Source organism: Sharpea porci (assembly GCF_009695655.1).
Lineage (GTDB): Bacteria > Bacillota_I > Bacilli_A > Erysipelotrichales > Coprobacillaceae > Sharpea > Sharpea porci.
Genome location: NZ_VUNM01000023.1, coordinates 1 through 43509 on the forward strand (window position 1 = coordinate 1; position 43509 = coordinate 43509).

The 43509-nt window shown below is 37.2% G+C and carries 43 protein-coding genes, 1 riboswitch and 2 other annotated features; of the genes, 7 read left to right on the top strand and 36 right to left on the bottom strand.

Annotation, left to right across the window (positions count from 1 at the left end; all coding sequences use genetic code 11):
* Nucleotides 1–135 precede the first annotated feature (135 nt).
* On the top strand, nt 136–1281 hold the full coding sequence (locus FYJ79_RS09130; protein ID WP_154517220.1) for a nucleotidyltransferase: 1146 nt from the start codon (nt 136–138) through the stop codon (nt 1279–1281).
* Here the strand turns inward: FYJ79_RS09130 and FYJ79_RS09135 are convergent.
* From FYJ79_RS09135 to FYJ79_RS09240, 22 genes are all read right to left on the bottom strand, one after another.
* The gene (locus FYJ79_RS09135; protein WP_154517223.1) at nt 1272–2159 is read right to left on the bottom strand and encodes a DMT family transporter; all 888 of its coding nucleotides are present in this window, start codon (nt 2157–2159) and stop codon (nt 1272–1274) included. The genes FYJ79_RS09130 and FYJ79_RS09135 overlap by 10 nt on opposite strands.
* Before the next feature lie 113 nt (nt 2160–2272).
* Nucleotides 2273–4663, bottom strand: a complete 2391-nt coding sequence (gene pheT, locus FYJ79_RS09140) for a phenylalanine--tRNA ligase subunit beta (RefSeq protein WP_154517226.1) — start codon at nt 4661–4663, stop codon at nt 2273–2275.
* A gap of 1 nt (nt 4664) precedes the next feature.
* On the bottom strand, nt 4665–5708 hold the full coding sequence (gene pheS / locus FYJ79_RS09145; protein ID WP_154517229.1) for a phenylalanine--tRNA ligase subunit alpha: 1044 nt from the start codon (nt 5706–5708) through the stop codon (nt 4665–4667).
* A gap of 36 nt (nt 5709–5744) precedes the next feature.
* Nucleotides 5745–5942 (bottom strand) — a binding site (T-box leader).
* Between the two features lie 113 nt (nt 5943–6055).
* A complete protein-coding gene (locus tag FYJ79_RS09150; protein ID WP_154517232.1) occupies nt 6056–9826 on the bottom strand; it encodes a coiled-coil domain-containing protein in 3771 nt (1256 codons plus the stop codon).
* Nucleotides 9827–10017: 191 nt separating this feature from the next.
* Nucleotides 10018–10728: a hypothetical protein gene (locus FYJ79_RS12625; RefSeq protein WP_229771443.1), complete on the bottom strand. Its 711-nt coding sequence runs from the start codon at nt 10726–10728 to the stop codon at nt 10018–10020.
* Between the two features lie 13 nt (nt 10729–10741).
* Entirely contained in the window at nt 10742–11101 is a 360-nt protein-coding gene (locus FYJ79_RS09160; RefSeq protein WP_154517235.1) for a diacylglycerol kinase family protein, read from the bottom strand.
* Nucleotides 11098–11826 carry a class B sortase gene (locus FYJ79_RS09165; protein WP_154517238.1) on the bottom strand — a complete coding sequence of 243 codons (729 nt, stop codon included), beginning with the start codon at nt 11824–11826 and terminating at the stop codon, nt 11098–11100. The genes FYJ79_RS09160 and FYJ79_RS09165 overlap by 4 nt, the downstream gene beginning before the upstream one ends.
* Nucleotides 11827–11845: 19 nt before the next feature.
* On the bottom strand, nt 11846–12115 hold the full coding sequence (locus tag FYJ79_RS09170; RefSeq protein ID WP_154517241.1) for an acylphosphatase: 270 nt from the start codon (nt 12113–12115) through the stop codon (nt 11846–11848).
* Nucleotides 12116–12117: 2 nt separating this feature from the next.
* Entirely contained in the window at nt 12118–12840 is a 723-nt protein-coding gene (locus FYJ79_RS09175; RefSeq protein WP_154517245.1) for a TrmH family RNA methyltransferase, read from the bottom strand.
* Between the two features lie 2 nt (nt 12841–12842).
* Nucleotides 12843–13499 (bottom strand): M48 family metallopeptidase, encoded by a 657-nt coding sequence (locus FYJ79_RS09180; RefSeq protein ID WP_154517248.1) that lies wholly within the window; start codon nt 13497–13499, stop codon nt 12843–12845.
* Nucleotides 13500–13544: 45 nt separating this feature from the next.
* On the bottom strand, nt 13545–14324 hold the full coding sequence (locus tag FYJ79_RS09185; RefSeq protein ID WP_154517251.1) for an ABC transporter ATP-binding protein: 780 nt from the start codon (nt 14322–14324) through the stop codon (nt 13545–13547).
* A complete protein-coding gene (locus FYJ79_RS09190) occupies nt 14317–15600 on the bottom strand; it encodes a hypothetical protein (RefSeq protein WP_154517254.1) in 1284 nt (427 codons plus the stop codon). The genes FYJ79_RS09185 and FYJ79_RS09190 overlap by 8 nt, the downstream gene beginning before the upstream one ends.
* 156 nt (nt 15601–15756) lie before the next feature.
* A complete protein-coding gene (locus tag FYJ79_RS09195) occupies nt 15757–16356 on the bottom strand; it encodes a hypothetical protein (protein WP_154517257.1) in 600 nt (199 codons plus the stop codon).
* A 70-nt stretch (nt 16357–16426) separates the two neighbouring features.
* A complete protein-coding gene (locus tag FYJ79_RS09200; protein WP_154517260.1) occupies nt 16427–17536 on the bottom strand; it encodes a hypothetical protein in 1110 nt (369 codons plus the stop codon).
* Nucleotides 17537–17760: 224 nt separating this feature from the next.
* Nucleotides 17761–18120, bottom strand: coding sequence for a 50S ribosomal protein L20 (rplT, locus tag FYJ79_RS09205; RefSeq protein WP_033162497.1), 360 nt, complete (start codon nt 18118–18120; stop codon nt 17761–17763).
* 13 nt (nt 18121–18133) lie between these two features.
* Nucleotides 18134–18328 carry a 50S ribosomal protein L35 gene (rpmI, locus tag FYJ79_RS09210; protein ID WP_033162498.1) on the bottom strand — a complete coding sequence of 65 codons (195 nt, stop codon included), beginning with the start codon at nt 18326–18328 and terminating at the stop codon, nt 18134–18136.
* Nucleotides 18329–18345: 17 nt separating this feature from the next.
* Nucleotides 18346–18900: a translation initiation factor IF-3 gene (gene infC / locus FYJ79_RS09215; protein WP_154517264.1), complete on the bottom strand. Its 555-nt coding sequence runs from the start codon at nt 18898–18900 to the stop codon at nt 18346–18348.
* Nucleotides 18901–18903: 3 nt separating this feature from the next.
* Nucleotides 18904–19035, bottom strand: a sequence feature (ribosomal protein L20 leader region).
* 41 nt (nt 19036–19076) lie between these two features.
* Nucleotides 19077–19901, bottom strand: a complete 825-nt coding sequence (locus FYJ79_RS09220; RefSeq protein WP_154517267.1) for an RluA family pseudouridine synthase — start codon at nt 19899–19901, stop codon at nt 19077–19079.
* The gene (locus tag FYJ79_RS09225) at nt 19888–20988 is read right to left on the bottom strand and encodes a glycerate kinase (RefSeq protein WP_154517270.1); all 1101 of its coding nucleotides are present in this window, start codon (nt 20986–20988) and stop codon (nt 19888–19890) included. Before FYJ79_RS09225 ends, FYJ79_RS09220 begins: the two co-directional genes overlap by 14 nt.
* A 48-nt stretch (nt 20989–21036) precedes the next feature.
* Entirely contained in the window at nt 21037–21672 is a 636-nt protein-coding gene (locus tag FYJ79_RS09230) for a phosphatase PAP2 family protein (protein WP_154517273.1), read from the bottom strand.
* On the bottom strand, nt 21673–23265 hold the full coding sequence (locus tag FYJ79_RS09235; protein ID WP_154517276.1) for a peptide chain release factor 3: 1593 nt from the start codon (nt 23263–23265) through the stop codon (nt 21673–21675). It lies immediately after the preceding gene.
* A gap of 86 nt (nt 23266–23351) precedes the next feature.
* Nucleotides 23352–24569 (bottom strand): aminopeptidase, encoded by a 1218-nt coding sequence (locus FYJ79_RS09240; RefSeq protein WP_154517279.1) that lies wholly within the window; start codon nt 24567–24569, stop codon nt 23352–23354.
* A 171-nt stretch (nt 24570–24740) separates the two neighbouring features.
* On the opposite strand from FYJ79_RS09240, the gene FYJ79_RS09245 reads away from it, so the two are divergent.
* Nucleotides 24741–24947: a cold-shock protein gene (locus FYJ79_RS09245; protein ID WP_154517282.1), complete on the top strand. Its 207-nt coding sequence runs from the start codon at nt 24741–24743 to the stop codon at nt 24945–24947.
* A gap of 112 nt (nt 24948–25059) precedes the next feature.
* Nucleotides 25060–25467, top strand: a complete 408-nt coding sequence (brxF, locus tag FYJ79_RS09250) for a BREX-3 system P-loop-containing protein BrxF (RefSeq protein WP_195837062.1) — start codon at nt 25060–25062, stop codon at nt 25465–25467.
* A 21-nt stretch (nt 25468–25488) separates the two neighbouring features.
* Here the strand turns inward: brxF and FYJ79_RS09255 are convergent, their stop codons facing one another.
* Both FYJ79_RS09255 and FYJ79_RS09260 read right to left on the bottom strand, forming a co-directional pair.
* Nucleotides 25489–26010 carry a tRNA (mnm(5)s(2)U34)-methyltransferase gene (locus FYJ79_RS09255; RefSeq protein ID WP_154517288.1) on the bottom strand — a complete coding sequence of 174 codons (522 nt, stop codon included), beginning with the start codon at nt 26008–26010 and terminating at the stop codon, nt 25489–25491.
* A gap of 38 nt (nt 26011–26048) precedes the next feature.
* A complete protein-coding gene (locus FYJ79_RS09260; protein ID WP_154517291.1) occupies nt 26049–27314 on the bottom strand; it encodes a M15 family metallopeptidase in 1266 nt (421 codons plus the stop codon).
* Between the two features lie 209 nt (nt 27315–27523).
* Here FYJ79_RS09260 and FYJ79_RS09265 point away from each other — a divergent pair, with 209 nt between their 5' ends.
* Nucleotides 27524–27805, top strand: a complete 282-nt coding sequence (locus FYJ79_RS09265) for a hypothetical protein (protein ID WP_154517294.1) — start codon at nt 27524–27526, stop codon at nt 27803–27805.
* Nucleotides 27806–27863: 58 nt separating this feature from the next.
* Here FYJ79_RS09265 and argF read toward each other — a convergent pair whose 3' ends face one another.
* The 8 genes from argF to FYJ79_RS09305 form a co-directional block, all read right to left on the bottom strand.
* Complete coding sequence (gene argF / locus FYJ79_RS09270) at nt 27864–28850, bottom strand: ornithine carbamoyltransferase (protein ID WP_154517297.1); 987 nt, start codon at nt 28848–28850, stop codon at nt 27864–27866.
* 75 nt (nt 28851–28925) lie between these two features.
* Nucleotides 28926–29483, bottom strand: coding sequence for a hemerythrin domain-containing protein (locus tag FYJ79_RS09275; protein ID WP_154517300.1), 558 nt, complete (start codon nt 29481–29483; stop codon nt 28926–28928).
* Between the two features lies 1 nt (nt 29484).
* The gene (locus FYJ79_RS09280; protein ID WP_154517303.1) at nt 29485–30333 is read right to left on the bottom strand and encodes a DegV family protein; all 849 of its coding nucleotides are present in this window, start codon (nt 30331–30333) and stop codon (nt 29485–29487) included.
* A 54-nt stretch (nt 30334–30387) separates the two neighbouring features.
* Nucleotides 30388–31812, bottom strand: coding sequence for an alpha-amylase (locus FYJ79_RS09285; RefSeq protein ID WP_154517306.1), 1425 nt, complete (start codon nt 31810–31812; stop codon nt 30388–30390).
* Between the two features lie 130 nt (nt 31813–31942).
* Nucleotides 31943–32206 carry a metal-sensing transcriptional repressor gene (locus FYJ79_RS09290; protein ID WP_154517309.1) on the bottom strand — a complete coding sequence of 88 codons (264 nt, stop codon included), beginning with the start codon at nt 32204–32206 and terminating at the stop codon, nt 31943–31945.
* The gene (locus FYJ79_RS09295; protein WP_154517312.1) at nt 32206–35214 is read right to left on the bottom strand and encodes a heavy metal translocating P-type ATPase; all 3009 of its coding nucleotides are present in this window, start codon (nt 35212–35214) and stop codon (nt 32206–32208) included. Before FYJ79_RS09295 ends, FYJ79_RS09290 begins: the two co-directional genes overlap by 1 nt.
* A 104-nt stretch (nt 35215–35318) precedes the next feature.
* Nucleotides 35319–36647: an aspartate kinase gene (locus tag FYJ79_RS09300; RefSeq protein WP_154517315.1), complete on the bottom strand. Its 1329-nt coding sequence runs from the start codon at nt 36645–36647 to the stop codon at nt 35319–35321.
* Between the two features lie 118 nt (nt 36648–36765).
* On the bottom strand, nt 36766–37374 hold the full coding sequence (locus FYJ79_RS09305; RefSeq protein WP_154517318.1) for an ECF transporter S component: 609 nt from the start codon (nt 37372–37374) through the stop codon (nt 36766–36768).
* Nucleotides 37375–37452: 78 nt separating this feature from the next.
* Nucleotides 37453–37564, bottom strand: a riboswitch (FMN riboswitch).
* Nucleotides 37565–37690: 126 nt separating this feature from the next.
* Between FYJ79_RS09305 and FYJ79_RS09310 the strand changes: the two genes are divergently transcribed.
* Together FYJ79_RS09310 and FYJ79_RS09315 are read left to right on the top strand one after the other, a co-directional pair.
* Nucleotides 37691–38164 (top strand): Ig-like domain-containing protein, encoded by a 474-nt coding sequence (locus FYJ79_RS09310; protein ID WP_154517322.1) that lies wholly within the window; start codon nt 37691–37693, stop codon nt 38162–38164.
* A gap of 77 nt (nt 38165–38241) precedes the next feature.
* The gene (locus FYJ79_RS09315; RefSeq protein ID WP_154517325.1) at nt 38242–39480 is read left to right on the top strand and encodes a CpXC domain-containing protein; all 1239 of its coding nucleotides are present in this window, start codon (nt 38242–38244) and stop codon (nt 39478–39480) included.
* An 18-nt stretch (nt 39481–39498) separates the two neighbouring features.
* Here the strand turns inward: FYJ79_RS09315 and FYJ79_RS09320 are convergent, their stop codons facing one another.
* The 3 genes from FYJ79_RS09320 to FYJ79_RS09330 form a co-directional block, all read right to left on the bottom strand.
* On the bottom strand, nt 39499–39984 hold the full coding sequence (locus FYJ79_RS09320) for a pyridoxamine 5'-phosphate oxidase family protein (RefSeq protein ID WP_195837063.1): 486 nt from the start codon (nt 39982–39984) through the stop codon (nt 39499–39501).
* 58 nt (nt 39985–40042) lie between these two features.
* On the bottom strand, nt 40043–40345 hold the full coding sequence (locus FYJ79_RS09325) for a NifB/NifX family molybdenum-iron cluster-binding protein (protein ID WP_154517331.1): 303 nt from the start codon (nt 40343–40345) through the stop codon (nt 40043–40045).
* A 75-nt stretch (nt 40346–40420) separates the two neighbouring features.
* Nucleotides 40421–41014 carry a class I SAM-dependent methyltransferase gene (locus FYJ79_RS09330; protein ID WP_154517334.1) on the bottom strand — a complete coding sequence of 198 codons (594 nt, stop codon included), beginning with the start codon at nt 41012–41014 and terminating at the stop codon, nt 40421–40423.
* A 149-nt stretch (nt 41015–41163) separates the two neighbouring features.
* Here FYJ79_RS09330 and FYJ79_RS09335 point away from each other — a divergent pair, with 149 nt between their 5' ends.
* Nucleotides 41164–41805, top strand: a complete 642-nt coding sequence (locus FYJ79_RS09335) for a collagen-like protein (protein WP_154517337.1) — start codon at nt 41164–41166, stop codon at nt 41803–41805.
* 34 nt (nt 41806–41839) lie between these two features.
* Here the strand turns inward: FYJ79_RS09335 and FYJ79_RS09340 are convergent, their stop codons facing one another.
* The gene (locus FYJ79_RS09340; RefSeq protein ID WP_154517339.1) at nt 41840–43303 is read right to left on the bottom strand and encodes a methyltransferase domain-containing protein; all 1464 of its coding nucleotides are present in this window, start codon (nt 43301–43303) and stop codon (nt 41840–41842) included.
* Nucleotides 43304–43509: the final 206 nt, after the last annotated feature.

The window sequence follows — 43509 nt, forward strand, 5'->3', positions numbered from 1 at the left end:
GTCCGTAAAAATATAGATACAAATCCACAGTGCTTATAAATGATATCATCAATGGCCGTAGATGATATCATTCTTAATTCGGCTAGAAAGGAAAAATACTCAATTCTAACCTTAAATTGAGTATACGTGAAAAGCATGAGAATTCTAGGAATTGTTGCTGAATATAATCCATTTCATAAGGGTCATCTCTATCATTTAAAACAAGCCCAAGCCCTTATCAAACCCGATGTGACTATTGTAGTCATGAGTGGAAGCTTTGTGCAAAGAGGAGAGGTTGCTATTGTTGATAAATGGATCAGAAGTCAGATTGCTGTAGAATGTGGGGTGGATCTTGTTGTGGAATTGCCTACGGTCTATGCTCTTGAATCAGCCGACTATTTTGCCAAAAGCAGTATTGAGCTTCTTCATTTATTAGGTGTAACTGATATTGTCTTTGGCAGCGAGACTGCCAATATGGATCAATTCATCGAGATTGCAAAGACGATTCAGACAAATAGTGACACCTACAACAAGCTTGTCAAAGAGGCTATGCAAAAAGGGCTGCGTTATCCCGATGCATGTAATCAGGCCTTAAGCACACTCATGAATCAAGAAGTCAAAACACCTAACGACTTACTTGGACTTGCCTATACGAAAGAAGTGATCACCAACAATTATCCTATTCATCTCCATGCCATTAAACGCACAAGTCATTATCACAGCGAGACAATCGAAACCTTCGCAAGTGCGACAGCTTTAAGAAAAGCTCTCAAAGAAAACAAAGATGTCTCAAATCAGCTTCCTGGCTATATATATTATAAGGATAAGGCCTTACTTGATTCCAACGCCTTCTTTCCCTATCTTAAATACAATATTCTCATGAATGATCAGCTTGCCAACATTCATTTAGTTGATGAAGGTATTGAGAACTTGCTTAAAGAAACAATAAATAAAACTCAGAACATAAACGAACTCATCAGCCTTCTTTCTAGCAAGCGTTATACAAGATCGCGTATAGCAAGGATGTTAGCCCATATTCTTCTCAACAACTCGAAAGAAGAAGTGATTCAAGCAATGCATTTCTCACAGATTCGTCCCCTTGCCTTCTCACAAGATGGCGCTAATTATCTAAGACAGATTAAAAAGAGCTGCCCACTTCCTATTACAACAAAGATCCTTAACAAAAAAGATCCAATGTATCACATTGAAGCTAAGGCCACCAACCTGATTGGTTTAGTTGACCAGGAATTATTGGTAAAAGAAAAGAAAAGCATTCCCTATATAAAAAGGACTCAAGAGTGAGTCCTTTTTGGTGCGGATAAGAGAAATACAGTAATCATGATCATCATAAAGCCAACACCATCAATACAGGTTAATGGTGTATGCAGCCAGACAAGACCAAGAATAGCAGCTGTTAAGGGTTCTAGCGAGCCAATAATACTGCCATAGACGGGACCAATCTCCTTCACACCCGTTAAGAAGAATGTAAAAGCAAAGGCCGTCCCAACAACAACCATCAAGGCCACACCAAGCCAGCCAGCAAAATCAAGAGGCACATAGAGCTTCCATGACTGGACAAGTAGAGTCATGATGATTCCACCTACAAGCATGCCAATACCAATCACGGGCATTGAGCCAAATTTCTTCATAAGCTGAACTGGTAAAATCGTATAGACACAACAAGCAAAAGCTGTCAATAAGCCAAAGAAAAGTGCATTTGGTGAAATAGAAAGTGATGTCAAAGAACCATGTGTTGCAACAATAAAAGTACCAGCAACAGCGAGAATAATACAAACAAATTCCATCCCTGTTGGAAGTTGACGATGCATAAGACAGACAAAGATCATAATCATCACTGGATTAAGATTCTGAAGAACTGTTGCTGTGGCAGCATTGGAAAGACGGATGGTTGTCAGATAGGCAAGCTGTACAAAGGCTAAGCCAGCCAAGGCAAAGACAATTTCCACAGCCATATCTTTCTTGCTTTTAAGCAAGCTTCTTGTCGCATGAGGCATGGTGATTAATGAAACAATACATAAAATAATCCCTGCAAAGATCATACGAACACTTACTAGCCATGGTGCATTGACATGATAAGCCTCAAAGAGATGCTGGCCCATGGAACCAGAAAAGCCCCAGCTTACAGCCCCGATGATTGTATAAAGAAATCCCTTTTTCATTTCAACAAATCCCCCATTGACATTAAATTATACATAAGCTTCTTTAAAATACTAGATGAAAATATGAGAAATCACAAAAAAGACTAGCATGTTTGTGCTAGTCCTTCATTCTATTATTGTCTAATAACTGCATTGAATTCTTTCTTGACTCTTTCAAGAATCGCATGCATAGCTTTAGTGATGGATTCTTCATCAAGGGTCTTCGTAGGATCCTGGAAACGTAATGAAATCGCAATAGATTTCTTGCCTTCTTCAACATGTTCCCCTTCATAGACATCAAAGATCTTCGCATCAACAAGAATCTTTGCAGACTTGAGGATGGTTGTTAAGATATCCTGAGCTGGTGTTGTAGCATCAACGACAAGGGCTAAATCACGACTTACTTCAGGATATGTAGGAATAGCTGTGAATTTAAGTGCACTTGTACGTAAGTTCAAGACTTCAGTTAAGTTCAATTCAGCGACGTAAACTTCATCAACGCCATAGGCTTTAGCCTTAGCTGGATGTACTTCACCAATCACACCAACAATTTTCTTGCCAAAACGAATATATCCACTTCTGCCTGGATGGAAATCTTTATTGTCTCTTTCAACCTTTGTAAATGTATAACGCTTGTTAGAAATACCAAGCTTATCAAACAACGTTTCTACAAAGCCTTTGACAAGATAGAAATCAACCTGTTTGCTTTCATTAAGCCATGGAATATCGACATAGCGTCCTGTACATGCAATCGCTAAGTTAGAGATTTCCTTATCCTGACGTGAATATGTATTGGCTAATTCGAAGATATTAACATCTTTGTTTGAATGATCAAGATTGTATTTGATTGTTGTTAAAAGGGCAGGTAATAATGACTTTCTAACAACAGCACGTTCTTCATTCAATGGTGACATAAGAGTAACAGTTTCATCATTATCATGGAATAGATTGAAATCATTAACTGTTTCAGCACTTGTAAGTGTATAGGTTAATACTTCATGCAAGCCTAAATCAGCTAATGTTTTTCTGATCATCTTTTCCTTGGCCTGTTTATCTGACAAGATACCTTCTGTCATACTCATGAATGGTAATGTATTAGGTAAGTTATCATAGCCATAAAGTCTAGCTACTTCTTCTGTTAAATCAGCATCCATCGAGATATCATTACGGTATGTTGGAATAGTGACCTTGAAGTTTTCACCATCACTTTCATATGAGAAATGTAAACGTTCAAAGACATCAGCAATTTCCTGAGCTGTGAACGATGTGCCAAGAAGACCATTTGTTCTAGCAACAGAAGTTTCAACAACCTTTGGTTCAATATGGAGTGGTGTATGGACAGTCTTATAGACTTCCTTAGCATCAGCAAGCTGAACAAGCAAGTCAGCACAACGATCTAAGACATGTAAACTATTAGCTGTATCAATAGCACCCTTGATATAATGCTGGGAAGCATCTGTCAAGAGATTAAGACGTCTTGCTGTAGCACGAAGTGTAGCACCATCAAAGGTTGCTGCTTCAATGATGATATTTGTTGTTGTATCATCAATCTTTGTACTTTCTGCACCCATGACACCTGCTATACAGCCAATACCATCATCTGTTGAAACAATGATATCGCTTGGTTCAATCTTATATTTTTCTCCATCAAGCATTGTTTCTTCTGTGTCAAAGCCAGTCTTGATTGTGAAAGCTTTCTTAGTAAGCTTGTCATAATCATACATATGAATAGGCTGACCTGTTTCCACCATCACGAAGTTAGAAATATCAACAATATTGTTGATCGGCTTAATGCCTGAAGCAAGCAGGAAGTTTCTAAGCCAGGCAGGTGATTCATGTGTACTTACACCCTTAACAAGCTTGGCCCCAAAGAAAGGGCAAAGATCAGTTTCCACATTAACCTGAATTTCACTTTCTTTCTCATCATACTTCTTGACTTCTGGATAAGTCACATCTCTCTTCAATAAAGCAGCTACTTCATGCGCTAAGCTTGTCATCGCCATACAGTCACTACGGTTAGGTGTTAAGCCAATATCCATAATAAAGTCATCAAGGCCTAAATAGCTTAATGCTTCAACACCTACTGGAGCATCCTGATCTAATACATGAATGCCAGCCTTATCTTCTTCTCTTAAGAGTCTTTGATCTTCTATTAATTCAGCAATTGAACAGATCATTCCATTTGATTCAGCGCCACGGATCTTGCCTGCAGAAATCTTACCGGCATGAAGTTCACAGCCAGGCAATGCCACAATGACCTTTTCCCCAGCAGCAACATTAGGTGCACCACAGACAATTTGTGTCACTTCACCAGGGGCAACTTCAACCTGACAGATATGTAAATGGTCACTATCAGGATGATCAATACATTCCTTGACATAACCAACAACTAGCTTTGTACCTAGTGCTAAAGGATGATGTCCTTCTACTTCATGACCAATTCGAGTAATCTTTTCAGCTAATTCTTCAGGATTCTGATCATCAACCTTAACATATTGATTCAATAATTTATAACTTGCTAACATGTTATTCCTCCCCACTAAACTGATTCAAGAATCTCAGATCATCATTATAGAAGTCTCTAATATTATCAATGTCATATTTCAACATAGCAACTCTTTCAAGACCAATACCAAAGGCAAAGCCCTGCCAAACTTGAGGATCATACCCACACATTTCAAGCACATGTGGGTTAACCATACCAGCACCTAAAATTTCAATCCAACCAGTACCCTTGCACATTGAACAGCCCTTGCCACCACAGTTACCACAGCTAATATCAACTTCAACTGATGGTTCAGTAAATGGGAAATAAGAAGGTCTTAAACGAATTTCACGCTTTTCTCCAAACATCTTCTTTACAAACAATTCCAAAGTACCTTTTAAATCCGCCATTGTAATATTCTTATCAACAACTAAACCTTCACATTGCGCAAACTGATGAGAATGTGTTGCATCATCATCATCACGACGATAAGTCTTACCAGGACAGATGACCTTAATTGGCTGTGCTCCACCATTTGCAATCTTATCCAACATAACATGAGCCTGTACAGGTGATGTATGTGTACGCATAAGCGTGTTTTCATCAATATAGAATGTATCCTGCATGTCTCTAGCTGGATGACCCTTAGGGAGATTCATTAACTCAAAGTTATAATGATCAGTTTCTACTTCAGGTCCTTCAGCTACTTCATAACCCATTCCTAGGAATAAGTTTTCAAGATCATTCTTAACAATAGTAATAGGATGCAATGAGCCAGCAGGTAATCTTCTTGCTGGTAATGAAATATCAATATCTTCACTTTCAATCTTTGCTTCAAGAGCTAAAGCTTCAAGTTCAGCTTTCTTTGCTTCAACCTTCTTTGCAATAGATTGCTTGACTTCATTAGAAATCTTACCAAAGTTTGCTCTTTCTTCCTTGCTCATGTCACGCATTTGTTTCATTGCTGCCTGAATTGGTGATTTCTTACCAAGATAGGAAACACGTGCATCATTCAGTTCTTTCAGATCAGTTGCTTCCTGAATCTTCTTCAGGGCTTCTTCACCGATACGTTTCAACTCGTCCATATTCTTCCTCCTAGACAAAATAAAAAAGTCGCTCCAGCTAGGAACGACTCATATCGCGGTACCATCCTAATTCATGTCAATAGACATGCTCTTGATTCACTTTAACGCAGTTTCACGGCGAGGATTGGTCGCTCTCCAAGATGAATTCAGTAATCTATCTCATAGAAGATTTCCACCAGCCTCTTCCTCTCTATATGCCTTCAATCACTTACTACTTCTCTTCATCGATTTATGTGACTATTATAATCAAAAGTTTAGGCATTATCAAGCCATTATTTCATGCTTTAAACACACATACAAAAGGGAATGGCATCTAAGACACCATTCACCTCTCAATAATCTTACGATTAAGAATTTTCTTTTTTCTTTCTAAGCATGACTACTGCACCAGCAGAAGCAATAAGTGTCAGCATCCAGCCTTCCATGACAACTGGATCACCAGTCTGAACAGCTTTCTTCTTTGTAGCATTCGCCTTTGATGTAGGCTTCACGCTCTTAGCTTGACTATTCTTAGCAGCAGCCGTGTTGTTAGTAGAAGTGCTAGTCTTTGTATCAATATGCTTTTCAGCAACACTGTAGCCTAACAAGAAGGCAGAATACTTGTCGCTTGTAAAGCTAATCTCATCGCCATGTACTTCAACAGGAAGATCCTCAATCACATCATCATGCAAGCGAACAACATGATACGTTCTACCCTCAACAGCCTTCACATGCATTGTATACGTAATAGGTTGAGAAAGCTGTGAAAGAGTACCACTGCTTGTTTCAACACCTAATGCAAAATAGTCAATAGGTACAATCTTATGTGCCTTTGCATAAGCACCAAGAACATCAACATCTTCCTTAGAAGCATCATCCTGATGAATCAGACGTCCCTCAACACTTTCACCATGACTTAATTTTGCAAGCACATCATCACGATCAAAGCTCTTTCTAATTGCATCTTCATATAACTTAGCTTCAATCTCAACATCTGCATCATCAACAGTCGCATTATGCTCATCCTGACGCACAATAGATATACCAGCAACAATCTTATCCATAGCTTCATTATAAGCCTTCTTAGCTGCTTCCAGCTCAGAAGAAGCATTTGCTAGGGCTGCAGCACTACGTTCCTGCTCTTTCTTAGCCTCAGCAAGCTTAGCATTTGTAGCATTAACATCAACAATAGCCTGACTCAAGCTAGCATAGGCACTTTCTTCGCCATCAAGAGCTTTCTTATATTCTGCATCAGCCTTATTAGCCTCATCTTTAAGATAATCAACCTTATTATTCTTTACAGCATCCTGAAGCTTGCTCAAAGAAGCAGTAAGATCATTAACTTTCTTTGTACTATCTTGAAGTTCCTTTTCAATTTGTTCTTTCTTATTGAGAGCTTTATCTAAGATATCATACTGTTTCTTTGCATCATCGAGATTATTTCTTGCAATTGTATATGCTGTACTAGCATCATTCAATTTTTCATTAGCCTGAATAAAATTATAATTCTTAGAAAGATGGAATTGAGCAGCCTTATCTGCCTTTTCAGCAGCATCCTGAGCAGCTTTCTGAGCTTTGTCATAAGCAGTTTTAGCATTATTGAGTTTCTCTATTGCAGCTGCAAGCGCATCATCAGCTGCTTTCTGTCCTTTTGTGACATTTGCAAGCTTCTCTTTTGCAGCATTTAACTTCTCCGCAGCCTTCTTAGCATCACTTGCAGCCTGTGCACTTAATGCATCCTGTTCCTCTTTTGCCTTTTTAGCATCATCGAGATTCTTTTTAGCCTGACTGATAGATTCTTCTATCTTTGTACGTTCAGATTTCTTTTGCGCAAGTACATTTTCAGCATCAGTTACTTCCTGATGAGCAGATTTTGCCTCTGCCTTCTTCGCTTCGGCTTCAGTCCTTGCGGAATCCTCAGCCTTCTGAGCGTCATTCAGTGCTGTTTTTGCCTTGTCAAGGGCATTCTTTGCCTCTTCCGCCGCCGTTCCTGCAAGAAGGGCATCTGCCTGCTGCTCGCGCGACTGCTTTTCGGCCTTCAGTGCATCAATCTGCTGTGAGAGCTTCTTCGTGTCAAGGGTATCAAGATACTGGTTAAGAAGCTTTTCATAGTCTTCAAGAGACATAACACCTCTTGTTGCAAAATCAGAGACCTTTAACTCGGCCGGATCGGCATCAGATATAATATAGGTTTCTGATTCGTCCCCCCACGTAATTTCCATGCCACTTGTATTTGACGATGGGGCCCCTGAATAATCGTTATAAGCCGCTGCACCAATTACATCGTTTTCACCTTTCGGAGCGCCATTTGTGGTAAAGAGTATGTTATAATAATGTCCTGTTGAAAATTCGTAATTGCCGTAATCGTCTTTTGCTTTTGCAAGCTCTTTAGCTTTGTTGTCAACATCTTTCTTTGTTTTGATGTCTGGCCCCCAATTAGCTATAATATATTTGTAGTCGTCTTCAGTCAGTTTAATGCCATCTCTAACCGATGCAACCATTTTTTCTTCGTAGTACCAACCGAATACCGTGTATTTTGCACCATAGCCCCAGGCCAGATTTTCTGCAGCACTAGGTCCATTGTATCCGTGACGCCCAATGTGTGCCTGATGATATGCTGACCAGTTCGTATGAATAATCGCCGTTGCTACCGCAGGAAGACTGACCTTCATGTCATCAAGTCCTTCTGATCTTCTGACACGGTTGATTTCCTTCATGATTGCGATGCCGTTCTTCAGGTTCTCGATACTTGAAGCGTCGCCTTCCTGCCCATCGCGGGTGTACTTATGAACCGGTTCGCGCACGCCTGTCCCAGCACTTTTTCCGTCCACTGTCGTCTCATATACCGTTGCCGGTGTGTTATATGAGTGAATGGCCGCCTCGTCTCCTGCCCATTCAGCAAACCCGATGAAGCCCTTGTTGTACTGGTTCTGTGCGTTGTCCATCTGCTTCTGGATCTTGTTGATTTCTTCTTGTTTTGCTTGTACCTGTTTTCGCAACTCTTCAGCTTTTTGTTTTTTCTCTGCAACTTTATCTAATGCATCATCATAAGCCTTCTGTTTTGCATTGACATCTGCCTGCGCTTCTGCAGTCTTTTTTTGTGCATCAGCATACTTGTTGTCAGCTTTAGCTTTTTCTGCATCTTGGGATGAAGCCGTATTTATCTTATTAGAGAGGTTGTCTTCAGCTTGCTTGATTTCATTGTTTTTGTTTGTTTCATCATTTTGTAGTTGATCAAGAGCTTTGTTAGCAGTATTGGCATCATTAGCTTTTTGAGAAGCTTTCTGTGCTTCTTCACTTGCTTTTGCATCAGCACTTTCTTGAGCCTTCTTTGCATCTTCTACTGCTTTTTGAGCTTCATCAGCTACTTGTTTTTGAGTTCCATTCTTATATGAGTCACTTAGTTTTTGTGCATCATCTTTTTGTTGTGTTGCTTCATTAAGTTTCTTTTTAGCATCACTGCTTGCATTATATGCATCAACATACTGTTGTTGTGCTTTGCTTGATTCAATCGCAGCACTATTCTTTTCCTCTTCAGCTTGTTTCTTGTTGTTATTCGCATTATTTAATGCTGTTTTAGCTTGAGATTCTTCTTGAGACTTAGCATCAACATCAGCTTTAGCTTTTTCAACATCTTCTTTTTTTACTGTTTCTGCAGCTTTTAAAGCTGCTTCTGCTTGTTCTTTCTCTTTTTGTGCTGCAAAAAGATCTTTTTGATTTTGATCAATTTGATTATTGATATCCGCAAGTTCTTTTTGTGCTTTGCTTAGTGCATCTTTCTTTGCATTAAGATCATCAAGAGCCTTACTTAATTCCTGTTCCTTGTGTGTTAATGCCACATTTACACTTTCCTGTGCTTGTGCTTTATTCTGAGTAGATTGGTCATATTCTTTTTGTTTTTGAGAAACATTAGTTGTTTGTTGATCTACTGTTTCTTTTAATTGTGCTGCATCCTGAATAACAGATTCTTGTGTAGCTTGGGGCTTTGCTTTTGAATTGTCTTCTTTCTGCTTTTCTTCAACCTTGACTTCTTTAGGCTTAACGGTTACATTTTCAGCATGAACTGCAGCTACTTGTGCTGTGTTCGCAATAGAACTCATTGCCACAATTCCTGCTAACATCTTTTTGTTTGTCTTCATTTTAACTTCCCTCCTGTCAACTCTATTGCATAAATAGAAGATCGACCATATAAGAAAAGTATATATATATATATATATTGTCAATTTATATCAGGATAAAATCCTCATCCTTTTTGCTATAATATGATGTACTAATGATGACAAAAAAAGAAGAAGTCCATGACTTCTTCAATTATAATTGTATTATGTTATTAACGCTTGATAGCTTCATCCTTCTTAAAATAGTGTCCTCTAAATTCAGCATTGATCTGAGAGAGTTCTTTAAGCCCCTCAACATAATCATCATACATATCTGCCAAACCACCATCAAAGCCTTCACAATCAACATCAACACCTAGTGATTCTTTGACAATTCTAAGACGTTCTTCACGTGTTGTATTCTTGATAAGATAGCGATCAGCACTTGTTGGTGTGACGAAGGTTGTTTCTTCGTGAATAGCGACATCTTCAACATGTGGTTCTTCTCTTGGGGCTACTGGCTGATTAACAGCTACACTCTCCCCTTCTGTATCATAGATCATATGACCTGTATGAACAATGGAGAGCACAAATTCTCTTTCCTTATCACCTTTATGATAGATACCTTTATAAAGAGAAAGATAGTCATTATATGTTTCTTCAATAATCTCTAAGTCAAATGATTCATGTTTCTTGATAAACTTCACTAAATCATGACGTTTACCTTTAATTTTATCACCATCAATCTTATAGATTGTAAGCTCGCTTGCGTCTAAGTCAACATCTTCAAAAAAGACTTTACCTTCAAGCTTCTCTTCTCCTTTATAATATCCATTTTCAAATAAGATTCTTAAACGATTTCCCACAAGATCCATATGTACCATATGGGCTTTTTCTAATGTATAAGGTAATTGATAATGAATTTTATTTCTTATTGTCTGCATTGTTTTTCCTCCATTATAGTCTTGACATTAAATGTGGTATGAATATCGATAAACCGATGATTGCAGCAACTATGGCACTGACTAAGACTGCTCCAGCTGCAGCGTCTTTTGCTAGTTTCGCAAGTTCATGATAGTCAGGTGAAGCTAAGTCAACAACTGCTTCTATTGCTGTATTGACAAGCTCTAATGAAATCACTAAGCCAAATAATACCATACAGATAAGCCATTCTGTCTTTGTCAGCTGGAAATAGAAGCCACATAGAATAACTGCCATCATGAATCCTAGATGAATCTTAATATTACGTTCCTTTTTGATTGTTGCCACAATACCCATAAAAGCATGATAGAAGCTCTTTCTTAATGGCTGTCTCATGAAATCACCACATTTCTCTCTAATCTTGCTCCTAAGACATAACGTCTTGGGTCATCATGAGTGAGGCATGTAGAAAGCATGAGCAATGGTGCTTCTTCTTGACTGACTTCACTGACCTGGGCAGCCTTCTTCTGCATGGCTGAAATGACTTCCTGATAGCTTGCATTGTTGTAGTACAGTGAACTATTGGCATTCAAGACACGTGCAACATAAGTTGTATAGACATTGACACTGCCATCTGGTAAATATAGATAGACTTTGTTATATTTTTTATATGTATCACTTTCGACAAAGTATCTTAAGTCATGAAAACGTGAGCCATTTTTCATATTATGTCCATAGATGACTGTCTGTACATCTTTGAAGTTGGCATTATTGACATTTTCCACAAATAACTCTCCGGCAAATGAATATTGCTTATCAATATTATGATGTAGGTAAGTATCATTATTTGCGCCTTTAAGAACAACTTCATCAATCTTTGTTCCTGGGATATAAAGCCAGCCTACGACATCTGCATTCTTTTGTTTTAAGGCTGTAAAATCAATTTTACGCTTTAAGGGATCATTGGAATCATCAATTTGTTTCACATAGGTCTCTTTAACAGCCTTTGTATCTTTGTCCACCTTATAGTATTTATAGCCAATTGTACCAAGATTATAAGCGGCATAGAGAAAAATCCCTAAAAATACAACAAGCAAGACTTTTCTTATAACTTCTTTCATATATTCAACCTTTCATGCTCTAATAAGTAATATTAAAGCTCTTTTCTCTTTGATCCACAGGTATTTCATGTCTTTCAATACTCGTGATATCAATCCAGCGTTCATTACGAATACGGACAATAAAACGGTTGATGACGGACTGCTCACCCTGGAGTTCACACTCAACACGGCCATCATAGAGATTGCGGCACCAACCAGTTAGTCCTAGCTCATTGGCAATCATGCTGGCACGAAAACGAAAGCCAACACCCTGTACTTCGCCACTAAAATAAATATGTTCTCTTACCATTATTATTCCTCCCGAAATGTATACATGACGATTGCTGCGGCAATGCCGACATTCAGTGATTCCATATTGCTGATAGGGATATAGAGACGTTCATCACATAGATCTGCAATATCCTCATGCATACCATTACCTTCATTTCCCATCACAAAAGCCATATAATCTCTTTTCTTGATATCATGAATATCTTTCGCATTTCTGAGTGCTGTACCAACAACCTGAATACCATCTTGTTTGAGCTGAGGGATGATTGTCTTCAAGTCTTCAACGATGATTGGAAGACGGAAGATAGCTCCCTGGGTTGCTCTTAGGACTTTTTCATTATAAAGGTCAACAGTATCAGGAGAAAGAATAACCTGATCATAACCCAAGGCAAGTGCTGTTCTTAATATCGTGCCTAGATTGCCTGGATCTTGAATACAGTCTAAAAGAAGTGAGCGTTGTTGTTTTTGATAACTGTAAGCGAGTTTCTTGCAGACAGCCATATAAGGCTGTGGTGTCTTCGTCGTAGCAATTTTATGCATAACTGCATCACTCACATAAAGCAGCTCACAGTCAGCATGATAGTCTTGATCAGTCGTGATGATGGTTAGAGCGAGATCATGCTTGATTGCCTCCTCAACCATATGTTTACCTTCAACAAGAAAAAGCCCTTTTTCATCACGTTGTTTTTTCTTATGCAAGGCATTAATTTCCTTAATGCGTGGATTATTAACTGAAGTAATCATATTTATAAAGCTCCCCTTAATTGTTCATGCCAGTAATCATAATCAGGCATCCGTTTATAGACTTCATGATAGAAGGCCTTGGAATGATTAGAAACAAGAAAATGACATAATTCATGTATAATCACACTATCAATCACTCTTGTATCAAAATGTATCAGCATGCTATTAAAAGTCACTTCCTGCCGTTCATAATAACAGCTCCCCCACCGTGATCGATAAGGTTTGACAATAATATGTGGCATGCTTAAATCAAAGCTATGCTGGAGATAATAACCCATTCTTGCTTGAAGATAAGTATATAGCTTTTTGCCTAGATAACGACTTATGATCTTTTCAAAATCATAAGAATGCACCTCAAGACAGTTACCATGTTCTTCAACAGCATCGGATTGATCAATAATATGTTTTAGTCCATAGCGCTTACCAAAGACATAGACAAAGCCCCCATCACGAAAATCATAGAGTGGCTTGAATTCTTCAATTGCTTTTACAAACTTCTCTTCATGTTTCTTTAAAAATGCTTCCACCATAGAAGTCTCAACATGGTAAGGCGCATGAACTTCGATGACACCACCACGTACTGTGGCACTCATTGATCGCATTTTACGCCTGCTTAAATAATATGGATATTGTTTCCCTTTTAATTCTATATAGCTCATACCCCCATTATAAAGAAAAATAAGATAAAAAGAAAGAGACACACATCATTGCATCTCTTTCATAAAATAGCTTTGTGCTTCATTAGAATTGATATCAACAATCCGATAGAAATAATCTCTCTGTTCAAGTGCTTCTTTATGAATGGTATGTTCAATCATTCCATCCTTGATATAAAGCAACTTGCTTGAATAAGATGCAATAAGAGGATCATGTGTCACCATTAAGATTGTAACACCTTCCTCAGTATTCAGTTTACTAAAGAAGTCTAATACTTCATGACTATTGGCACTATCAAGATTACCGGTTGGTTCATCAGCAACAATAATCTTTGGATGATTGATAAGAGCTCGTGCTATCGCAATACGCTGTCTTTGTCCCCCGCTACACTCATAGGGATATTTCTCTAAAAGCTTTTCAATATTAAGCTTGCTTGTAATACTAATAATACGCTCATCAATCTCTTGCCTATTAACTGAGGCAAGTGATAATGGTACAGCAATATTTTCTTTAACCGTCAAAGCATCAAGCAAGTTGAAATTTTGAAAAATAAAACCTAATAGTTCATAACATAATTGGCCAACTTGATGACTAGAGAGCGTTCTGGTTTCTTCTCCATCAATAAAGACCTTACCCTTTGTGGGAAAGTCAATGGTCGTCAGCACATTCAGCAACGTGCTCTTGCCTGCCCCACTTGGCCCCATAATACAGACAAACTCCCCCTCATTTATTGTCAATGTAATATCATTTAAAGCCTGATAGGGATGCTTCGAGCCAAGCCCATAGATTTTTGAAACATGTTCTGCTTTAATCATTTCCTTACTCATCTTTGACACCTTCTTCAAGTTCAGCAATAATAGACTGACGATAATATCTCCATGTCATCAACGCCATAATAACAGGAGGTAGGATATTTGTAACCATCACAATCATTACAAATGACAAAGAAATAGTATGATTCATTAACAGCAATAACAGCATAATAATGATATAAAGACCCGGTAAAGCAATCAGCAGCCCAAAAAAGCCCACAACTTCCTGCTTAATGATTTTCTTGAACTGATCAAGCATATAGCCAACCTTATATAAATTGATAATAGCCATCTTTCTCTTTAAAATCAAACTGCGATAAAGATACATCAATGAGACAGACAACAATAAAGAAGCAACAACATAGGCATGAGCTGCAACAAGGCTTTCACGAAGCGCATCCTTCATAGAAATCATCATATGAATCATCATCAAGGTCGTTATACAATAAATTGTAATGATATGTTTGGCCTTTGTTAAGGCATCACTTAAAAAGCTCATACTCACTAAGGCAATCTTATGATTGATCATGCGTTGAGACGTCAGTTTCTTTAAAAGATGGGGAATTGTTTTGACAAGCAAGCCAGCACAACCAAGCGCTCCAATCAAGCATGGCATAGCATAGTTCTCGATGGATATAGGCATTGTTAGAAACATGATGATGGCAAGCAGGGCAACAATGATATAAGCCGTACTTGGTAAATGCAGCATGACAACAGTAGTATCTTTCTTAATATGGTCCTGATGCAATAAATCGGCAATATTATGGCGATATACAAAGCCCGCATCCAACAAGAGAATAACAGGAATAAGAATAAGAAAGAATAAACCAGTATAAAGAAAACAATGCAAAGGTTGAAAGAACGGTGAGGCAGGAATATGCAAGAAAAGATACATGATCTTATTCACTCCAACAGCAAGAAAATAGCCTACACATAATCCCAACGGTAAAAAAATCATCAATAGCATCATGATTTGTAACCAAAGATAGGATGTAATAGCTAGAAAGCCTTGTCCACTCATTCCCATGATGAGCAGTTCTTCTGATTTAAATTGCAAAAAGGCATCATTCGCAAAATAAAGCATGAATGATGAAAAACATAGGACAATAAACACAATAAGGGTGATAAGAAAATGACTTGAAAAAGCTTCTTTGTATCCAATATAGGGGTTATCGACAACATCACTTAATACAACAGTCGTCATGGTAAGAAAAAGCAACATAAAGCCATATGCCCATGATTCTTGCTTCTTCCTTATAAGCATTATATAAGCAAAATGTACTAAACCCATAATATGCGCCCTCCTTGTAAACTCTTACATTATACCACTTCCCGTTTTTTTACAAAAGAGCCAATCGAATTGCTTCTTTCTCTAAACTACGATTGGAAGGCTTGAGAGGATTATTATATTGAAGATAAGACGTTATTATATATCAAAAAAGATGCCCTAGGCATCTTGAGGTTGCATCAAATAGCAAGTGAGAGTAGTTAAGATAGAAAAAACAAAACTGCCAAGAGGAATACTCAGCGCTAAGAAATAACTTAACGGCATAAGCACGTTGTATACATTAATGGCATTGGTAAGCGTGAGAAGTGTTAAGGCAAGCTCGCCAAGAAACATATAGAAATAATACTGTTCAAACTGATGGTTATGATAACCATAAAAGATAATAATATATAATATCAATCTTGATAATGCGAGTGTAATCATCATGCCATGACTCATAAAGGAAGAGGCCTGAATATGATAAATAGCATTGATCACTGTATAAAGAAATTCAAGTAAACTTGCTGTTCCACTAGCCAAGATGGCAGTACGAAATTTCGCATTTTGTTTCTCTTTCAGGTAGTCATTTAAGCCATAAAAGAGAATAATGAATGACATGATTTCTAAAAGTGCAATAAATACAGTCAGTTCTGTTGTCATATACTTACCAACCAAAATGCCACTATAAGTCACTTTGATGACATAAAAGCATCCTGCTAATGCAAAGACGAGTAGAAGATACTTGAAAATATCCACAACTTTCATGAGATTCTTATGCATAACATTTCCACCTCGATATGCTCATTCTATCACATTTAAGGATGAATATGAAGTTTACAAAAAAGAAAGCCTATTCGGCTTTCCTTCTTGTTCTTATTTTCTTATTTGTAAGACTTGCGAGATTACGATATTCATAGGTTAAATTAGGATCATAGACCTTTAAACGTTTCATGATTTTCTTGATATTTTTCTCTTTAATATTCAATAAGAGAAAATATTCTTTATCATTGAAACGAGATATACAATCTCCTGAACGTAAATTATAAATAAAATCATCCAACAATAAATCAGATGACTGTGAACTACTTATCCTAACCACAAAGCCTTTCCACTTTCCACGACGCATTTGACGAACACGAAGCTGGCACAAATGGGCAAATTCTTTTGGCGTACAGACAAAGGCATAAACACCAAAATCATTATCAATAGCTTGCATATAGTTATCGAATAATTGATGTTGTGTCTGTATCATTTCATCAATCTTGAGTTGTGCAACTTTAGAAAGATGAGATTCAAAACTGCTATGAACAACATCGAAGTAATGTTTTGCTAAATCATTTTCATGATGCTCACACATTTGTTGGATGATTTCTACCTGTAATGGATCATTGTTCGCATCATCTAAGAAAAGACTCTTGGCTAATTTCGAAAATGCATCATTATTCCCATAAGCATGATTTAATGCATAAATAGCCATTAATGCATGAGCTTGTGTAATTTCATGATGGAGCTTAGTCAGTTCAGTATCACCTTCGATCATTGGCAGAAGTGGTCCTTTATATGTCGCAATGGACAAATAGGCCTGTTCTAAAGGCTCTATGCCTGCCTTAAATTTCTCATAGGCGCTTAAAATAACTTGGTAGTCGAACTGATAATCTATGGCATCACTTAAATAGTAATACCCACCTTTTGCATAAATAATCTGCTCAATTCCAAAATATTCTTTAAATAACATTCTCGTTCGATAAACGAGCGTCTTGATGCCATTATGACGATTTGCTTCAGAGTTCTTAAAAATATATGTGGCGAGTGTATTTTTGTCGGCGTTAGTGGGGTTGATAGAAAGAAAACAAAATAGTCGCGTTATTTGTAAAGAACGAAAATCGGCAAAGGATAGTTCCTTGCCCTGATATGCAATCGTGAAGTTCCCAAGCATCCTTATCTTCATGATTGGTTTCATTTTATATCCCTTTTATCCCTTTGACCATATTATAACCGCCTTTATGAACAATTGCTATATAAATGCTATAAAGAAATTGTTTTTAGTCTTGCATTTTTTAGCGAAATGCATGATATATATATATATATATATATATATATATATATATATATCATGTTATTAGTATATATTATACTTATCAAACAATAAAAAAAATCCAGTTTCTTAGGAAACTGGATCAATCATTACTTATTTAATGCTTCTTTAGCAGTATTGCAGATTGCAGTGAATCCTTCTGGATCAGCAATTGCAATTTCAGATAACATCTTTCTATTGATGTCAACGTTAGCTAATTTTAAACCATGCATTAATACAGAGTATGATAAGTCATTCATTCTTGCAGCCGCATTAATACGAGCAATCCATAACTTTCTCATTTCTCTCTTTAAGTTTCTTCTATCTCTATATGCATATTTTAATGAATGCATTACCTGCTCATGAGCAGTTTTATATAAAGCATGCTTACTTCCAAAATAACCCTTAGCAAGCTTTAATGTTTTCTTTCTTCTACGTCTAGTTGTGTAACCGCCTTTTACTCTTGCCATTTACATGTCCTCCTTACTTACCTAATCTAGATTTAATTCTCTTCATATCTGATGGATGCACTAAAGTTGCTTTTGCTAAATGCTTCTTCTGTTTGTGAGTCTTGTTGTGTGATAAGTGTGAAACATAAGCATGAGATCTTTTAAACTTACCTGAACCTGTTTTCTTTAAACGTTTCTTTAGGCCACTGTGTGTTTTCATTTTTGGCATAACTAAATTCCTCCTATTTATTTCTTCTTAGGGGCAAGAATCGCAATAAGCGTTCTGCCTTCCATTTTAGCTGGCTTTTCGATAACACAATATTCACTACATTCTTCAACGAAATCATCAAGAATCTTCTGTCCAATTTCAATATGTGCCATCTGTCTTCCTCTAAATCTCACTGCAACCTTGACTTTATCGCCATCTTGCAGCCATTTTAAAGTTCTCTTCAGTTTTACATTTTTATCATGGACATCAATAGTTGGAGAAAGCTGAGTTTCCTTTAGAGAGACAACCTTAGAATTTCTTCTCTGTTCTCTTTCTTTCTTCTGTTTCTCAAAACGATATTTACCATAGTCCATGATTCGACATACAGGTGGTTTTGCTTTTGGCGCAACACACACTAAGTCTAAATTTGCATCATTTGCCTTGTTCTGGGCATCTCTGCTACTCATAGTTCCAAGCTGATCTCCGTTCTGGTCAATCACAAGAACTTCTCTAAAGCGAATTTTTCCATTAACTAAATCATCATTTGGTTTTGGTTTAGTTCTATCGTATTTTCTAATAAAAGCCACCTCCATTGCTTATCAATAAAAAAGCAGGTGCATAAGCACCCGCATAAATATCCTAAAGAATTAATACATTAATATCTTCAGTGACATTTGCCTACCAACATCCATCAGTCAGGCGAGAAGCGAGCACTTCTTCTTTCCACTACTTTATTACTTGCTCATTTTATAAAATTTCCTAATTGATGTCAATGCTTTTTTACAACTTTCTCAAACGATTCTGGAATATCTGTCGTAAAAGTCATTTCTTTATGGGTAAAAGGATGAATGAAGCTAAATGTATCAGCATGCAGCGCAAGTCTTTTGAGTGCATTGCTTCTCGCCCCATATTTCTTATCCCCCATAATAGGATGATGTAATGAAGCCATATGAACTCGAATCTGATTCTTACGACCTGTATCAAGCAAGACATGAACAAGCGAACATTTTTGACTAGAGACTATAGTTTGATAATGTGTAATTGCTCGCTGCCCGCCTTTCTTCGTAATATAGACTTCCTGGCCTCGACTTTCGGCCAAATAATTATCTATTGTTCCACTCCCATTCATCTTCCCTTCAACAACCGCATAATAACTACGTGTTGTTACACATGCATTCCAGTGATGCGTAAGATATTCATAGAGTTTCTTATCTTTTACAAACATCAGGACACCTGACGTATCCTGATCTAAACGATGGACAAGATAGAGTTGTTCATGTTTCTTGTTCACATAATTCTTGACCATCATATACGCTGTCCTTTTAGATTCCTTAGCCGTACGTTCCGATAATAATCCACTAGGTTTATTTATAACAATGCATTCATGATCTTCATAGATGATATCAAAAGGCAATGAAGAAGGTACTGACTTGCTGATAGTAATATGATCACCTATCTTAAGGTCATAGTCATATTGAGTAATAATCTTGCCATTGACTTGAACCTCTTTGTATTTCAAGAGATTCTTTGCTTTCGTACGATTATAATTCTGGAGTAAATAATCCATTAACATTTGTTCTTTAACGATTTTCATGAAAATACCTTCTCACAGCTTTTCCAAGACTTTTTGGGCCTTCTTTCAACATTGTTGCAAGATCCTTAATTTCTTCATTGATGCAAATGACATCTTGAAAACCCGCCTCTTTAAGCATATGTACATCTTTTACCTTACCCGCAAAGACAACAACCGGCTTATGATATCTATTCGCATGCATTAAAACACCATAAGGTGTTTTGCCAGAAAGTGTTTGTCTGTCTATGCTGCCTTCTCCAGTCACAATAATATCTGCCTGCTTGATGGCATCATCAAGACACACCATCTCGCTGACAATTTCAAAGCCCTTTTCTAAACGTCCACCTAGAAAGCTCACAATCGCATAGCCCAGACCACCTGCTGCTCCTGTTCCAGGAATATCATGAAAAGATTGTCCCAGTGTTTCTTCACTTAAAGAAGCATAATGTGCCATTGCATGATCAACTGTTTCTAAGTTAACCTTCGAAAGACCTTTTTGTGGTCCGAAGACATATGTCGCGCCATTATTGCCCAATAACGGATTTTCCACATCACAGACAGCTATAAAGCTGACTTCTTCATTTTGAAAAAGATAGTTGTTCCTATCAATAGTCGCAATCTTACCAAGCCCTTGTGCATTTGGTATGACATCCTGTTCATGTTCGTCAAGAAAACGTATGCCTAAAGCAGAAAGCATGCCAATTCCACCATCATTTGTTGCTGAGCCTCCAAGTGTAATCATAAAGCGTCTTGCCCCATGATGATAAGCATCAACAATCATCTCACCAACACCTAAGCTTGTTGTCAATAAAGCATTCTTTTCATTTTCAAGAAGAAGGTCTAAGCCACATGCCTGAGCACATTCAATAACAGCTAGATCCCCTGCAATCATATATCTTGCGCATACATGTTTGAAGTTAGGTGAGGTTACTTCAACTTGATAATAAGTCCCCTTTAAGCCATCACTCAAAGCCTCAAGCGTCCCTTCGCCCCCATCAGCTAACGGGATAATCTCGACCTCATCATCTAAAGCGCTTTTTACCGCCTCACCAGCATCCTTTGCACTCATTGATTCTTTAAACGAATCAAAACAAGCCAACACTTTCATTCATCTCACTCCATTCTTATTCATCATAACATAATTGAAAAGGGAGGACTATACGTTCTCTCCCTTTAAGAAATAACAATCTTTTTTATAAACAATAACATACATCACACCCACAAGAATGAAGGCTGCTATCGCATCAACAATACCATGCTGTTTCACAAAGAATGTGGCAATGGTAATAAGACAAGCTAGAATGACTGAACCATATTTAATATAAGGTTTGACATAATCACTTTTACATAAACCTATTGTCATACCAATTGAATTATAGATATGGATACTTGGGATGACATTGGTTGGTGTATCCGTACGATAGATAAGCGAGACAACCCAGGTAGAGAAGCTGTTGACTTCTAAATGCTGGGGTCGGATATCTAGGCCGTTTGGATAGATGACAGATGCGACAATAAAGATTGTCATGCCCACATAAAGCACCGTCATCATTTTAAAATATTCTCTCTTGTCATGTAAGAATAAGATCCAGAAAGTCAGGAATATAAATGGAAACCACAAGATATAGAAAATAATAAATTGGGGAATAAAGGGAATGGCAAAGTCAAAGCTTGTCGAAATAATATGTGCCTTACTTAAAGGTACAAGTCTTTCCACAATCGCAAAACCAGCTAAATAAATAGGCCAGTAAAGCAATGTCCACCAGTATTGCCAATTTCTTTTTGTTTTCATTTAGGCATTCTTACTGAACTCAGATAATTCTAAGCCCTTATTCCTTTCTGTAGCCCAGTTGATTCCCCACTGATTTGAGAAAAGCAAGAGGTTATTGCCACGTAAGTCCTGGACCTTTCTTGTATCACTTGAAAGATTAAGACTATTTAAGTCAATATCTTTGTTGTCAATCCAGCGAATGAACTGATAAGGGAGTGGTGTATTATCAATCTCTACATTGTATTCATTCTTAAGACGATAAGCAAGTACTTCAAACTGCAGCACCCCAACAACACCAACAACAATATCTTCAAATGAGCCACCAATAGCTGTAAAGATCTGAATCGCACCTTCCTGGGCAATCTGGCTGATGCCTTTCACAAACTGTTTACGCTTCATTGTATCTTTATTTCGAATAGAGGCAAAGTGTTCTGGGGCAAAGGTTGGAATGCCTTCAAAGGCAAACTTTTCTTTAGATGTTGTCAATGTGTCCCCGATAGAGAAGATACCTGGATCAAAGACACCAATAACATCCCCTGAATAAGCTTCTGTAATTTCTTCACGATCATCAGCCATGAGCTGTTTACTCTGGTTCAGCTTAATCTTCTTACCACCTTGCACATGATAGACTTCCATGCCCTTTTCAAACTTTCCTGAAGTAATACGCATAAAGGCCATGCGGTCACGATGACGGCTATTCATATTAGCTTGAATCTTGAAGACAAAGGCTGAGAAATCTTCACTAAAGGGATCAATCATACCATGATCGGACATTCTTGGCTGTGGTGGCATGGAGAAATCAAGGAAGTGCTGTAAGAAAGGTTCTACACCAAAGTTTGTCAAGGCCGAACCAAAACATACAGGTGACTGCTTACCTTCATGAATCTTTTCGATATCAAACTGTGCGCCTGCTCCATCAAGTAATTCCACATCATCCATCAATGTCGCATATTGATCTTCATCGATAACATTCTTGAGTGCTTCATCATCAACATGATAGACATTTTCCGTAACTTCCTTCTTATAGCCATCAACAGCTTCAAAAGTTAAGACTTTCTTTGTCGCACGTTCATAAACACCTTTAAACTGCTTACCTGCCCCAATAGGCCAGTTAACGGCACATGTTTCCACGCCTAATTCTGCTTCAATTTCTTCCATTAATTCATAAGGATCTTTTGCATCACGGTCAAGCTTGTTGATGAAAGTAAAGATTGGGATATGACGCATAGCACAAACTTTAAAGAGCTTTCTTGTTTGTGCTTCAACACCCTTACTTGCATCAATGACCATGACAGCTGAATCAGCTGCCATTAACGTACGATACGTATCTTCTGAGAAATCCTGGTGACCTGGTGTATCCAGAATGTTTATGCAGTAGCCCTGATAATTAAACTGCAGGACTGATGATGTAACAGAGATACCACGCTGCTTTTCAATTTCCATCCAGTCAGATACAGCATGGCGCATACGCTGTTTGCCCTTGACCATACCAGCTTCCTGAATAGCTCCACCATAAAGCAAGAATTTCTCAGTTAATGTTGTCTTACCAGCATCCGGGTGAGAAATAATGGCGAAGGTTCTTCTTTTTTCTACTTTATCTTTAAAATCAGACATAAATGCCTCCTAAAATCTTTTTTACAACTTCACTACTATAACAAATAGTACCGATGAAATCAAAGGTTTTCTCTAAAGAAAGACATCTATAAGACAAAGCAGCCATTTTTAAAGATTTCTACTTCTTCTCCCTGATGTGTCTTTGCTGTAATTGAAAGATCAGCTGTACCAATCATAAAGTCTACATGAGTTAAGCTGTCATTGACACCATGTTGATATAATTCCTCTTTGTTCATCTCAATACCATTCTTCAGACATTCACTAAAGCCTTTACCAAGTGCTAAGTGACATGCTGCATTCTCATCATAAAGCGTATTATAGAAAAGAATATTCATTTCTCTAATTGGTGAATCATAAGGCACAAGGGCAATTTCCCCTAAGTAATGTGAACCTTCATCCGTCTCAATAATACTGCCTAAAACATCCTTACCAACACGGGCATCATAAGCTACAGCTCTACCTTCTTTAAAAGTAATCGAAAAGTCTTCAACTAAGGCACCATTATAGTTAAGAGGCATGCTTGAATACACAATACCTTCAACCTTTTGATAATGTGGTGAAGTAAAGATTTCTTCTGTAGGGATATTTGGGAAGGAGTAAATGCCATCTTTTGTATAACTGCCTCCTCCAGCAAACAAGTAATCATCTGTCAAGCCTACTGTTAAATCTGTACCCAGGCTATTTGTATAATGCAGACTTTCAATATTTAAAGCATTCAATTTATGAACACGTTCTTCAAAGCTTAGACGATGTTTATTCCATTCTTCAACAGGATCATCACGATCAACATAAGTCACATGATAAATAGCATTCCACAAAGCTTCCATTGCTTCTTGGTCACTCATTTCAGGAAAGACCTTATTTGCCCATTTCAAGCTAGGTGCTCCAACAATACACCAGCGATCTTCCATCAGATCAAGATGATCATAGAATAAAGCACAAGCTTCATGAATAGCCTTGCTTCTTGTCTGTAATTTCTTAGGATCAATCCCCTTTAAGCCATCTGGATCCTCACTTGTAATAGTGATAACAGCAGCATGTTTAAGAGCATATTCATTATGAATTTCACGTACATAATTTGGTACGTTTTCAAAGTATTCTGCATCATTATGATCATAGCGCAGACGTGTTAAATCCTCATCAATATAGTAAGGGATGACATCCCTTGCTCCTACTTTATAAGCCTCTTTGGCAATGGCTTTGACAAGCCCTGCATTGCATACATCACTTGTAATAACAACATCCTGCCCAGGCTGCACATTCACACCCTGCTTCACAATTAATTCCGCATATTTCTCTAACATAGCATATCCTCCAATAATGCCCTTATTATAACAATTTTTTCCATTTCTCAAAAGTATTATAATCAATTGCTTTTATAGTGGTATTTCTTGTGTTTTATGGATGAGTATGCTAAAGTAAAGCTAGCAATTCAAAAAATAGAGGTTGCTAGTATTATAGGAGGTAGTACAATAATGACTACAGGTAAAGTTAAATGGTTTAAAGCTGATAAAGGTTATGGATTTATCACTGTTGAAGGACAGGGCAAAGATATTTTTGTTCACTGGTCAGCAATCAATTCTGATGGCTTCAAGACATTAGAAGAAGGTCAGACTGTCAAATTCGATATCGTTGAAGGCGACAGAGGACCTCAGGCTTCTAACGTAACAGTTGTTGAATAGGAATAAAAGGACATCTCTTTGAGATGTTTTTTTATTTTCATGTAAATTGTTTGCTTTGTAAGCGCTTTGATATATAATAACCATAGTAAATAATTTCTAGGAGGTAATGCCCATGGACGAGTTAGTGAAGGCAATAAACACAGGTAATAAACTGACATTAATAATTGGTAAACCAGGAAGTGGTAAATCAAAAATCATTCACAAGTATTCAGAAAATTCTGGTATTCCCATTGTTGATTTCAGTAAATTAATAGCTGGTAATCATGCCGATATTAAGAAGATCATGAGTGATTTTTTAAAGAATTATCGTTTTGATGTACTCTTACTTGATAATAAAAAAGATTTCTATAAAGCATCAAACGGTACAGATTTAATGGAACTGTTAAAGGATTTAAGTGAAGAGGTTGCAGTTGTTGCAACTTGGAATGGATTTATTGAAGATGGACAATTAACTCATATTGTTAATGGTCAGGAAAATATCTATCCTGTAGATGGATCCTATAAATATATCATAGTTTAGTATTAAAAAGAGATAGCGCTGCTATCTCTTTTGTATTTCTATAACAAAGGGTGCCTTACCCTTATTAAGCATTTTATAGACAGAAACATTATAAGCAAGATGATCAAGCTGACAGGCGTAATCTTCGATCGCACCAGCTTCTTTCTCCCCTTCCTCATGTCCACTATAGCAAACAATAAACAATGCTTTATTCATCAGCTTAACAGCCTTCTTAATAGCTTCAAGACTTGTTGTCTTTGTTGTGGTGATACTTTTATCACCTTGAGGCAAATAACCAAGATTAAAAATACCCACATCAAAGCTTGTTATATAGTGATCAAAGTTTTCATGAGAATCAAGAATGAGCTGAACATGCTTTGCATCACCAATCTTCTTTCTTGTAATGTCAATTGCGATAGGCTGAATGTCAAAGCTCAAGACTTCTTTGGCATGATGCATAAGGAAAACAGTATCCGAGCCCCTCCCCATTGTAAAATCTATTGCCGTATAGATATCTTTGTAATCTAATATTCTTCGATGTACATATTCGACCATTGATAACATTGTTTTTCTCCTAAGAAAAAGCCAAGAAACATCTTGGCTTAGATTTTTGGAAGATCTCCCGTATGAAGGACATATTCTTCTAATGTCCAGTTGTTGTCATGCATTTGTTTTGCTGCCTTCTTGCCAACATATCTGAAATGCCATGGTTCTTGTGTAATACCTGTGATATTACTTGTACCATCCGCAAATCTCAAGACAAAGCCATACTTATAACAATTCTTGACAGCCCATTTATATTCATCTGTATCACCAAAGACAAGTCTCTTACCATCAACAACAGATTGTGAAGTGACATCAAGTCCAAGACCAGTCTGATGTTCAGAAGTACCAGGCTTAGCTACATGATCAGCAGCATATTTGCCACCCCATTTATTTTCATATTCCTGATAGATCTGTTTCTGACGATCATAGCTACGATAAGCCGAATTAATAAGAAGCACATAATTTTCTTTCTTAGCTGCTTTTGCCATTTCTACAAAGGCATTGTAAGCAGGTTTTCTGACTTTATAATAGCTTAAGTCTGTTTCATTACCCTTCTTTTCATTTGCTGCATATTCATCAGCTGAAGTGACTAAGTCTTTAGGTGTATAGTTAGATGGTAATTCAAAACCAGGCTTAACTAAGGCTGTTAGACTTGATGGATCTTTCAGTGTATATCGCTTTGTGACTGGATTAGTGGAAATAATGAATGGATATGATGTATATAATACAGCATAGTTATAGCTATGGTACTGACCATAGGCTGTTACATATTTATCCATATCCGCAAACTTAAATCCTGTAACTTCCATATAAGGCTTAATTGTCTTATATGAGAACTGATGATCAATAAGATATTGTAAATCATCTGTTGAGGCACTCTTGAGAATAGTCCAGATTTCCTTATCTGTATAATTAAGCTTCTTTAAATCTGGTACATAGTGATCAAAGATATCAGTAACTGTCTTAACGATATCTTTCTTCTTCATGGATTTATGAAGATTGTAATATGTTTCAAAGTCTTTATAATACTTAACATTTTTAGATAAAGCCATCCAATCACTAATATGCTCAATCTTATCTTCTGAAGTAATAATCTTAATTTTATCAGAAGTTAGCTTTAAGACCTCCGACTGTTCAGAAAAAGAATAGCCCTTTGTCGCAAGTTTAATACGATTGAAATTAAAAGCAATTAAGATAGCAATCACCACAATAACAATAGCACCGATTGGTAATATGCGATCCCAGCGTACACCTACTCTTGATTTGCTTTTACCTCCGCCATAACTACTATATGAATAAGAATGTTTATTTTTACCTAACATCTTGTATATACCCTCCTGCACTCTACTTAGTTATATCATAATCACATCACCTTTTCTATAATGATTTATGGAAATTGTCGCCTGCAAGATTCAAAAAGACAGCTTCTCACATGTCATTTTGCTTTTATGATTAATGAAATGGGCACTGTATTTCTTGTTGAAGTCAATCTTAAATTATGATAAATTGAAAAGGCAAAGGAGATGTCTTCATGTACTTCGTTATTTGTGTATTTATGGCTTTATGCGGGCTTGTCACAGAAATTCTATTTACAGAAATGTTCCATACATGGTTTAAGGTCGTGCTTGCGGTTGGAAGTAGTGCTTCAGCAGGTTATGCGATTGCACGTGGCTTACGTTTTGTCGCAAAGCAGACAAAATGGTTTGCTTCACCAGCTCTCATGACAACATTCTATATTGGCTGGGCATGTGTGCTCGTCATCGTCATTATTGTGACATTGATTTTAAAAGCACGTAAAAAGAAAGCCGCTTAAGTAAAACGCTCATATGAGCGTTTTTTCTTATTCTTAAAAAGAGGCATTTCTGCCTCTTCTATTGATGTCCCAATGTTGCCACCATTACTGCTTTAATTGTATGCAGTCTATTCTCTGCTTCATCAAAGACCACTGAATGCTTACTTCTAAAGACTTCATCCGTAACTTCTCTAATATCCAAGCCAGCGTCTTTTTTGCTTTTTGCTGCTTCTGTTTCAAAGTCATGGAAGCTTGGCAAACAATGCATGAAAAGTGTTTCATCTTTACCTGTTTTCGCCATCAGTTCTTTTGTTACTTTATAAGGTGAAAGCATTTTGACTCTTGGCGCATAGAGACTTTCATCCTCACCCATTGATACCCAGATATCCGTATAAATGACATCTGCACCTGCTACATCATCAATATTGGCAGTAATTGTAAACTTGCCCCCGCTCTTTGCTGCTTCTTTTTCACAATAAGCCTTAACCTCAGGGTCCACCTCTAGTGCATCAGGTCCAAGCAAGACAAAATCCATGCCCACTTTACAAGCACCATAGGCTAAGCCATAGGCAACATTATTACGAATATCTCCTACAAAAACAAATTTCACCTGATTTAATGGCTTATCAAGATGTTCCTGTATTGTCAAGAAATCAGCCAATGTCTGGGTAGGATGATCCACATCCGTTAGTCCATTCCAGACAACAGCACCAGAATATTTTGCAAGATCTTCAACCGTCTTCTGTTTAAAGCCTCTGAATTCAATGCCTTCAAACATTCTGCCAAGTACTTTGGCTGAATCTTCAATCGATTCTTTATAACCAAATTGTGAATTGGATAAGAATGTGACATGTGCCCCTTCATCCTTGGCAGCTACTTCAAAAGCACAGCGTGTACGTGTTGATGTCTTTTCAAAAAGCAAGCAAATATTCTTGCCCTCTAGACTATGACCAAATTGTCCAGCTTTTTTCTTTGCCTTCAATGATTTTGCTAAATCTAATAAATAATAAATTTCTTCAGCTGAATAATCCTTCAGTGTAAGAAAATGTCTTCCATACAAATCCATATCTCAACCTCCTCATAATGTCCTTATTATAAAGAAAAAGCTAAAAACAGACAACTATTTTTAGCTTTATAATATTTATTGATACTTATTTTCTAGTTTTTCTAAAATATATAAGTACTTCTTTATCACGCCTTGATCTTCCATACGCTTTTCAAAGCTCTTTGTCATCTCATCAAGCATTGTTTGACTTGATTCAGGTAAATCTTTGTTAGCGTAGGGGAAGAGCACATTATTCTCTTTTAAGATATGTGATTCCAAGACATCAACATAGCCCATTGCCTGGGTTAGGATGAGCAGTTTATTGTAGGATGTTGGCTCTTCTTGATAGTCGTTGAGAGCATTTCGTAGGCTCATGATATGGGCACGTCCCAAATTATGATCGACAAGCATTCCTTTTTCAATCATCATTTCAGCATGCCCCTTAAGCTTGGCAATCATTTCTGGAAAAAGAAAATTTTCTTCTTTCATATGGTGATATTGATCACCATATGAGCTTGCGAAATCACAAAAAGCTACAAAATCCTCAACATCAACCTCTTTCCCTTCTATAATCCCCACACACATTTTCTTAACAACAGCTGTCATGCGCATGATATTTTTATGATTTTTTTCTAATATTTCTGTTGTATACATATTATCCTTCCAAATAAGCGACACCTAGTGCTTGTGGTCCACAGTATGCAGAGACAGCACTACCTGTCTGATTCACATAGATTTTTTCAAAATGATTGAGATTTTTAACAACTTCAATCACCTTTTCACGTATTTCATCTTCAATTCCTGAATCCGTAATGAAGATGGCATCACTCTTAGCCTTCAACAAGTCATCCTTCAAATCTTCAATAAAGCTCATCACCGCTTTATCTAGCTTACCACGATAGCTTTCTTTAGCTTTGAGTTCACCATTTTCAATAACGATTGCAGGATGCTGATTCAAGACGGATTTCGTCATTGCCAAAAAAGAACTGCAATAACCATTACGTTGAAGATATCTCAATTGATCAACAATAAAGGTTGTCTTAAGTCGACCGGCATATCCTGCAACAGCACCTTCAACTTCTTCCCTGCTTTTGCCTTTATTGATTAGCTTTGTCGCTTTAATAAGAAGCAGCATTATTCCACTTGATACATTTTCGCAATCAATAATCCCTACACGATCAACCGCCTTTAACTGACTTGTTGCTTCCTTTAATATTTGTGTTGACTTTGAAAGCTTGCTTGAAGTACAAAATGCAAGAATATCATCACCCTGATCAAGAATAGGCTTCATGATTGCTTTGGCTTCATCAACTGTATAGGGTTTTGTCTTAGGCATCCCCTTGCCTTTATCATAAAAGCGATAGACATCTTCAGGAGATATATCGACCCCATCAAGATGTTCCTCTTCATTAAACGCAATATGAAAAGGTAATAATGTAATATTATAGCGTTCTCTAAGTTCAAGCGTTAAATCACTTGTACTATCACATAGAAATCGAATCATAAGTCTCACTCCCTACATTCTTCTATATGTCTATTTTAACAAACATACCTACCTTCATTCAATAGGTACATAGATACTACAATCACCATCATCAACGAGAAATGTCCCAATACCATCATCACTAATGACAACTTCATGCTTGCCATCACTCATATGGCAACCGCGATAGCTTTCCCCCATATACATTTGACGAGAACCACCCCTTGCATTGGTCATAATGACCGCAAAGCCATTTTGATGTAAGCCTTCATATGTCCAGCCAATAACATCAGGATTGTTGAAGTAGTCATGACGGGACCCTTCCATCCTGTCTTTTCTTATTTCAAGCATCTCATCAATCATATCTTTTTTTGGAGCAATATGATTATGAGCTATACCATAATAATCACCATAGAAGACACATGGATAGCCCTCTTCCCTTAAGAGAATAAGTGCATAGGCCTGCTTTTTAAACCAGTCATCAATAAAGCTCTGTAAGCCTTCTGCTGGCTGGGTATCATGGTTATCGACAAAAGTGACCGCTCTTGCGGGCGAACAGGCGACAAGGGTATTCTTAAAGATATCACGCATATCAAAAGCTCCCATTGAGTGGGATGCATGATAGAAGTTGTAATGTAGTGGCACATCAAATAAAGAGAATTGATAATTCACCATCTGGAGATAATGCAGCAAGCGATTCACATCACCATGCCAGTACTCCCCAACAGTAAATAACTCTTTGTTTGTCTTTTGTCTTAAGTCAGCGATCCATTCTTTATAGAAAGAAGCTTTGATATGCTTCAAGGCATCAAGACGAAAACCATCATTACCAACAGTTTCAAGATACCATAGCCCCCAACGCTTACATTCCTCAACAACATCAGGATTAGAGAAATCCAGATCAGCTCCCATCAAGTAATCATAGTTCTCATTTTCATCATCAACCTCATCATCCCATTGCTTGCTCGCAAAAAGATAATCTGCATGACGATGAGTCTTGTTGTCATAGTCAATCCCATCAAAATCTTCCCAGTTCCAATGGAATGATGAATACTTGTCTTTTCTTGCTGGGAAGTTGAAGATGGTAGCAACTTCTATTTCTTCTTCATCACTGACATACTCATCACGCTTGTCACTAGCGACTTCTCTCGCCTTGACTTTTTCAAAGCCATCAGCCCCCATCTTATGATCAAGTACAACATCGCTATAAACATCCAAACCTGCTTCATGTAAGCTTTTGACACAAGCCAACAGTTCGTCCTTCGTGCCATATTTCGTCGGAATGCTCCCTTTAGCATCAAATTCTCCTAGATCATATAAATCATAAGCACCATAGCCCACATCATTCTTTCCACCAATACCTTTATAGCTTGGTGGCATCCAGATAGCACTGAAGCCTGCTTCTTTAAGCTTCTTTGCATTTTCTTTGAGTTCCACCCATAAATGTGGCTCACTAGGTGTATACCATTCAAAATACTGTAATATGACTCCCTTTTCCATTTTTTACCTCACCAGCTTCATTATATTACAAAATATGAAAAAAGCGTTATAAAACGTATAAGAATGCAACATTTTTGACATTAATGTCACAAAAAAACATTGATACATTAAGCATCAATGTTCTTTGGGACTACTTCACGAGTTTATCAATAATCTTAACCATCTCTTCAATCTTTTCTTCACGGTTTTCACCTGTTGTTGCTTCATTGACACAATGACGCATATGTTCAGCTAAGATTTCCTTATTGGCTTTATTAAGTAAAGCCTGTGTTGCCATTAACTGTGTTGAGATATCAATACAATAACGATCATCTTCAATCATTCTTAAAATACCATCTATTTGACCTCTCGCTGTTTTCAAATAGCGTTCAACCTTCTTATGATCTGCTTGCATTAATGAATCCCCTTCACCTTATATCCTGCATCAACAACAGCCTGTGTCAATGCTTCATCACTTACATTACCAGTCAGCTTAACATTTGCCTGATGATGATCAAGTGAAACTGTTGCTTCAACACCATCAATATCATTCAATGCCTGACTTACTCTTGACGCACAATGTTCACACATCATCCCTTCAATATCCATTGTCTTTTCGTTCTTTTTCTTACCTAAATGAAACATTTTTCTGACCTCCTTGATTTCTCCTGCTTGATAGCCTGCTTTTGCGATAGCTTCTTTGATAACTTCATAATTGACTTCTTTTTCACATTTAATATAGGCTTTTCCTTCAAATAATGCAACATCAGCACTGACACCATCAATCGCATTTAATGCCTGTCTGACATGATTCTCACAATTCTTACAGAACATACCATTCACCTCAACAACAAGATCATAGTCTTTCTCTTGATATTTCTTATGAACAATAATATCCGTTACCTTATATCCAGCTTTTTCAACAGCTTCTTGAATCGAAGCATCAGTAACATCATTACTGAAGACTTCTAGATAAGCTTCTCCTGCCTCTAAATTCACTTCTGCCTCAACATTCTTAATCGCATTAAGTGCCTCAGCAACACGTTGTTGGCAATGATCACACATCATACCTTCTATTTTCACAATCTTATCACAGTTTGTTTTTGTGATTGGAGGTTGTTTGCTTTCTGGCTTTAATGACATCGTTGCTTCATGTTTTTGGCTCTCTTCAACAGCCTCATGATGAGGATGCTTATCTTTAAAGAAACGTAATCTCAATGCATTTGATACAACAAAGACTGATGAGAAACTCATCGCAAAACTGCCAAGCATTGGGCTAAGCTTCCAGCCAAATGATGGATAGAAAAGTCCTGCTGCAACAGGTATACAAATCGCATTATAGAAGAGGGCCCAGAATAAGTTTTCTTTGATATTCTTGATTGTTGCTTTAGAAAGATCAAAAGCAACAACAAGATCATGTAAGTCATTCTTCATTAAGACTAAATCAGCTGACTCAATCGCAATATCAAGACCACTTGTAAAGGAAACACCAACATCCGCTCTTGTAAGAGCTGGCGCATCATTAATACCATCACCAATCATGCCAACTATATAGCCTTCATCCTGTAATTCATGAACGATACGTTCTTTATCCTGTGGTAAGACTTCGGCACGATAATCCATATCAAGCTGGTTGGCAATAGCTTTGGCTGTTCGTTCATTATCGCCTGTTAGCATCATTGTCTTAATGCCTCTTTGATGTAAGTCAGCAATAAGTTCTTTAGCCCCTGGCTTGATTTCATCCTGTAAAGCCATCACACCGACATACTGATTGTCGATTGCAAAATAGAGCGGTGTCTTGCCCTCACTGGCATAATCAACATCATTCTCAATCACAATATGGAAATGATCCATCAATTTCTTGTTGCCAGCAAGAACTTGCTTATGATCAACAATCCCTTTAATACCTTCACCGGCAATTTCTTCATAGCTTGTGACATTCTTTAAGGCAACATCTTGAGCATTCACAATCGCTTTGGCAAGAGGATGGGAACTCATCGCTTCAAGAGAGATGGCATAAGCTTTGTCTTCTTCATTTTTAAACATGGCATCAGTGACTTCAGGTGTGCCTCTTGTAAGCGTTCCTGTTTTATCGAAGACCATCATATTAATCTTGCTGGCAGTTTCTAAAGCTTCGGCATTTTTGATTAATAAGCCCATTTTGGCTGCTCTTCCTGTTCCTACCATGATAGCTGTTGGAGTGGCTAAGCCCAAGGCACAAGGACAGCTGATGACCAGTACGGAGATGGCCATTGTTAAGGCAAAGTGGAAGGACTGCCCTAAGATCAGCCACGCCAATAATGTCACTAAAGCAATACCAATCACAGCTGGAACAAAGTAACCTGAGATAATATCTGCCAATCTCGCAATAGGTGCCTTTGAATTTCCTGCTTCTTCAACAAGAGCAATAATCTGAGAGAGTGTTGACTGGGCATTGGTTTTCATAGTTTCAACAACAATACGACCATTTTGATTTGTCGTTGAACCAATAACCAAGTCCCCAACAGTCTTATCAACAGGAATGGATTCCCCAGTAATCATCGATTCATCAACACTTGTACTTCCTTCAACAATCTTACCATCTACAGCAATACTTTCACCTGATTTCACAACAACAAGATCACCAACCTGAATATCATTGATGCCAACAATCTTTTCTACACCATTATCTAGCACCGTTGCCCGATCAGGGGCTAATTCCATCAAGCTGTTGATAGCCTCACTCGTACGTTTTTTGCTTCTTGCCTCAAAGTACTTGCCTAATGAAATCAGCGTCAAAATCATTGCTGCTGTTTCAAAATAGAGATCCATATGGAAACTATGAGCCAGTTCAAGCTGTCCTCTTCCCATATAGTATGCCATCATATACATCGCATAAAGCGAATAAACAACCGATGCCCCAGAACCTATGGCAATCAAGGAATCCATATTAGGTGCTAAATGGAAAAGCGACTTAAAGCCTCCTTTGAAATAATGACCATTGATGAATAATACCGGCAAACAAAGCAATAATTCCGTCAACGCAAAGATCATCATATTGTGATGTCCTAAAAAGATTGATGGAATTCCTGGCCAGTTCATCATTGAACCCATTGACAGATAGAAAAGTGGAATCGTAAAGATGAATGAGGCAATCAAGTCCTGCTTGCGCTTTTTCAAATCTTCATCCTTACGTTTATTTGTTGAAACAATAGCATTCTCCTGCTTTGTTGCTTGTTGCAGCTTGGCATCATAGCCACCTTTTTGAACAGCAGCGATGATTTCTTGAGGATTTGTCTTTGTTTCATCATATTCGACTTCCATATTTTCGCTTAACAAGTTGACATTGCAGTCTTTTACGCCATCAACCTTGCGTACACTTTTATCAACATGAGCCTGACATGATGCACATGTCATTCCCATAACATCGAATTTCTCTTTCATATAGTATACCTCCTACACCCCCTATAGGGGTTACATAGTTATTATAGCTTTCCCTGTAATACTTGTCAAGAAATAATACCCCCTATGGGTATGAAAAAAGAAGACTATTCGTCTTCTCTTAAAATAAATTCGTCATAAATAGCTTTGATAGCACGATTGAAATAATGATTTCTCACACCAATAATAATATTCAATTCGGATGATCCCTGATCAATCATCTTGACATTGATATTGGCATCAGCAAGAGCCTTGAAGATTCTTGCAGCATTACCATGGCCATCCTTCATGCCTCTACCAACAACAGCAATTAAGCCAATATCACTTTCGAGTTCAATGTGATCAGGATCTACGGCACGATGCAAGCCAGCTAAAATAGACTGTTCATGCTTAATGAATTCATTTTGATCAACAACGATTGTCATTGTATCGATGCCTGAAGGCATATGTTCAAACGAGAGTCCTTCTTCTTCAAAGACCTGCAGAACCTTGCGACCAAAGCCAATCTCAGCATTCATCATATCCTTTTCAATTGTTATTGTTGCAAAGCCCTTCTTGCCAGCAATACCTGTAATGACATGTTCTGGCTTATGAGCTGTTGTTTCAACAATTAATGTGCCTGGATCACTTGGATCATTGGTATTCTTGATGTTAATAGGAATACCTTGTGATCGTACAGGGAAAATAGAGTTTTCATGAAGGACGGATGCACCCATATAAGATAATTCGCGCAATTCTTTATAAGTAATGATACGAATAGATTCTGGATCATCAACAATACGTGGATCAGTCACCAAGAAGCCATTGACATCTGTCCAGTTTTCATAAAGGTTGGCATGTCCGCATTTCGCTACGATTGAACCTGTGACATCACTGCCCCCTCTACTAAAAGCCTGAATCGTGTGGGAATGGTCATTCTTATAACCATAAAAGCCTGGAATAACGACATATTCATGACTGCTTAGGGCATTTCTTAATAATGGATCAGTACGATAGCTATCATAGTTACCATGAGCATCAATGCGAATAACTTCTGTTGGGTCAATAAAATCAAATCCAAGATAATATGCTAAGAGCAAGCCGTTCAAATACTCCCCTCTACTGACTGCATAATCAATACCAGGATCTTTTGGAAAATCCTCACGAATCTTCTTAAATTCTTCATCAAGCGAAAAATCAAGTTCGAGATCAACAATAATTTCATTAAAGCGATTTTCAATTTTCTTGAAGACCTTATCAAACTCCTTAGCATCATGACGATTACTATAGGCTAAAATAAGTAAATCTGTAACTTTTGTATCTTCTTTATATCTTTTACCTGGTGCTGAATCAACAACATAGTGACGATCAGGATCAGCTGTAATGATGGCTTTCACTTTTCTAAAGTGTTCTGCATCAGCAAGTGATGAACCACCAAACTTAGCAACTTTTATCATTTGGAATCCTCCTCTATAATGGTTGTTATTAGGATATATGATTAATTCTAAAAATTCAACTTAAAATCATAATTTTACTGAATATCCAAATAAAAAAAGGATTTCCTTAGAAAATCCCTTATTTCAGCATATATTTCTTTAAAATTACACTGATCTTCTTATAGATGAAGAAGGTGATGAGTGAAATCACACCATATTTAAACATATTAAATGGTAATAATGAATAAATAAACATTGTAAAGACACTATGAACAGCAGGATTAACAGCTGTGACCATTTTTACAATACTTTCCATAGTCATACCAAAGAGTTTTGCATACATTGGGAAAATGAAGAAATAATTTGAAAGCAAGGCAATGGCTGAAGTAGCGATTGTCGCAATCAACATCCCAATTACTGCTCCTTTGCGTGTCTTATGTTGACGATAGAAGATTGCAGCGACAAGCATGAACGTAATAGAGAGAATGAGATTGGATAATTCTCCTACAAACATTGTGCTTGTTGGTTTAATGAGAAGCTTTAATAAAATTTTAATGACAGCGGTCAAACTTCCAAGTGCGGGCCCAAATAGGAAGCCGGCAAGAAGTACAGGTAAATCTGATAAGTCAAACTTAACAAATGGTGGTGCAAAAGGCACGCTGAATTCGACAAACATCAGCACGCTAGCAATCGCTCCAAGCATTGCTGCCATAACAATAGTACGTGTGTTTAATTTTTTTCTTTCCATAAATGTCCTCTTTCTATGGTGTAAAAAAAATACCCCAATTCTATGATTGGGGTATTGAAAAAGTTATTTACACGAAAACACCATCTTTTTCCATCCGGACTATACCGTCGGTATCGGAATTACACCGATTCTGCTTACGCTCGCGGACTGTCACCGCCGATCAGGAATCTCACCTGCCCCAAAGATATGTAGTTGTACTACATGTTTTATTCTACTCTCTTTTTCACATATGTAAAGGCATATGATGTTGTACTTTATTCGTCATAGACAAGTCATGAAGAATGGATTATACTTATGTTACTAAAGGAGTAAGCTGATGGATAATGCTAAAAAGACGCATGATGAAGAGGAATTTCATTGGACCAAGGGCTTAATTTTTACTGCTATAGTCCTGTTCCCATTAATTCCTTTCGTGCTTATATATCGTCATAAATTCACACGAAAAACTAAAATCATCCTCATGATGGCCTATTTTCTATTCTTAACAGCGATTTACCAAATTGCCTGTATGGCACAAGGCGCATCAATCCATAGTGTCGCTATTGCGGATCGCTATGTCACAATGCGTCAGGGTGATACTTACCAGATTCATTACACAACATCCCCTCAAAAAGACAAACTGACAATCACAAATGTCAATTATCATTCTTCTAATCGTGCAGTTGCCTCTGTTAATAGCCAGGGACTTGTGACATGCCTGAGTGATGGCAATGCGACTATTACAGTAAGTGTCACGGATAATCATTATACAACGAAAGAAAAGACGTTACATTTTGTCATTGTTGAGTAAGCAAATTTTTTTGCTTACTTTTCTTTTGCTTAAATCTTTTTCATCTTCGTCTTATAATAAATAAGGGAGGTTGTCCTATGAGTCATTATGAAATCATTCCAATGCAATGCCCTAAATGTGGCAGCACGAATCATTTTAAGAATTATAACAGTATCAATATTACGACAACACCTGAATTAAAAAAGGCTATTATGAATGATGATATTTTTAAGTTTGAATGCCAATATTGTCATCATGTCGAATATTTTCGTCATCCCTTATTCTATCATGACACTAAAAACAAGATGATGCTGCAATATGCGAAAGATCCTGAAGAAATTGAACAGACACTTGCAGCCTTAAAAGCTGAGGGTCTTGATCTTGCTGACTATACAATACGTTGGACATCAAACTGGTATGTTTTTAAAGAGAAAATACAAATCTTTGATCATCATCGTGATGATCGTATTCTTGCTATTTATAAAGAGAATATGTTGAAGAAATTCTATGAGGAATATCCTGAAGCAGGTCATGCTGTTGTCTTCTATCATGCTGATCAAGGCGAAAAGCTGGTGGTAGTGAGTGAACATATGAAAGCCAAATTCTACTACTTTCCTGAGCAATGGTATGCCAATATGATGATGAATCCACATGTCCATAAGCTCCTCAAGTATGACACTTCGATCGATGTTAATGAAGACTATGTCAAACGTGTTTATAATCTCGACATCAGTGTTGTCATAGCCAAAATACAAACAGATAGCTTTGTCGATATCTATGCATTACATCATCTTGACTTTGCGAAAACAGGTGACCACGTCCTTCTTGAAGACAAAGGCAAGGAAATAGAAGGTGTTATTTTGAAGCTTGAAGTGATGGATGCGCGTGATGTGCCTGCTCATGTGCGTTTTATCAAGCACATTATCAAACGTCGCAGTGTCGATGATATTGAAGTCAGCAACCACTTAGAACAAATCGCTAAAGCGCTTTATCATGAAAATGAAGTGCAATTACTCTCACAGCTCCTCCATGTTCTTTCTGAAGTTAAAATCTATTTGCCACTAATAAAAGATGACAAAACAGGAGAACTCAATCGTGAAGTCATCCGCACAAACAACCATGAACCCGTTATGCCCATCTTCACGAAAGAAGAAGAAGCCAAACTCTTTGCCCCAGAAAGTATTGTCTATGAGACTTATTTTACTGATCTTATCGATGAATTTCCTAAAATGAGCTTTGTGCTTAATCCACAATGCAAAGAATTATTATTTATTGATGAAAAAATGACAGCTATTCTCAAGCGTTATGTACAAGAAGAATTATCCCATGTGAATTAAAAACCAGAAGTTATGATGCTAAAGCATCACTTCTTCTGGTTTTTTGATATGTCTTCTTCCCGTTACATGGGTGAGATCAACCTTATAGAAAATCATCGATTCAAGCATTGCTGGATCATAGGAAAATCCCTCAAAGCCATAATGTGTTTGAATAAGATCCATCGCATACTCATAATCTTGGCGATCAAGACGAGTAACGACTCCTTCACCAATGGCTGATGCATAGGAACAGCTGATATTTTCTCCAGGCTTTTCATTATATTCATAAACAATATCAACACTGCATGTGACATGAGGATTCTTTTTGAAAAGCTCATCCTTCATGCCTTCCTCAACGCCATGGAAGTAGAGAACAATATGATGATCGACATACTCTACCCCATAGGAAAGCGGTACGAGATAGGGATATTGTCCATTATTAATAGCAAGATGCAATGTATCACAGACCTTAAAAATCTCCAGCAATTCATCATGATTGCTTACTTCTTCTGCCATCCATTCCATAAATAACTTCCCTCCAAAACTAAAAAGCATAGTCCGACTATGCTTTTACTTTATCACTTTATTCTTCTCGTGACAAATATTCTTTGACACATGAATCACAATTTCCTGTTACATGCTCTACATATTGAATGCCATTTGTTTTCAGTGCCGAAGCACTGCCCTTAGACACTTCATCCAATAAAACAAGATCAACATCATGTTCATTTAGTAAGACAGCTAATGCCCCAAACTTAATCCCCTTAGTATCAATGAGTTGTGTTGATTGGACCGATTGACCTTCAATGTTATACACCTTAAATTGTTTTGCTGAACCAAAATCAGAATAAACATTTTCATTTTCAAATGGTACTGCAATTTTCATAATACCACTCCTTTAACGTAATAATTTTAATCCATTCAAATTCTAAGTTCAATAACTTTTTTCTTAAGCTGTAATTTATTTTACACCAACAACACTAATATACTGTCCTTGGCCATGATGGACAACAACATCTTGAAAATGAGCTTGAACTAATAATGCCTGTAATTCACTTGGGCGATAAATTTTAAAGAAGCCATCAATCTTAGGCCAGTCAATAGCATCAGGATCACTGCCCTCACAAATAATATTGAGGCGTCCACCTTTCTTCAAGACACGATGGATTTCTTCAAGACCTTTGGTGATATCGGGCCAGAAATAAACTGTCTCAACAGCTGTGACTAAGTCAAACATATTCTCTTCATATGGCAGATGAGCAACATCGCCCTTTTTTAAGAAGACACGTTTGTTGAGTTCCTCTTTGTTATTAAGCGAAGACATTTCAATACTCTTTGAGGCATAATCAAGACCATAGACAACACTCTCTTTACTTAGCTTAAGTAGGTCTTTGATTGTGGCACCACCCCCACAGCCAACATCAAGAATGGTCATATGAGGCTGGTATTCTATTGTATGTAAGCCAAAAGCACGTAATGGAGCATGGCTGATATTCATGCGTTCAAGCATTTTTGCCCCGATATCGCCTACTGGCTTTGCTGGATTTTCTTTCATAGTAATTTCCTCCTGAAGGCATTATAGCACATGTGACAAAAGAAGAAACGTTTCTTGCAACCTGAAATACAAAGGTATATGATTGTTGGGAATTCATCTAGAATTCATAATTAAGCAATACGATACGCACAATAAATGAGGTGATTTTAATGCAGAAATTTACATTCAATGATGACAACACTGAAGAGAAAATTGAAGATCATGTTGATCATTATGCTTATAAAGAAGAAGAAATGAGCCGCAAGGTTGGTAAACGCACACAGCATGAAACCATCCAGCAAGAACAAATCGAAGAAGAAAAGATACAGGATGACAACGAAGAACAGGAAACAAGAACGTCACGTAACTTTGGTCGTCGTGGTTCTAAAGGCTCCAAAGGCTTTAAAGGGAGCAAGGGAGCAAGAGGTAAGCGTGGTAAAGCCGGTAAAGTCAAGAAATCTCGCAGTATTTTTTCAACGCTTTTCTTACTTCTGCTTATTCTCATACTAGCTGGTGCTATTGCTGTTGGTGGCTATTATGCTTATGAATATTATTTATCCAATGAAGCAAAAGTAACCAATCTTGAAAACAAAGTCAAAGACTTAGGCAATCAGGCTAAAGACAAGGTTGTTGAAAAGAAAAATGAAGTGACACAAAAAGAAACAACCAATACCAACACAGATGCTTCAACAAACAAATCTGATTCATCTAAAAGCAATGACCAAGCTAACACAACAACAAATAAGTCAACAGACGATACTGAAAATAGTTCATCAAATACCAATACAAACACTTCAACAGATCAGCAATGATCTGTTTTTTTCTATAGATAAAAAAAGCCAGATTCTAAGATCTGACTTGAATAATAAAGAAATAGAACTGATTCTTTCCACGGGGAACATCATAATGCTCAATAAGTGAAAGATAGCCCTTATTTATACGTAAATTCTTTTCTACAAGAGCTATTTCACTTGTATAGATAAAGGCATAGCCATCAGGTTTAACGAGACGATGGATACGTTTGAAGAACGTATCATAAAGCTTTTCTAATTCCTGCTTATTACGCATCTGGGCATAGGTTGGCATGTCAGTAATAATTTCATCAAACATCTCCCCATTAACAAAACGTAATGCATCTTTATTGACATAATGGATATTGAGATTAGCTGCTTTTGTGTTGCGCTTAGCGGCTTCTAGTCCCTTAGAGTAGATATCAAGACCTAGGGCAAAGCTTGTTGGACGCATCAGGCATCTTTCAATCAAAGTAATCCCACTACCGACAAAAGGGTCAAGCACTTTGGCATGATCAGTCATATAAGGTTTAGCTAATTCCAGTAATGTTGCTGCAACATAGGGCTGCATGGAATTAGAAATGACTTCTTTACGATAATCGAAACGTGGATTTTCAAGTGTTGATAGTTTTAAATAAGCTGAGACATACCCTTCTCTTAATTCCTTGAATATAATTTCAATCTCATAATTATTGACTACATTTAAGAGCTTATCTAGATAGAGATCATATAAGCCTTTGACAACAGCCTGAATAAGCTTTGGATCCTTTTCACGTAAGTGATCGGATAAACGGTAATAGAAGACTTCATTGCTATCAAATAAACGATCTAGTAAATCAAGTAAATTACTTTGACGGAAGCATTCAATAATGACCTCAGGATTCTTTGGCATATTAGCACATTTATGAATAGGGATAATCATGTCACGATAATTACGTAATGGTAATAAATCGTAAACAGAATTTGTACGCACAAGTACCCCCTGTCCAACTGGTTTATATTTTAAATGCAGGACATATTCAAAGAGTGTGAACTGATAATAAGGCAATGTTGTAAGAATGACATCAACATTCTTATGTAAAAGTCTGATCATCTTTTTCTTATGTGTTGTATATGAAAGAATAATAGGATTGAGGATTTTAAGCTGAGCCTGGATATGCTTGCTGTCCGTATGCTCATCCGCTAGTAATTCTGCCTGGATAGCCTTAAGGTCATTAATGATACTCTTGACATTCTGTTTGCTTAGGGCTTTCAGATAGCTCTCCTTCACGAAATCCTTTTCTTCTTCACGATATGCATTCAACAACAGACTCTTGACTGCTGTTTTTCCATAGCATCCTAGAAGAAGTGCGGCATTCTTTCTAATTTTTGGATCCTGGTCATGAAGTAATACTTTTAATTTACTGTAAAGTTCTTCAGATACAAGCTGCTCATCATCACGCATATCATTCTTTAAAGCAATCAAGTTCTGACGTATATCTTTATTATTAATTATGTTGTGAATTAATTGTTCCCTCATAGTTTTCCCTCGCAACTTATTCCTATTATATCATAATTGTATACAACTCACAATCACGAAAAAAACGAGAAGACCTAATTGTGAGTCAAACATGATATTGTCTTTATGTACCAAGAAAGAAAGTGTCCTGAATGATAGATCTGAAAAAAGCATGTTACAATAATCTCCTAACTATTCTATAAGACTTGGAGGTATTGCATGAGAAA

Bases quoted from the DNA above. Each gene is read 5' to 3' on its own strand.
- FYJ79_RS09130 (WP_154517220.1), top strand. From the start codon at position 136: ATGAGAATTCTAGGAATTGTTGCTGAATATAATCCATTTCATAAGGGT.
- FYJ79_RS09135 (WP_154517223.1), bottom strand. From the start codon at position 2,159: ATGAAAAAGGGATTTCTTTATACAATCATCGGGGCTGTAAGCTGGGGC.
- pheT (WP_154517226.1), bottom strand. From the start codon at position 4,663: ATGTTAGCAAGTTATAAATTATTGAATCAATATGTTAAGGTTGATGAT.
- pheS (WP_154517229.1), bottom strand. From the start codon at position 5,708: ATGGACGAGTTGAAACGTATCGGTGAAGAAGCCCTGAAGAAGATTCAG.
- FYJ79_RS09150 (WP_154517232.1), bottom strand. From the start codon at position 9,826: ATGAAGACAAACAAAAAGATGTTAGCAGGAATTGTGGCAATGAGTTCT.
- FYJ79_RS12625 (WP_229771443.1), bottom strand. From the start codon at position 10,728: ATGCAGACAATAAGAAATAAAATTCATTATCAATTACCTTATACATTA.
- FYJ79_RS09160 (WP_154517235.1), bottom strand. From the start codon at position 11,101: ATGAGACAGCCATTAAGAAAGAGCTTCTATCATGCTTTTATGGGTATT.
- FYJ79_RS09165 (WP_154517238.1), bottom strand. From the start codon at position 11,826: ATGAAAGAAGTTATAAGAAAAGTCTTGCTTGTTGTATTTTTAGGGATT.
- FYJ79_RS09170 (WP_154517241.1), bottom strand. From the start codon at position 12,115: ATGGTAAGAGAACATATTTATTTTAGTGGCGAAGTACAGGGTGTTGGC.
- FYJ79_RS09175 (WP_154517245.1), bottom strand. From the start codon at position 12,840: ATGATTACTTCAGTTAATAATCCACGCATTAAGGAAATTAATGCCTTG.
- FYJ79_RS09180 (WP_154517248.1), bottom strand. From the start codon at position 13,499: ATGAGCTATATAGAATTAAAAGGGAAACAATATCCATATTATTTAAGC.
- FYJ79_RS09185 (WP_154517251.1), bottom strand. From the start codon at position 14,324: ATGAGTAAGGAAATGATTAAAGCAGAACATGTTTCAAAAATCTATGGG.
- FYJ79_RS09190 (WP_154517254.1), bottom strand. From the start codon at position 15,600: ATGGGTTTAGTACATTTTGCTTATATAATGCTTATAAGGAAGAAGCAA.
- FYJ79_RS09195 (WP_154517257.1), bottom strand. From the start codon at position 16,356: ATGCATAAGAATCTCATGAAAGTTGTGGATATTTTCAAGTATCTTCTA.
- FYJ79_RS09200 (WP_154517260.1), bottom strand. From the start codon at position 17,536: ATGAAACCAATCATGAAGATAAGGATGCTTGGGAACTTCACGATTGCA.
- rplT (WP_033162497.1), bottom strand. From the start codon at position 18,120: ATGGCAAGAGTAAAAGGCGGTTACACAACTAGACGTAGAAGAAAGAAA.
- rpmI (WP_033162498.1), bottom strand. From the start codon at position 18,328: ATGCCAAAAATGAAAACACACAGTGGCCTAAAGAAACGTTTAAAGAAA.
- infC (WP_154517264.1), bottom strand. From the start codon at position 18,900: ATGGAGGTGGCTTTTATTAGAAAATACGATAGAACTAAACCAAAACCA.
- FYJ79_RS09220 (WP_154517267.1), bottom strand. From the start codon at position 19,901: ATGAAAATCGTTAAAGAACAAATGTTAATGGATTATTTACTCCAGAAT.
- FYJ79_RS09225 (WP_154517270.1), bottom strand. From the start codon at position 20,988: ATGAAAGTGTTGGCTTGTTTTGATTCGTTTAAAGAATCAATGAGTGCA.
- FYJ79_RS09230 (WP_154517273.1), bottom strand. From the start codon at position 21,672: ATGAAAACAAAAAGAAATTGGCAATACTGGTGGACATTGCTTTACTGG.
- FYJ79_RS09235 (WP_154517276.1), bottom strand. From the start codon at position 23,265: ATGTCTGATTTTAAAGATAAAGTAGAAAAAAGAAGAACCTTCGCCATT.
- FYJ79_RS09240 (WP_154517279.1), bottom strand. From the start codon at position 24,569: ATGTTAGAGAAATATGCGGAATTAATTGTGAAGCAGGGTGTGAATGTG.
- FYJ79_RS09245 (WP_154517282.1), top strand. From the start codon at position 24,741: ATGACTACAGGTAAAGTTAAATGGTTTAAAGCTGATAAAGGTTATGGA.
- brxF (WP_195837062.1), top strand. From the start codon at position 25,060: ATGGACGAGTTAGTGAAGGCAATAAACACAGGTAATAAACTGACATTA.
- FYJ79_RS09255 (WP_154517288.1), bottom strand. From the start codon at position 26,010: ATGTTATCAATGGTCGAATATGTACATCGAAGAATATTAGATTACAAA.
- FYJ79_RS09260 (WP_154517291.1), bottom strand. From the start codon at position 27,314: ATGTTAGGTAAAAATAAACATTCTTATTCATATAGTAGTTATGGCGGA.
- FYJ79_RS09265 (WP_154517294.1), top strand. From the start codon at position 27,524: ATGTACTTCGTTATTTGTGTATTTATGGCTTTATGCGGGCTTGTCACA.
- argF (WP_154517297.1), bottom strand. From the start codon at position 28,850: ATGGATTTGTATGGAAGACATTTTCTTACACTGAAGGATTATTCAGCT.
- FYJ79_RS09275 (WP_154517300.1), bottom strand. From the start codon at position 29,483: ATGTATACAACAGAAATATTAGAAAAAAATCATAAAAATATCATGCGC.
- FYJ79_RS09280 (WP_154517303.1), bottom strand. From the start codon at position 30,333: ATGATTCGATTTCTATGTGATAGTACAAGTGATTTAACGCTTGAACTT.
- FYJ79_RS09285 (WP_154517306.1), bottom strand. From the start codon at position 31,812: ATGGAAAAGGGAGTCATATTACAGTATTTTGAATGGTATACACCTAGT.
- FYJ79_RS09290 (WP_154517309.1), bottom strand. From the start codon at position 32,206: ATGCAAGCAGATCATAAGAAGGTTGAACGCTATTTGAAAACAGCGAGA.
- FYJ79_RS09295 (WP_154517312.1), bottom strand. From the start codon at position 35,214: ATGAAAGAGAAATTCGATGTTATGGGAATGACATGTGCATCATGTCAG.
- FYJ79_RS09300 (WP_154517315.1), bottom strand. From the start codon at position 36,647: ATGATAAAAGTTGCTAAGTTTGGTGGTTCATCACTTGCTGATGCAGAA.
- FYJ79_RS09305 (WP_154517318.1), bottom strand. From the start codon at position 37,374: ATGGAAAGAAAAAAATTAAACACACGTACTATTGTTATGGCAGCAATG.
- FYJ79_RS09310 (WP_154517322.1), top strand. From the start codon at position 37,691: ATGGATAATGCTAAAAAGACGCATGATGAAGAGGAATTTCATTGGACC.
- FYJ79_RS09315 (WP_154517325.1), top strand. From the start codon at position 38,242: ATGAGTCATTATGAAATCATTCCAATGCAATGCCCTAAATGTGGCAGC.
- FYJ79_RS09320 (WP_195837063.1), bottom strand. From the start codon at position 39,984: ATGGAATGGATGGCAGAAGAAGTAAGCAATCATGATGAATTGCTGGAG.
- FYJ79_RS09325 (WP_154517331.1), bottom strand. From the start codon at position 40,345: ATGAAAATTGCAGTACCATTTGAAAATGAAAATGTTTATTCTGATTTT.
- FYJ79_RS09330 (WP_154517334.1), bottom strand. From the start codon at position 41,014: ATGAAAGAAAATCCAGCAAAGCCAGTAGGCGATATCGGGGCAAAAATG.
- FYJ79_RS09335 (WP_154517337.1), top strand. From the start codon at position 41,164: ATGCAGAAATTTACATTCAATGATGACAACACTGAAGAGAAAATTGAA.
- FYJ79_RS09340 (WP_154517339.1), bottom strand. From the start codon at position 43,303: ATGAGGGAACAATTAATTCACAACATAATTAATAATAAAGATATACGT.